At 75.4% G+C, this 54,806-nt stretch carries 51 protein-coding genes and 2 pseudogenes (1 of these 53 running past the window's edge); 26 read left to right on the top strand and 27 right to left on the bottom strand.

Going from position 1 to position 54,806, the window contains the following annotated elements:
• On the top strand, positions 1-84 hold the end of the coding sequence (locus AB0L74_RS18650; RefSeq protein ID WP_365652873.1) for an ABC transporter ATP-binding protein. It extends 735 nt beyond the left edge of the window; 84 of the gene's 819 nt are visible here — the last part of the coding sequence; its start codon lies beyond the left edge, outside the window; the stop codon is at positions 82-84.
• A 93-nt stretch (positions 85-177) separates the two neighbouring features.
• On the opposite strand, the gene AB0L74_RS18645 is transcribed toward AB0L74_RS18650, so the two are convergent.
• The 4 genes from AB0L74_RS18645 to crtI all read right to left on the bottom strand — a co-directional run bounded on the left by AB0L74_RS18645 (position 178) and on the right by crtI (position 4,526).
• Positions 178-666, bottom strand: coding sequence for an MSMEG_6728 family protein (locus AB0L74_RS18645; protein WP_365652870.1), 489 nt, complete (start codon positions 664-666; stop codon positions 178-180).
• Positions 667-949: 283 nt separating this feature from the next.
• Complete coding sequence (locus tag AB0L74_RS18640; RefSeq protein ID WP_365652867.1) at positions 950-1,987, bottom strand: DUF5914 domain-containing protein; 1,038 nt, start codon at positions 1,985-1,987, stop codon at positions 950-952.
• On the bottom strand, positions 1,984-2,997 hold the full coding sequence (locus AB0L74_RS18635; protein WP_365652864.1) for a phytoene/squalene synthase family protein: 1,014 nt from the start codon (positions 2,995-2,997) through the stop codon (positions 1,984-1,986). Before AB0L74_RS18635 ends, AB0L74_RS18640 begins: the two co-directional genes overlap by 4 nt.
• Positions 2,994-4,526, bottom strand: a complete 1,533-nt coding sequence (gene crtI / locus AB0L74_RS18630; protein WP_365652861.1) for a phytoene desaturase family protein — start codon at positions 4,524-4,526, stop codon at positions 2,994-2,996. The genes AB0L74_RS18635 and crtI overlap by 4 nt, the downstream gene beginning before the upstream one ends.
• Before the next feature lie 795 nt (positions 4,527-5,321).
• On the opposite strand from crtI, the gene AB0L74_RS18625 reads away from it, so the two are divergent.
• The 3 genes from AB0L74_RS18625 to AB0L74_RS18615 are packed head-to-tail and all read left to right on the top strand — an operon-like array spanning position 5,322 to position 8,891.
• Positions 5,322-6,512, top strand: a complete 1,191-nt coding sequence (locus AB0L74_RS18625) for a lycopene cyclase family protein (protein WP_365653158.1) — start codon at positions 5,322-5,324, stop codon at positions 6,510-6,512.
• A 58-nt stretch (positions 6,513-6,570) separates the two neighbouring features.
• Positions 6,571-7,302 carry a methyltransferase domain-containing protein gene (locus AB0L74_RS18620; RefSeq protein WP_365652859.1) on the top strand — a complete coding sequence of 244 codons (732 nt, stop codon included), beginning with the start codon at positions 6,571-6,573 and terminating at the stop codon, positions 7,300-7,302.
• Positions 7,299-8,891 (top strand): FAD-dependent oxidoreductase, encoded by a 1,593-nt coding sequence (locus tag AB0L74_RS18615; protein WP_365652856.1) that lies wholly within the window; start codon positions 7,299-7,301, stop codon positions 8,889-8,891. Before AB0L74_RS18620 ends, AB0L74_RS18615 begins: the two co-directional genes overlap by 4 nt.
• Before the next feature lie 58 nt (positions 8,892-8,949).
• Here AB0L74_RS18615 and AB0L74_RS18610 read toward each other — a convergent pair whose 3' ends face one another.
• From AB0L74_RS18610 to AB0L74_RS18600, 3 genes are read right to left on the bottom strand one after another with little or no spacing between them, the layout of a single operon-like run.
• Positions 8,950-9,894 (bottom strand): SDR family oxidoreductase, encoded by a 945-nt coding sequence (locus tag AB0L74_RS18610; RefSeq protein WP_365652853.1) that lies wholly within the window; start codon positions 9,892-9,894, stop codon positions 8,950-8,952.
• Positions 9,891-11,510 (bottom strand): NAD(P)/FAD-dependent oxidoreductase, encoded by a 1,620-nt coding sequence (locus AB0L74_RS18605; protein ID WP_365652850.1) that lies wholly within the window; start codon positions 11,508-11,510, stop codon positions 9,891-9,893. Before AB0L74_RS18605 ends, AB0L74_RS18610 begins: the two co-directional genes overlap by 4 nt.
• A complete protein-coding gene (locus AB0L74_RS18600) occupies positions 11,503-12,003 on the bottom strand; it encodes an SRPBCC family protein (protein ID WP_365652847.1) in 501 nt (166 codons plus the stop codon). The genes AB0L74_RS18605 and AB0L74_RS18600 overlap by 8 nt, the downstream gene beginning before the upstream one ends.
• 289 nt (positions 12,004-12,292) lie before the next feature.
• Between AB0L74_RS18600 and AB0L74_RS18595 the strand changes: the two genes are divergently transcribed.
• Complete coding sequence (locus AB0L74_RS18595; protein ID WP_365652844.1) at positions 12,293-13,210, top strand: hypothetical protein; 918 nt, start codon at positions 12,293-12,295, stop codon at positions 13,208-13,210.
• Between the two features lie 192 nt (positions 13,211-13,402).
• Here the strand turns inward: AB0L74_RS18595 and AB0L74_RS18590 are convergent, their stop codons facing one another.
• From AB0L74_RS18590 to AB0L74_RS18580, 3 genes are all read right to left on the bottom strand, one after another.
• A complete protein-coding gene (locus AB0L74_RS18590; protein WP_365652841.1) occupies positions 13,403-13,831 on the bottom strand; it encodes a hypothetical protein in 429 nt (142 codons plus the stop codon).
• 157 nt (positions 13,832-13,988) lie between these two features.
• Positions 13,989-14,243 carry a DUF3040 domain-containing protein gene (locus tag AB0L74_RS18585; protein WP_365652838.1) on the bottom strand — a complete coding sequence of 85 codons (255 nt, stop codon included), beginning with the start codon at positions 14,241-14,243 and terminating at the stop codon, positions 13,989-13,991.
• Positions 14,244-14,565: 322 nt separating this feature from the next.
• Complete coding sequence (locus tag AB0L74_RS18580; RefSeq protein WP_365652835.1) at positions 14,566-15,888, bottom strand: cation:proton antiporter; 1,323 nt, start codon at positions 15,886-15,888, stop codon at positions 14,566-14,568.
• Positions 15,889-17,319: 1,431 nt separating this feature from the next.
• On the opposite strand from AB0L74_RS18580, the gene ctaD reads away from it, so the two are divergent.
• From ctaD to AB0L74_RS18560, 4 genes are all read left to right on the top strand, one after another.
• On the top strand, positions 17,320-19,038 hold the full coding sequence (gene ctaD / locus AB0L74_RS18575) for a cytochrome c oxidase subunit I (RefSeq protein WP_365652832.1): 1,719 nt from the start codon (positions 17,320-17,322) through the stop codon (positions 19,036-19,038).
• Between the two features lie 71 nt (positions 19,039-19,109).
• Positions 19,110-19,409, top strand: coding sequence for a hypothetical protein (locus tag AB0L74_RS18570; RefSeq protein WP_365653155.1), 300 nt, complete (start codon positions 19,110-19,112; stop codon positions 19,407-19,409).
• Positions 19,410-19,487: 78 nt separating this feature from the next.
• Positions 19,488-20,045 (top strand): hypothetical protein, encoded by a 558-nt coding sequence (locus AB0L74_RS18565; protein ID WP_365652829.1) that lies wholly within the window; start codon positions 19,488-19,490, stop codon positions 20,043-20,045.
• Positions 20,042-20,584 (top strand): hypothetical protein, encoded by a 543-nt coding sequence (locus AB0L74_RS18560; protein WP_365652826.1) that lies wholly within the window; start codon positions 20,042-20,044, stop codon positions 20,582-20,584. Before AB0L74_RS18565 ends, AB0L74_RS18560 begins: the two co-directional genes overlap by 4 nt.
• A gap of 99 nt (positions 20,585-20,683) precedes the next feature.
• On the opposite strand, the pseudogene AB0L74_RS18555 reads toward AB0L74_RS18560, so the two are convergent.
• Both AB0L74_RS18555 and AB0L74_RS18550 read right to left on the bottom strand, forming a co-directional pair.
• Positions 20,684-21,317, bottom strand: a pseudogene (locus AB0L74_RS18555) (hypothetical protein).
• A gap of 182 nt (positions 21,318-21,499) precedes the next feature.
• Positions 21,500-21,913: an SRPBCC family protein gene (locus AB0L74_RS18550; protein WP_365653152.1), complete on the bottom strand. Its 414-nt coding sequence runs from the start codon at positions 21,911-21,913 to the stop codon at positions 21,500-21,502.
• Between the two features lie 303 nt (positions 21,914-22,216).
• On the opposite strand from AB0L74_RS18550, the gene AB0L74_RS18545 reads away from it, so the two are divergent.
• On the top strand, positions 22,217-23,398 hold the full coding sequence (locus AB0L74_RS18545) for a PP2C family protein-serine/threonine phosphatase (RefSeq protein ID WP_365652823.1): 1,182 nt from the start codon (positions 22,217-22,219) through the stop codon (positions 23,396-23,398).
• A 120-nt stretch (positions 23,399-23,518) separates the two neighbouring features.
• Here AB0L74_RS18545 and AB0L74_RS18540 read toward each other — a convergent pair whose 3' ends face one another.
• Positions 23,519-23,833, bottom strand: a complete 315-nt coding sequence (locus AB0L74_RS18540) for a hypothetical protein (RefSeq protein ID WP_365652820.1) — start codon at positions 23,831-23,833, stop codon at positions 23,519-23,521.
• 174 nt (positions 23,834-24,007) lie between these two features.
• On the opposite strand from AB0L74_RS18540, the gene AB0L74_RS18535 reads away from it, so the two are divergent.
• From AB0L74_RS18535 to AB0L74_RS18525, 3 genes are read left to right on the top strand one after another with little or no spacing between them, the layout of a single operon-like run.
• Positions 24,008-24,706 carry a hypothetical protein gene (locus AB0L74_RS18535; RefSeq protein ID WP_365652817.1) on the top strand — a complete coding sequence of 233 codons (699 nt, stop codon included), beginning with the start codon at positions 24,008-24,010 and terminating at the stop codon, positions 24,704-24,706.
• Entirely contained in the window at positions 24,703-24,999 is a 297-nt protein-coding gene (locus tag AB0L74_RS18530) for a BON domain-containing protein (RefSeq protein ID WP_365652814.1), read from the top strand. Before AB0L74_RS18535 ends, AB0L74_RS18530 begins: the two co-directional genes overlap by 4 nt.
• Positions 24,999-25,724, top strand: coding sequence for a metallophosphoesterase (locus tag AB0L74_RS18525; RefSeq protein WP_365652811.1), 726 nt, complete (start codon positions 24,999-25,001; stop codon positions 25,722-25,724). Before AB0L74_RS18530 ends, AB0L74_RS18525 begins: the two co-directional genes overlap by 1 nt.
• 25 nt (positions 25,725-25,749) lie before the next feature.
• Here AB0L74_RS18525 and AB0L74_RS18520 read toward each other — a convergent pair whose 3' ends face one another.
• The gene (locus tag AB0L74_RS18520; protein ID WP_365652808.1) at positions 25,750-26,382 is read right to left on the bottom strand and encodes a GNAT family N-acetyltransferase; all 633 of its coding nucleotides are present in this window, start codon (positions 26,380-26,382) and stop codon (positions 25,750-25,752) included.
• Positions 26,383-26,650: 268 nt separating this feature from the next.
• On the opposite strand from AB0L74_RS18520, the gene AB0L74_RS18515 reads away from it, so the two are divergent.
• Positions 26,651-27,184, top strand: coding sequence for a DoxX family protein (locus tag AB0L74_RS18515; protein WP_365652805.1), 534 nt, complete (start codon positions 26,651-26,653; stop codon positions 27,182-27,184).
• 74 nt (positions 27,185-27,258) lie between these two features.
• Here the strand turns inward: AB0L74_RS18515 and AB0L74_RS18510 are convergent, their stop codons facing one another.
• From AB0L74_RS18510 to AB0L74_RS18500, 3 genes are all read right to left on the bottom strand, one after another.
• Positions 27,259-28,602: a hypothetical protein gene (locus AB0L74_RS18510; RefSeq protein WP_365653149.1), complete on the bottom strand. Its 1,344-nt coding sequence runs from the start codon at positions 28,600-28,602 to the stop codon at positions 27,259-27,261.
• A gap of 185 nt (positions 28,603-28,787) precedes the next feature.
• Positions 28,788-29,063 carry a hypothetical protein gene (locus AB0L74_RS18505; protein WP_365652802.1) on the bottom strand — a complete coding sequence of 92 codons (276 nt, stop codon included), beginning with the start codon at positions 29,061-29,063 and terminating at the stop codon, positions 28,788-28,790.
• A complete protein-coding gene (locus AB0L74_RS18500) occupies positions 29,051-29,698 on the bottom strand; it encodes an HD domain-containing protein (protein ID WP_365652799.1) in 648 nt (215 codons plus the stop codon). Before AB0L74_RS18500 ends, AB0L74_RS18505 begins: the two co-directional genes overlap by 13 nt.
• Before the next feature lie 389 nt (positions 29,699-30,087).
• On the opposite strand from AB0L74_RS18500, the gene AB0L74_RS18495 reads away from it, so the two are divergent.
• Positions 30,088-30,651 carry a hemerythrin domain-containing protein gene (locus tag AB0L74_RS18495; protein ID WP_365652796.1) on the top strand — a complete coding sequence of 188 codons (564 nt, stop codon included), beginning with the start codon at positions 30,088-30,090 and terminating at the stop codon, positions 30,649-30,651.
• An 83-nt stretch (positions 30,652-30,734) separates the two neighbouring features.
• On the opposite strand, the gene AB0L74_RS18490 is transcribed toward AB0L74_RS18495, so the two are convergent.
• Both AB0L74_RS18490 and AB0L74_RS18485 read right to left on the bottom strand, forming a co-directional pair.
• A complete protein-coding gene (locus AB0L74_RS18490) occupies positions 30,735-31,745 on the bottom strand; it encodes a glycosyltransferase family 9 protein (protein WP_365652792.1) in 1,011 nt (336 codons plus the stop codon).
• Positions 31,742-32,803 (bottom strand): NAD-dependent epimerase/dehydratase family protein, encoded by a 1,062-nt coding sequence (locus AB0L74_RS18485; RefSeq protein ID WP_365652789.1) that lies wholly within the window; start codon positions 32,801-32,803, stop codon positions 31,742-31,744. The genes AB0L74_RS18490 and AB0L74_RS18485 overlap by 4 nt, the downstream gene beginning before the upstream one ends.
• A gap of 551 nt (positions 32,804-33,354) precedes the next feature.
• On the opposite strand from AB0L74_RS18485, the gene AB0L74_RS18480 reads away from it, so the two are divergent.
• A complete protein-coding gene (locus tag AB0L74_RS18480) occupies positions 33,355-34,611 on the top strand; it encodes an MFS transporter (protein WP_365653146.1) in 1,257 nt (418 codons plus the stop codon).
• Positions 34,612-34,986: 375 nt separating this feature from the next.
• On the opposite strand, the gene AB0L74_RS18475 is transcribed toward AB0L74_RS18480, so the two are convergent.
• Both AB0L74_RS18475 and AB0L74_RS18470 read right to left on the bottom strand, forming a co-directional pair.
• A complete protein-coding gene (locus tag AB0L74_RS18475; RefSeq protein WP_365652787.1) occupies positions 34,987-35,514 on the bottom strand; it encodes a hypothetical protein in 528 nt (175 codons plus the stop codon).
• A 169-nt stretch (positions 35,515-35,683) separates the two neighbouring features.
• The gene (locus AB0L74_RS18470) at positions 35,684-36,004 is read right to left on the bottom strand and encodes a hypothetical protein (protein WP_365652784.1); all 321 of its coding nucleotides are present in this window, start codon (positions 36,002-36,004) and stop codon (positions 35,684-35,686) included.
• A 210-nt stretch (positions 36,005-36,214) separates the two neighbouring features.
• Between AB0L74_RS18470 and AB0L74_RS18465 the strand changes: the two genes are divergently transcribed.
• The gene (locus tag AB0L74_RS18465; protein ID WP_365653143.1) at positions 36,215-37,096 is read left to right on the top strand and encodes a fructosamine kinase family protein; all 882 of its coding nucleotides are present in this window, start codon (positions 36,215-36,217) and stop codon (positions 37,094-37,096) included.
• A 4-nt stretch (positions 37,097-37,100) separates the two neighbouring features.
• Here the strand turns inward: AB0L74_RS18465 and AB0L74_RS18460 are convergent, their stop codons facing one another.
• Positions 37,101-38,759, bottom strand: a complete 1,659-nt coding sequence (locus AB0L74_RS18460; protein WP_365652781.1) for a catalase — start codon at positions 38,757-38,759, stop codon at positions 37,101-37,103.
• 405 nt (positions 38,760-39,164) lie between these two features.
• On the opposite strand from AB0L74_RS18460, the gene AB0L74_RS18455 reads away from it, so the two are divergent.
• Positions 39,165-39,494: a putative quinol monooxygenase gene (locus AB0L74_RS18455; protein ID WP_365652778.1), complete on the top strand. Its 330-nt coding sequence runs from the start codon at positions 39,165-39,167 to the stop codon at positions 39,492-39,494.
• Between the two features lie 84 nt (positions 39,495-39,578).
• Here AB0L74_RS18455 and AB0L74_RS18450 read toward each other — a convergent pair whose 3' ends face one another.
• Complete coding sequence (locus AB0L74_RS18450; RefSeq protein WP_029387337.1) at positions 39,579-39,815, bottom strand: hypothetical protein; 237 nt, start codon at positions 39,813-39,815, stop codon at positions 39,579-39,581.
• Positions 39,816-40,057: 242 nt separating this feature from the next.
• Between AB0L74_RS18450 and AB0L74_RS18445 the strand changes: the two genes are divergently transcribed.
• Genes AB0L74_RS18445 through AB0L74_RS18435 form a run of 3 tightly spaced genes read left to right on the top strand, consistent with a single transcriptional unit; the run spans position 40,058 to position 42,603 of the window.
• Positions 40,058-40,723 (top strand): TetR family transcriptional regulator, encoded by a 666-nt coding sequence (locus tag AB0L74_RS18445; RefSeq protein ID WP_365652773.1) that lies wholly within the window; start codon positions 40,058-40,060, stop codon positions 40,721-40,723.
• A gap of 7 nt (positions 40,724-40,730) precedes the next feature.
• Positions 40,731-41,519: an SDR family NAD(P)-dependent oxidoreductase gene (locus tag AB0L74_RS18440; RefSeq protein ID WP_365652770.1), complete on the top strand. Its 789-nt coding sequence runs from the start codon at positions 40,731-40,733 to the stop codon at positions 41,517-41,519.
• Positions 41,520-41,562: 43 nt separating this feature from the next.
• On the top strand, positions 41,563-42,603 hold the full coding sequence (locus AB0L74_RS18435) for an NAD(P)-dependent alcohol dehydrogenase (RefSeq protein ID WP_365652766.1): 1,041 nt from the start codon (positions 41,563-41,565) through the stop codon (positions 42,601-42,603).
• Positions 42,604-42,786: 183 nt separating this feature from the next.
• On the opposite strand, the gene AB0L74_RS18430 is transcribed toward AB0L74_RS18435, so the two are convergent.
• Positions 42,787-44,241, bottom strand: coding sequence for a helix-turn-helix domain-containing protein (locus tag AB0L74_RS18430; protein WP_365653140.1), 1,455 nt, complete (start codon positions 44,239-44,241; stop codon positions 42,787-42,789).
• 210 nt (positions 44,242-44,451) lie between these two features.
• Here AB0L74_RS18430 and AB0L74_RS18425 point away from each other — a divergent pair, with 210 nt between their 5' ends.
• Both AB0L74_RS18425 and AB0L74_RS18420 read left to right on the top strand, forming a co-directional pair.
• A complete protein-coding gene (locus AB0L74_RS18425) occupies positions 44,452-45,072 on the top strand; it encodes an L-threonylcarbamoyladenylate synthase (protein WP_365652761.1) in 621 nt (206 codons plus the stop codon).
• A 214-nt stretch (positions 45,073-45,286) separates the two neighbouring features.
• Positions 45,287-46,042: a dienelactone hydrolase family protein gene (locus tag AB0L74_RS18420; RefSeq protein ID WP_365652758.1), complete on the top strand. Its 756-nt coding sequence runs from the start codon at positions 45,287-45,289 to the stop codon at positions 46,040-46,042.
• A 117-nt stretch (positions 46,043-46,159) separates the two neighbouring features.
• On the opposite strand, the gene AB0L74_RS18415 is transcribed toward AB0L74_RS18420, so the two are convergent.
• The 3 genes from AB0L74_RS18415 to AB0L74_RS18405 form a co-directional block, all read right to left on the bottom strand.
• Positions 46,160-47,149: a TauD/TfdA family dioxygenase gene (locus tag AB0L74_RS18415; protein WP_365652755.1), complete on the bottom strand. Its 990-nt coding sequence runs from the start codon at positions 47,147-47,149 to the stop codon at positions 46,160-46,162.
• A gap of 185 nt (positions 47,150-47,334) precedes the next feature.
• Positions 47,335-49,680 carry a SpoIIE family protein phosphatase gene (locus AB0L74_RS18410; RefSeq protein ID WP_365652752.1) on the bottom strand — a complete coding sequence of 782 codons (2,346 nt, stop codon included), beginning with the start codon at positions 49,678-49,680 and terminating at the stop codon, positions 47,335-47,337.
• Between the two features lie 498 nt (positions 49,681-50,178).
• Positions 50,179-50,823 carry a TetR family transcriptional regulator gene (locus AB0L74_RS18405; RefSeq protein WP_365652749.1) on the bottom strand — a complete coding sequence of 215 codons (645 nt, stop codon included), beginning with the start codon at positions 50,821-50,823 and terminating at the stop codon, positions 50,179-50,181.
• A gap of 274 nt (positions 50,824-51,097) precedes the next feature.
• On the opposite strand from AB0L74_RS18405, the pseudogene AB0L74_RS18400 reads away from it, so the two are divergent.
• The 3 genes and pseudogenes from AB0L74_RS18400 (at position 51,098) to AB0L74_RS18390 (ending at position 54,641) form a co-directional block, all read left to right on the top strand.
• Positions 51,098-52,567 (top strand): annotated as a pseudogene (locus tag AB0L74_RS18400) (MFS transporter).
• A gap of 169 nt (positions 52,568-52,736) precedes the next feature.
• The gene (locus AB0L74_RS18395; protein WP_365652746.1) at positions 52,737-53,717 is read left to right on the top strand and encodes an ATP-dependent DNA ligase; all 981 of its coding nucleotides are present in this window, start codon (positions 52,737-52,739) and stop codon (positions 53,715-53,717) included.
• Positions 53,718-53,864: 147 nt separating this feature from the next.
• Positions 53,865-54,641: an NPP1 family protein gene (locus AB0L74_RS18390; RefSeq protein WP_365652742.1), complete on the top strand. Its 777-nt coding sequence runs from the start codon at positions 53,865-53,867 to the stop codon at positions 54,639-54,641.
• The last annotated feature ends 165 nt before the right edge of the window (positions 54,642-54,806 follow it).

The following is a 54,806-nucleotide window of genomic DNA, read 5'->3' as shown; positions in this document are numbered from 1 at the left end:
CGCACCGGGGCGCCCCAGGTGACCTTCCTGCCCGGGGCCCGTCTTCCGGCCCACCCGGCCGAGGCAGGCCGCCCCGCGCCGTGAACGGTGCTGATCCGCGGGCGCGGGCGCCGGGGCGCACCGTCGTCCGCCGCAGTTCCGCGGGGTCCGGCCGCCCCCTCACCCACACCGGCAGGCTCACCGGTCTGCCGGTGTCTCCCCGCGCTCCCGGTCCGAGGCCGGCCATACGTAGGGCAGGTCGTCGGGGACGCCGGGGAAGAGCTCGGCGTAGGCGGCCGGGTCCTTGCGGACCAGCGCGGAGCGGTGGCTGCGGTGGAAGGCGTCGTCGCCGAGCCAGGGCGGCAGTTCCCCGGCCGCCGCGAGCGCGGGCTGCTCGCGCACCGGCGTGCCGGGACGCCAGGTCTCGAGCCCGGCGACGAGTGAGGCGGCACAGCTGTCCTGGTGACCGCGCTCCCGCCAGACCCGGCAGATTTCCAGGCCGTAGCGGACCAGCGCCTCCTCGTATCCGGCCCACATGCGCACCGCGGGGTGCCGGCGCCAGCCGTAGCCCGGCACGGTCAGCCCGCGCAGGATCTGGAGCGCCTCGACCCGCTGCTTGCCGAGTCGCCGGCGGTCCAGGACGAGCGCCGAGTCCCGGAAACCGGGGTGGGGCAGAAACGTCTGCATGATCGTCGTCCCTACGCGCCCGGGTCACTTCTTCCGCGGGGCGGGCGGCTTGTGGGCCGCCCGCTCGCCGGACGGTCCGCCGCGTGGCCCGCTCTGCGGTGCGCCGCGTTCGTTCCCGCCCCGCTGCCGTCCTTGCCGCTGTTCCTGGCCATCTCGCCGGTCTCCTCGCGCAGCGTGCGTGCGGTGCGTGAACGACGCCACCGTCCTCGTGCGAGTCTGGTGGCGGTCCCGCGCCGCGGCAACCGGGGCGCTGGTGCCGCCGCGCGGCGGGGCGGGCCGGTGGTCAGCCGGGGTGCCGGCCGAGGTCGCGCAGGTGACGGCGCCGTTCGGCGTAGGCGAGGTCGTCGCGCCAGAGCCGGGCGGCGGCGGTGCGCATCAGGGGGCGCAGGACCGGGGCCAGCCGGCGGGCGAGGGCGAAGCCGGGCCGGGCGGAGGTGGCGAGGACCGCTTCGACGACGGCCGTGCGGGGTCTGCCGTGGCCGTCCGGGTCCAGGGGCGTGGCGTGGGTCTCGACGACGGAGCCCGTTCCCTCTCCGCCGGTGATGCGCATGACCACGGTGCGGGGTTCCGGCGCGGTGAACTCCGCGCGCACGGGGACGACAAGCCGGCGGGTGAGCCGGAAGGACACGTCGACGACGAACCGGTCGTCCGCGTCGCCGGCGTCCGGCTCGCCGTCCCCGGGCTCGCGCACCACGGTGAGGTCGGCGAAGGAGTGCGGATGGTACCACGCGCCGTGCCACGGGTCGAGACGGTTGGCGATCACGTCCTCGGGTTCGCAGCGGCCCGCGCCCTCCCAGACGGAGGTGAGAGCGGCCGGCAGCGGAGGCCGGGGGCCCAGCACCGGGGCCGGGGTGGGCCGTTCCCGGCCGGCGGCGTCCAGCCGGACCCATACGAGCACGCCGTCGTCGTGGACCGGCAGGGGCTCCCAGCCGGCGAACGCGGTGCCGTCCAGAGCCAGCCCGTGCCAGTGGCAGACGAGGGTCCCGCAGCGCACGGGGCTGCCGGCCAGCGGAGCACCCAGGTGGGGGCAGGCGCCCGGACCGCCCACCAGGCGTCCGCGCGCGTCCCGCCAGAGGACCACTTCCACTCCCGCGACGGTCCGGCCCAGCGGGCGGCCGGGCCGGACGCCGGTGGCGGCGCCGACGACGTACCAGTTGCCCGAGGGACGGGCCAGCGCCCGTTTCAGGGCGCCGGTGATGACGGCGGGCCGTGCCTGCCGCCAGGTCGGGGCCTGCCGCTCCCAGGGGACGGGCCGCCGGCGCCACCGCAGCGGGGAGAGGCCCGCGCGCGGGCCGGGGCGGGGGTTCTGGCCGGGTGTCATCCGGCGGCCTCCTTCGTCTCGTCCGGCCCGGGCACCGGCCCGCCCGCCGGGACGGTGAGGGAGGGCGGGGGGTGTCCGGTGCGCAGGCGGGCGGCCAGGACCCGGGCGAGCCCGCCGGCCGCCACGGCTGCGCGGCGGCGGGCGGGCACCACCGCGCGCCGGTGCAGCACCGCGTACCCGCCCTCGGCGATGGCGTCGAGGATGTTCCGGTAGAGGACGTACGCGGCGCGGATGCACGGCCGCGCCACCGGGTCCAGCATCGCCAGGCCGGGCGCGGCCTCGCGGTAGGCCTCCCGGGTCAGGTGCTCGGCGGCTCTCAGGGCGGCGGTGATCCGCGGGTCGTGGGCGCCGGTGCGGCGGCTCCACCGCAGCAGGTCCCGGTCGACGCCGTGCGCGGCCAGCAGGTCCGCCGGGAGGTAGACACGGCCGCGGTCCAGGTCCTCGCCGACGTCCCGCAGGAAGTTGGTCAGCTGGAACGCGATCCCCAGGGCCGCGGCGTGCGGCGCCGCCTGGGCGCGGGGGGTGACGGTGCCGAGCACGGGCAGCATCTGGAGGCCGATCACGGCGGCGGAGCCGTGCATGTAGGCGCGCAGGTCGTCGTAGGTCGCGTACGCGGTCACCGTCAGGTCGCTGCGCATCGACGCCATGAAGTCGGTGAAGTGCGCCGGGTCGATGGCGTAGCGGGCGGCGGTGTCGGCCACGGCCCGCACCACGGGTTCGGTCGCGGGCGCGGCGCCCGCCAGTGCCTGCCGCAGCCGCTCCTCCAGCCGGGCCAGGGCGGCGGCGCGTTCGGCGCGGCCGGCCGCCGTGCCGAGGTCGTCGACGATGTCGTCCGCGAAGCGGGCGAAGCCGTACAGCGCGTGCACGGCCGGCCGGCGACCGGCGGGCAGCAGCCGGGTGGCGAGGAAGTAGGTGCGTCCGTGGCGGGCGTTGAGCCGGCGGCACCGGGCGTAGGCGGCGCGCAGCACGGGGTCGGTGATGCCGGCGGCGTTGAGTTCGCGCTGGGTCATCGGCGTCCGGCCTCCGCGGGGCGGCGGGAGCGGGAGGGGGGTCCGGTGACGCGGGCGGCGGCGAGCTTGCCGGAGATCAGGACGGTGGGGATGCCGACGCCCGGTGTGGTGCCGCAGCCGGCGAGGACCGCGTTGCGCAGGCCGCGCACCAGGTTGCGGGGGCGGAACGGGCCGGTCTGGGTGAGGGTGTGGGCCACCGAGAAGGGCGTTCCGGCGGCGTGGCCGTGCGCGGTCCAGTCGGCGGGTGTCACCAGGCACTCCTCCTCGATGGCGGCGGCGATGCCCGACAGGCCCCGGCGGTCGAGCGTGGCGAGGAGACGGTCGCGGTAGCGGGGGCCGAGGGCGTGCCAGGCCTCCGGGCCGGGCCCGATGTCGGTGTTGGGGCAGGGGGCCAGGACGTAGTGCAGGTGCCGGCCCGCGGGGGCGAGACCGGGGTCTGCGGCCGTGGGGCGGGTGATGAGCAGGGAGGGGTCGGTCATCAGGGTGCCGCTGCGGGTCAGCTCCTGGAACGTGCGTTGCCAGGCGGCGCCGAAGGAGAGCGTGTGGTGGGCGAGATGGGGCCAGGTGCGTGTGGTGCCGGCGTGCAGCACGACCGCCGAGGGCGCGTGCCGCAGCGGGAGCGGGCGGCGCGGCCGGCGGCCCAGCAGCCGGTGCGCCACGGGCAGGTCCGGGGTGAGGACGACGGCGTCGCAGGGGACGCGGTCGTGGGCCGTGACGACGGCCGTGATCCGGTCTCCGGACCGCTCCAGGCGTGTGACGGCCTGGCCGAAGCGCAGGTCGGCCCCGGCGTCGGCGGCAGCGGCGGCCATGGCACGCGGCAGGGCGTGCATGCCGCCGCGCGGGAAGTACACGCCCGCCACGGTGTCCATGTAGGAGATGACGGCGTAGGCGGCCAGCGCCCGGGCCGGTGCCACACCGGCGTACAGGGCCTGGAAGGAGAACACCCGCCTCAGGCGCTCGTCGGTCAGGAACCGCCCGATGCGCGCGTCGAGCCGGGCGAAGCCGCCGAGCGCGGCGAGCCGGGCCAGGTCGCGGGCCGGGCCGGGGGTGAGCAGATCCAGCGGCGAGTCGAAGTCGGCGTCGATGAAGCGGCGCATCTGCACGGCGTACAGCCGTGTCAGCCAGGCGCGCAGCCGGCGGTACCCGGCGGCCTCGCGAGGGCCGGCGAACCGTTCGACCTCCGCTTCCATGGCGGTGGCGTCCGTGTGCACGTCGAGGGTGCTGCCGTCGGCGAAGCAGGCTCGGTAGGCGGGGTGCAGCGGCACGAGGTCGACGCGGTCCCGCAGCCGTTCGCCGACGGCCGCGAACGCCTCGTCGGCCAGGTGGGGCATGGTCAGCACGGTGGGGCCCGTGTCGAGGAGGTATCCGCCGATCTCCCGGCGGCCCGCCCGGCCGCCCGGCAGCCCGTCCCGCTCCACGACCGTCACCCGCCGCCCGGCGCCCAGCAGGTGCAGGGCGGCCGACAGCCCGGCGAGCCCCGCCCCGACGACCACGACGTGGTCGGTGCGGCCGGGCATGGTCCGGGTCACCTCCGGCCCTTTCCCGTGGCCGGCGACCGGCGGTCCGGCACGGCGGCCGCTCCGCTGCCCGGCGCGGCCGGGCCGGGGCCGTTCCGGCGCGGCCGGGTCCGAGCGGCGGCGTACGGAACGGCGCCCCTCGGGCGGACGACGGGAGTGTGACGACAGACCCTGGGTCGCATCCCGGTTCCTCTCATCGTCGGTCATCGGTCATCGGTCATCGGTTCGGGCGGCGGGCCGGGTCCGGTCAGGGCATTCGGGCGATCGGGGGTGCCAGAGGCGCCCCGCGGTGGCGGTGTACCGGTCCGGAACGCGGGCGGAGGGGACGGCGCGCCTTCCGGTGTCCGTGGCCGGCGCCGCCGTGCCGATGGGCGGCCCCGGCACGGTCGCCGTACGGCACGGCGTCATGCCTTCCCCGGCCGCGTCCGGCCCCAAGCCGCAGTCGCCCGTCTGCGCGCCGGCCACCCGTCCGGCGGGCACCCGGCCCGGTCGGCTCCCGCGCGCCGTGCGTCCGCGAGCGGACCGAGGGGGACATACTCCGGCCGACGCCTCCTGCGGGGATGGGCACGAACGTCCGGCCGGGCCGGGTGGTGTCCGGCCGAGGTTCGGGCGGCGCTTTCCAGCTCGGGTGCGGCCCGCATCCGAGTGGTTCGGCCGTCCGCGCACCGGGCCGAAGGGCTCGGGCCGGGCGGACTCGGGGACCGCGGAACGCGGGAGCCGGGACCGCGGGGACGGGGAACTCGAGAATCCCGGACGAGAGGAGAACGGCCCGTGCTGGAGACGGATGCCGGACGGCGGGCGGACGCCGTGCTGGAGGCCGACATCGTCATCGTCGGGGCCGGGGCGGCGGGCCTGTCGCTGGCGCACCGGCTGCCGACGGCGGCGGAGCACCGCGCGGCGCCCTCCGTCGCCCTCGTCGATCCGCCGGCCGGTCCGCTGCGAGCGCCGCGCCGCACCTGGTGTTTCTGGGAGACGGGCGCGGGCCGTTTCGACCCGGCGGTGACGGCCTCGTGGGTGTGGCTGCGGGTCCGGGACCGGCACGGGGCGGCCGTCCGGCGGCACATCGCGCCGGTGCGCTACAAGATGATCCGTTCGGACGACTTCGAGGCGCTGGTCGCCGGCGATCTGCGGCAGGCCCCGCGGGTACGCCGGGTGGAGGCCGCCGTCGACACGGTGGCCGTCCTGCCGGACGGGAGGGCCGAGGTGCGGGCCACGGACGCCGCGGGCGCCCCGGTCCGGCTGCGCGGCCGGTGGGTCTTCGACTCCCGCCCGCCGCCTCGCCCGCCCGCGGCCCGCACCCGTCTGCTCCAGCACTTCCGGGGCTGGTTCGTGCGCGCCTCCCGGCCGGTGTTCGACCCGGAGGTGGTCGACCTGATGGACTTCCGCACCCCGCAGCCCGCCCGCGGTCTGTCCTTCGGGTACGTCCTGCCCACCGGTCGCCGTACCGCCTTGGTCGAGTACACCGAGTTCGGGCCCGCTCCGCTCACGGCCGAGGCGTACGACGCCGCCCTGGAGCACTACACACGGCGCGTCCTCGGCATCGGCGACGCGCGGGTGCTGTCGACGGAGCAAGGGGTGATCCCGATGACCGACGCCGTCTTCCCCCGGCGGATCGCCGGCTCCGTCTTCCGGATCGGTGCCGCGGGCGGGGCGACGCGCGCCGCCACCGGTTACACGTTCGCCGCCGTGCAGCGGCAGTCGGAGGCCGTCGCGCGGGCCGTCCGCGCGGGCCGGGCCCCCGTACCGCCGCCACCGCACCCGGCGCGCGCCCGGATGATGGACGCCGTGCTGCTGCGCGCGCTGGACACGGGCCGGATCGACGGCCCCGACTTCTTCTTCCGGCTGTTCGAACGCGTACCCGCACGGCTCCTGCTGCGCTTCCTCGACGGGGACACCCGGCTGTACGAGGACCTCGCGGTCGGTGTGCGCACCCCCGTCCTGCCCATGCTGCGGACGGCGGCCGAACTGCCCTGGCTGCCCCGCCGCCCCGCCCCATGACCGGCGACGCCCTCCTCCCCCGTCGCTCCCGACGTCTCATCCCGTTCAGGAGTCACCGATGACCTTGCTGCGCGGCACGGCGCTGGCCGACGCGTTCGACCACGGCGCCGCCGCCTACGACCGTCTCGTCGCGCTCGATCCGGGGTACCACGGCCGGTTGCGCCGCTCCGCCCGCCGACTGGGTCTGCCGGACGGCGGCAGGGGGTGCCGGGTGCTCGACCTGGGCTGCGGCACCGGCGCGTCCACGGCGGCGCTCGCCGCGGCGCTGCCCGGCGCGGACATCGTCGGGGTCGACGCCTCGGCGGGCATGCTGCGCCGGGCACGGGCCAAGCCGTGGCCGGCCGGTGTGCGCTTCGTCCACGCTCCGGCGGAGGAGTTGCGCCACGCCGGGGTGACGGGCCCCTTCGACGCCGTCTTCGCCGCGTACCTGTTCCGCAACCTGGCCGACCCGGACGCGGTCCTCGCGACGGTACGCGGGCTGCTGGCGCCGGGCGGCCGTCTCGCGGTGCACGAGTACGCGCTCAGCGGCCGGCCCGTCGACCGCCTGGTGTGGTCCGCGGTGTGCCGGGGTGTCGTCCTGCCGCTCGGCACGGCCGCCGGCGACCGTGCGCTCTACCGCCATCTGGGGCGCAGCGTCGCCGCCTTCGACACGGCGCCGGCCTTCGCCGCCCGCCTCGGCCGGGCCGGGTTCGACCGCGTCCGCGTGCTGCCGCTGCCCGGCTGGCAGACGGGCATCAGCCACACGTTCCTGGCCCGCCGTCCGCCCGAGCGGCCGGGCGGTGCCCGGTGAGCGGGCACGGCGGTGCGCGGTGGCCGGGCCGGGACCGGCGCGCGCGGGCCGTCCCGCCCCGCCCGGGACGGGAACGGATCGCCGGCGAGCCGCCGTCCGTGGCGGTGGTCGGCGGCGGCATCGCCGGGCTGGCGGCGGCCACCGCGCTCGCCGAGCGGGGCGTACGCGTGGTGCTGCACGAACGCGAGCCGCAGCTCGGCGGCCGGGTCGCCGGCCGGCCGGTCACCCTGGCCGACGGCACACGGGCGACGATGAGCCGCGGCTTCCACGCCTTCTTCCGCCAGTACTACAACCTGCGGAGTCTGCTGCGCCGGGCCGATCCCGCGCTGGAGACGCTGACGGCACTGCCCGACTACCCGCTCCGGCACAGCAGCGGCCTGTGCGACGGCTTCCGCCGCGTTCCGCGCACTCCCCCGTGGAACGCCCTCGGCTTCGTCGCGCTGAGCCCCGCCTTCCGCCCGCGGGACCTGCTGTCCCTGCGCCCCTCGGCGGCGCTGCCCCTGCTCGACGTCCGCACCCGCCGCGTCCACGACCAACTCGACCACGTCAGCGCGCACGACTTCCTCGACGCCCTGCGTTTCCCCGCCGCCGCGCGGCACCTGGCGTTCGAGGTGTTCTCGCGCAGCTTCTTCGCCGACCCCCGTGAGCTGTCGGCCGCCGAGATGGCGCTGATGTTCCACATCTACTTCCTCGGCTCCAGCGAAGGGCTGCTGTTCGACGTGGCGCGCGAGCCGTACCCGCAGGCGCTGTGGGACCCGCTCGCGCGCCACCTGGCCGGGCACGGTGTGGCGGTGCGGACCGCCACTCCCGTGGAGGCCGTCCGTCCCCGTCCCGGCGGCGGCCACGACGTGGTCGACGCCTCCGGCGCGCGGCGCTACGACGCCGTCGTCCTCGCCCTGGACGTCGACGGCCTGAGAACACTGGTGGGCCGCTCGCCGGGGCTCGGCGACGCCGCGTGGCGGGCCCGGGTGGCGCGGCTGCGCACCGCGCCCCCGTTCCTGGTGTCCCGGCTGTGGCTGGACCGGCCGGTGGCGCCCGGCCGCCCCGGTTTCCTCGGCACCAGCGGCTACGGCCCGCTGGACAACGTCAGCGTGCTCTCGCACTGGGAGGGCGAGGCGGCGCGCTGGGCCGCGCGCTCGGGCGGGTCCGTCGTCGAACTGCACGGCTACGCGCTCCCCCCGGCGACCGCCCCGGAGGCGGCGGCCGAGGAGCTCGCCGAGCAGCTGCTCCGCGTGTATCCGGAGACCCGAGACGCCCGCGTCGTCGACGCCCGCCACGAGTACCGGGCGGACTGCCCGCTGTTCCCGGTGGGCGGCTACCGGGACCGGCCCACCGTCCGGACGCCGGATCCGGCCGTCGTCGTCGCCGGTGATCTCGTGCGCACCGGCCTGCCGGTGGCGTTGATGGAGCGGGCCGCCACCTCCGGTTTCCTGGCCGCCAACGCCCTGCTGGAGCGGTGGGGCGTGGCGGGTGAGGTGCTGTGGACCGTCCCGGACCGCGGCCGCTCGGCGCTGCTGCGCGCCGTGGCCCGCCGCGGGGCGGCCGGGGACCGGAGCACGACGGGGACGGAGGGGAGACCGCGAGCCTGACCCGCCCCGCCGGGCCACCGGCCTCGGACGGCGGAGGCGGGACCGCCGCGCACGGCGCCTACCCGTCCGTATCCGTATCCGTATCCGTCCGCGCCTGGGGCGTCGTGTGCGTCTGCGTCTTCGCGGCCGTCTGATCGGCCCGTCCGCCCGCCCCGAGCGGACCGGTGGCGCTCAGCGCCCGCGCGGCCTCCAGGCGGGGCATCTCGCGACGGGTCCGGCGCAGCACCACCGGTGGCACGGCCGTGCGCGCCGCCTGTGCCACGCGCAGCCAGGCGGGTACGTAGACGGTGGTACGGCGGCGTTCGACGGCGTGGGCCAGCCGGGCGGCCACCTCGTCCACGGGGGACACGCGCCGGGCGGGCGGCGGCATGCGCACGCGCAGCGTACGCAGGGCCGTGTACCGGTCGGCGTCGCGGATCATCTCGGTGTCCGTCCAGTGCACATAGGCGATGCCCACGGCGATCCCGAGATGTGCCACCTCGGCTCGCAGTGCCTGGGCGAAGGCCTCGGTCCCGGCCTTGGCGGCGCAGTAGGCGCTCATCAGCGGGGCGGCGCCCAGCGACGCGGACGAGGCGACCTGGAGGTAGTAGCCGGCCGTGTCGGTCAGATCCGGCAGGAACGCCCGCGCGGTCTGGGCGCTGCCCGTGAGGTTGACGTCGACGACGCGGCGCCACAGGGCCGGGTCCGAGGTCGCGAACGGACCGCCGGTCGCGATGCCCGCGTTCGCCACCACGGCCGACGGGCGGCCCAGCCGCCGGCGCACCTCGTCCGCCGCGCCGGCCAGCGCCGCGGCGTCGGCGACGTCGACCTCCCACGTCAGCGCGGTGGCCGGCACGGTGGCGGCCACCGCGTCCAGCAGGGGCTTCTCGTGGCCGAGCAGGGCGAGCCGGGCACCGCGGCGGGCGAGCTCCCGGGCCAGTGCCGCCCCGATGCCGCGCGCGGCTCCGGTGATGACGACGGTCCGGCCCCGCAGGGGGTTGTCCGCCGCCGCTCGCCCGCTCACCGTTTCGCTCCGGTGCGGTCGCGGCCGGCCAGCATCCGCTGGAGCCGGGTACGGCCCGAGAGGAAGTGCCGGCGCAGCGCGGCCCGTGCGGCGTTGGCGCCGGGGGCGCCGTGCACGCCGCCTCCGGGGTGAGCGCCGGCGGAGGCGAGGAACAGGCCCGCCACCGGTGTCTCCGGCCGCCCGGTGCCGGGGACCGGGCGGAAGAAGAGCTGCTGGTGGAGGGCGGTGGTGCCGCCGTTGATGGCGCCGCCGTGCAGGTTGGCGTCGAGTGACTGGAGCGTCGGCGGCGCCAGGATGCGGCGGGCGCGCACCAGCGACCGGAACCCCGGCGCGAAACGCTCGACCTGCCGTTCGACGCGATCGGCCATGATCTCTTGTTCCCTCGCGTCCCAGCCGCCGGTGAGGCCCTCGTCGCCGGCGTCGGCCCGGACGTCGTGGGGGACGTGGGTGTAGGCCCACGCCGACTCGGTGCCCCGCGGTGAGCGGCACGGGTCGGCGGTCGTCATCTGCCCGAACAGGGTGAAGGGCCGGTCGGGCACCTGACCCATCGCGATCTGGGCGGCGAACCGGGTGAGTTCGTCCACGCCGTCGGCCAGGTGCACGGTGCCGGCCCCGGCCGCTTCCCCGGCCCGCCACGGCACCGGGCCGTCCAGCGCCCAGTCCACCTTGAAGGTGGCGAAGTCCCACTGGAAGCGCTCGAGGTCGTCCAGGACCTGGGCGGGCAGGTGTTCCGGCCCGACGAGGCCGCCGTACAGGTGCGGAAGGGAGACGTCCGCGAGCACGGCGCGGCGGGCGGGGACCGTCTCGCCGTCGGCCGTGCGCACCGCCACCGCGCGCCGGTCGCGGACGACGACACGGCTGACGCGCCGCCCGCAGCGCAGGTTGCCGCCCCGGGCGCGCAGGCGGCGCACCAGGGCGTCGGTGAGGGCACCGGAGCCGCCGACCGGTACGGGGAAGCCGTACGTCTGCCCGAGCATGGACATCAGCCAGCCGTAGCCGCCGCTGCCCGCGGCCTCCGGGGCCAGGTCGGCGTGGAGGGCGTTGCCGGCCAGGAGCAGCCTGCCGCCCGCTCCCCGGAACTCCTCCTCGCCCAGCCGCCGCACGGGCAGTACCAGGGAGCGCGCCAGCCGCAGCCCGCCCGCGCTGTGCAGCCGGGCGGCGAGCCGGGCGGTGGCCCGGACCGGCGGGAAGGGCGTGAACAGGGCGTCCAGGATGTCGCGGCGGAGACTTTCCCACACGTCGTGCAGGCGCCGCCAGGCCGCTCCGTCTCCGGACGCGAAGACGTCGAGGGAGGCGGCGGTGGTGTCGACGTGGCGGTCGAGGACCGCGCACGTGCCGTCGCTCAAGGGGTGGGCGAGGACGTGGGGGGCGTGGCTCCATCGCAGGCCGTGCTCCGTCAGGCCGAGGCCGGCCAGTACCGGGGAGGCGGCGGCCAGCGGGTAGAAGGAGCTGAACACGTCGCTGACGAAGTCGGGGTCGACGCCGCTGTCGTGCCGCACGGCGCCGCCGGGCTCGGGCTGTTCCTCCAGGACGTCGACGCTCCACCCGGCGTCCGCCAGCAGGTTCGCGGCCACCAGCCCGTTGGGTCCGGCGCCGATCACGACGGCGTCAGGCATGACCGGCCTCCGGGGCCACCGCCCCCTCGCCCGTCGCGGGTCCCGGGTGCGGGTCGCCCGCGTCTAGGGCCTCGCAGAGCCGGGCGAGCCGGCCGAGCATGGCGCGGTGCCGCAGCTGGATCAGCGCCTCCAGGCCCGCGTTGTGCACCAGCCCGCCCGCGCCGCGCAGCGGATGCTCGTCCACGATCACCAGGCAGTGCTCGCCCCAGGGCCGCAGCTCCAGGGCGATCCGGGCGGTGCCGAGCGGCCCGGCCTGGGCCTCCAGCTCCAGGGCGGTCCCCTCCGCGCAGCGTCTGACGACCGTCTCGTTGGTCAGCCGTACGGGGCCGAGGCGCACCTCGTACTCGATCGCGGCGTCGAGGTGGGGCCACTGCCCCCGCTTCGGGCGGGACGCCGAGGTTCCCACCACCCATTGCGCGTACCGGCTGCCGTCCGCGATGACGGACCAGACCGCCTCCGGACTCGCCTTGATCAGATGGTGACGGACTGCCACGCACGCCTCCCGGGTCTTGAAGGTGCCACTGCGACACCCGCACTGAGTGCCCCTTCCGGGCGGGCCCAACCGGTCCCCGCGGGCGACGGCCCGGTACGGCGGCCCCCCCCCCCCCGGGCCACCGGAGCGTGGGCGCCGCCCTCCCACCACCCGCGGACGGTTCCGCCCCGGCGCGGTTACCGGACCGCCCGCGTGCGGCAGACATGAGCAGACATGACATGACCGGCCCGGGGCCGTGCCGGGAAGCACCGGGACGAACGGCTGCCGGGTGCGTGGAGGAGGTTGCCCGATGCCCATGGAGCAGGACCGCGGCCTGGAGCGGGCGGTGACCGCGATCGCCTCCCTGCCCGCCGAGTGGAACGCCGCCTCCGAACACGCCGCCTCCGGCTTGTGGCGGCTGCCCCGGGCCGCCGAGGCCGTGGAGCACGTCCTGGGGGCGGACGGCGCGGCCTTGCGGGACCAAGGGTGGGTGATGGTGCGGACCCGGGTGGCCGAGGAGATCGCCTCGGGACGGGACTGGACCCGCGAGGCCGCCGTCTGGCTGGCGCGGGGCGGGGCGGACTGGGCCGAGTCGGCTCATGTGACCGGGGACCTGGCGTGGCGGGCACGGGCCGCGGGCCGCAGCGCGCTCATCTTCCTCACCGACGCCCATGTGGCGGGGGTGGATCCGGGAACGCCGTTCGGGCGCGGGCTGTGGCACACCTTCCTGACCACCTTGCGGTACGACTTCCGGTGCGGAGCCATCGAGGAGTTCTTCTCCCGGGACGGCACCGACCGCCCGGATCTGGACCCCTACAGCGCCGCCATGCGTGCCTTCGCCCTGCTGGGACGGTCCCGGCCCCGGGGGCTGGACCTGCTGGAGTCGGTCATGGCGCGCGCCGGCGGCAACGCCAAGGCCGTCCACGCCCTCCTGCACGGCCTGTGGCTGGGGGAGCACCTGCCCGACCAGCCGCAGCGCATGCTGGAGCTGCTGCGGGCCCCGGCGTTCGCCCGGGGCCTGGGGGCCGAGGCGCTGTTCCGCAAGGCGGGCGCGCTGCGGCGGCTGAAGCGGTTCGACGAGGCGCTGGCCGCCCTGCAAGGCGCCATCGACTGTCTCGATCCCTGTGAGGTGGTCGTCCACGCCGACTGCGTACGCGAGCGGTCGCTGATCCTCGCGGAACGGGACGTGTACCGGCGCGGCCCCGGTTCGGGCGGCGCCCCGCCCTGACGGGGCCGCGCGGTGTGGCGCCGTACCTCATCCGGGCCGGCACGCTCGATCGGAACGCCGACCTCGCGGCCGGGTGCGGCGGCTGGCCCGAGCACCCTCGCGCTCGCGCGCCCCGGAAGCGGCCCGGCACCGGCCTCCGGAAGGGGGCTCGCGGCTCGGCCGGTGTGGCGCCGGCGGGAATCGGACGTTCCGTCAGCCGCTCGCTTCCGGGGCCTCGGGGCCGGACGCCCCCGTCAGGCGGCGGTAGGCGGCGCGGGCGTGGATCACACGGCCCAGGGCCGTTCCGGCGAGGGCGGCGACGAGCAGGCAGGTGAGCCAGAGTACGTCCCGCCGCCCGGCCCAGGTGAGCGTCCCGGCGGGCGGGATGGCGAAGCCGTTGAGCGAGAGCCAGCACAGCAGCGCCGTGCCGGGAGCGGCCGTGAACCGGGCGCACAGTCCGAGCGCGGCGGCCAGCAGTGACAGCGCGGTCAGGGCGAGAACGGTCCGGCCGGGACCGGCGACGCTGTTGACGACGGCCACCAGGGCCAGCGCGCCGCCGAAGGCCGCCGCCCACACCAGGGGAGCCGCGGCCGGCTCGGGGACGGGCCGCGCACCGCTGCCCAGAGGTGCCCACTCGATCACGCTGACGGCTCCTTCCGCTCCCGGGGCGGGCCCCACCGCGGCCTCGCTCCCCGACCCTGCGGGCTGATTGTCCCACCGGGACGCCGCGCGGGACGCCGTCGGGGCCGGCCGCCGGCGCCGTACCGGCCGCTCGCCGCCCGGCCGTGCGGCGGGCCGGTCAGCGGCCCCGGTCGAGCAGTTCCAAGGCGATGCCGGCGAGGACCAGTCCGGCGGCGAGCAGCAGCCCGTGGGGCAGGGCCACCCCCGCGGCGACCGAGGCGAGGGCGGCCGTCAGCGCCCACCAGGCTCCGGTGCGCCGGTACTCGCGGGGCCGGGTGGGACGCCCGCTCCTCAACGCGCGGGCGAACCGGGGGTCGTCACGCTCCAGTTGCGCGGCGAGAGCGAGCAGCCGTTCGTCGTCGTACGGGCCCATGGCTCCTTCTTCCCGTGTCCGCCGCCAGGGAAAGCACGCGAAAGGCCGGACGGATAAGGTGTCAACGCCCGTACCGCGTCCGCGAGTTCCCGGCCGCCCGGAAGTCCGGCCGGATGGACGGCGCGGTACGACGGCTCGCGTCGCGCCCCCGTCCCGCCCCAGCGGAGTCCACCGTCGCCCCCCTCGGCCCCACGCCATCGGTTTGCGCCCTCGCCCTCCCCGGCGGCCCTTCCCGCGCGTGGCCGAGTCGGCGCGACGGCCGGCGGTCGCCCCGGGACCGCCGGCCGTATCGGCACCGGTGCCCGGCGCCTCGTCCGGGCCGCTACCGCTCGGCGTCCGCCGGGACCGCGGACGGCGGTGCCGTATCGCGCGCCGCGTCGGCGGAAGGCGCGTCCCGCCGGGCGGAGTGGGCCGGGTCGCCCGCGCCCCGCGCCGGGCGGTCACCCCGCGGTGCGGCCGCACCGGAACCCGGCAGCATCCCGCGCGCCGCCGCCAGCCCGCGGGCGAGCAGGTGGGCACGTCCGGCGACGACGGGTCCGAGGACGGCCAGCACGAGGACGTATCCGGCGACGAAGGGCGCGAGCCGGTCGTCGAGGCCGGCGCTCGCGGCCATGGCCGCCAGGATCAGCGCGAACTCGCCGCGGGCGACGAGGGTGGTGGCGATGTCGGCGGCGGGTCCGGGCCCGTAGCGGTACAGCCGCGCGACGCACAGTCCGGCGGCCACGTTCATGACGACGGTCAGCGCCGCCGCCGCGGCCACCGGTACGGCGACGGAGGCCAGGGCGCCGGGGTCGATGGCGAGGCCGAAGGCGAAGAAGAAGATCGCCGCGAAGGCGTCCCGCAGCGGATGGACCAGCTCGCGTATGCGGGGCCCGGAGGGCGTGCCGGCGAGGATCAGGCCCACCATGAAGGCACCGATCGCGTCGGCGACTCCGAGCAGCTCCGAGACACCGGCGACGAGCACCGCGGCACCGAGGAAGCTGATGACCAGCAGCTCGTCGTCCCGGGTGGCGATCAGGCGCCCGACCAGCCGGGTGCCGTAGCGGGCCGCGGCCGCCAGCAGGAGCAGGAAGCCGAACGCCTTGGCTGTCTGCACGACCACCTCCGCGACGCCCTCGGCGCCGCCGACGACCGGTTGCAGTGCGGCGAGGTACAGCGCGAGAAAGATGTCCTCCACGACGATGACGCCCAGGATCAGGCGGGTCTCCGGGCGGCTGATGCGCCCCAGGTCGATGAGGATCTTGGTGACGATCGCGGAGGAGGAGATGCCGAGCACCCCGGCGAGTACCAGCGCCTCGCGCACGCCCCACCCCAGCACGCACCCGAAGGCCAGGCCCGCGCCGACGTTGAGCAGCAGGTAGACGCCGCCGGCGGCCGCCAGGCGCCTGCCTCCGCTCCTGAGATCGTCGAGGTGGAACTCCAGGCCCAGGTAGAACAGCAGCAGCACCAGCCCGAGCGCGGAGAGCATCTCGAAGTCGTGCGCGTCCGCCACCAGGACCAGGCCCGGTGTGTGCGGGCCGAGCAGGATGCCGGCGAGCATGAACAGCGGGATCGTCGGCAGCCCGATCCTGCGGCCGAGCCGGGCGAGGAACGCGGCGGCCAGGAAGGCGCCGCCCATGGCGAGCAGGGTGTCAGCGTGTCCCATGAGCCACCGCCTTCCGTCGTACGGCGGGGCGGGGGCGCTTCACATGTACGGAGTGGATGCGGATCCTCCTTCGTTCGCGGTCCGGTCGGTCGGTCTGCGAGTGCGCGGGCGCGGTGCCGCGCCGGTCCGGCCCGCGCACGGCTGTCGTTGGGGGCGCGGTGGCCGCCGGTCCGTCCTGGTCCTCCGGGCCCGGTGGCCGGCCCCGGGCGGACGCGTGCGCGGGCGTGCGGCCCGGTGCGGGCGGGCACACCGGTCGACGGCCGCCAGCCGCGTCCGGGGCGGTGCCCGGCGCCGTTGGAACGCCGCCGCCCGCGTCACCGGGCGGACCGGCCCGTTGTCGGCACGCCGCCGCACCAGGGCGGCGTCCCTCCCCTCCGCGATCCGCGGCCGCAGGGCGGAGCGGACCGGCCAGGGGCCCGCGTGGCTCCCCGGCCCGCACGGCGCCCGCGGCCGGCAGGTCCGCGTGGCCGGGGGCGCGGCCTGGCTCCACCCTCACAGCCGGCCGGGGGCATCCGCCATCGGTGCCGGCACCCATTTCCGCCGGGATGCCCGACGCAGTCCGGGGCCGGTCGCACCGCGGGGCCGGGCCCGTCGCGTGGGCGCCGAAGGTGAGGCCGGTCCGGCCGAAGCCGTCGGCCGGACCGCGGGGCCGGTGCCGTCACCCGGGGGCGCGGCCTTCCGCACGACTGCCGCCGCCGGGTGACCGCACACCGGTCGGGCGACCGCCACGGGACGGAAGCAGCCGTACGGGGTGACCGGCCGTCAGCCGTACACGGGGCGGCGTGCCCCCGGCAGGTGAGGGGGCGCCGGTGGTCGCCGTGCGCGGCAGGGCGCCGGCCGGACCCCGCTCGAAACGGGTGTCCGGCCGGCGTCACGGGCAGGCGTCAACGCGGCGTAGTGGTCATCAACTCCGCGAACGAGGCCATGCAGTCCGGGCAGTGGCGTGCCCGTTCGGCTCTGGACGCCTCGATGCGAGCGGCGAACCGCTGCCCGCACAAGGTGGCCGCGGCCTGTTTGGCCATCACGTGCCACACCAATGCTCCGCCCGGCTTTTCCGGGCCCACGCACATCTCGTACATGATCCGGCCTCCCAAGGTGGACGCCGCCGTCACTGTCCAGGAGACCCCACAATCACCGGGATCAGAAACGTGCAGGGGCCATTCGGGTGACGGGCCGGGACGGGGCGGCGGCGTGCGGCGGCGTCGAGGGCGTCACCCTGGCCGCCACCCGACACACTCGGACGGATAGACATCCCTCAGCCATCCGGCCCAAAATACGTGCTCGGTGACGTTATGTCGGAAAAGGGAGACTAACGTCGGTGGCTCTGGGCACGCGCTGCGCGACACACGCAGCCGGAGCCGGACGCGCCCCCGCACCCCGTCCGGCCACCGCGTCCGCAGGCGCACCGACGGGCATCGACCGAGGAAACTGATGGCGACACATACGACTGAACCGATCGCTCCGGTCCCGGCGGCGAAGGGACGCCGCGGCAGGGGCCGCGTGGTCGTCACCTGGCTGACCACGACCGATCACAAGAAGATCGGGCATCTGTACCTGATCACGTCGTTCGGGTTCTTCCTGATCGGTGGCCTGCTGGCGATGGTGATCCGGGCGGAGCTGGCCCGGCCGGGCCTGCAACTCGTCTCCCCCGAGCAGTACAACCAGGCGTTCACGATGCACGGCACGATCATGCTGCTGCTGTTCGCCACCCCCACGTTCGCCGGGTTCGCCAACGCGATCATGCCGTTGCAGATCGGCTCGCCCGATGTCGCCTTCCCGCGGCTGAACATGTTCTCGTACTGGCTGTTCCTCTTCGGCGGCCTGATCGTCATGAGCAGCTTCCTCACCCCGCAGGGCGCCGCGGACTTCGGCTGGACCGCCTACACCCCGCTCAGCGGCGGGGAGCGCACCCCTTACGTCGGCGGCGACCTGTGGATCATGGGCCTGGCGCTGTCCGGGTTCGGCACCATCCTGGGCGCGGTCAACTTCGTCACCACCATCATCTGCATGCGGGCCCCCGGCATGACCATGTTCCGCATGCCGCTGTTCACCTGGAACGTGCTGCTCACCTCGGTGCTGGTCCTACTGGCCTTCCCCGTTCTCGCCGCCGCGCTGTTCGCGCTGGAGGCGGACCGCCAGTTCGGCGCGCACGTCTTCGACCCCGAGAACGGCGGGTCGCTCCTGTGGCAGCACCTGTTCTGGTTCTTCGGCCACCCCGAGGTCTACATCCTGGCCCTGCCGTTCTTCGGTGTGATCACCGAGATCATCCCGGTCTTCTCCCGCAAGCCGATCTTCGGCTACATGGGTCTGGTCGGCGCCACCATCGCCATCACCGGCCTGTCCGTGACCGTCTGGGCCCACCACATGTTCGCGACCCAGGCCGTGCTGCTGCCGTTCTTCTCCTTCATGAGCTTCCTGATCGCCGTGCCGACGGGCGTGAAGTTCTTCAACTGGATCGGCACCATGTGGAACGGGTCCCTGTCGTTCGAGCCGCCCATGCTGTGGGCGGCCGGCTTCCTCGTCACCTTCCTCTTCGGCGGGCTGACCGGCGTCCTCCTCGCCTCCCCGCCGCTGGACTTCCACGTCACCGACAGCTACTTCGTCATCGCCCACTTCCACTACGTGCTCTTCGGCACCATCGTCTTCGCGATGTTCGGCGGCTTCAGCTTCTGGTGGCCCAAGATGACCGGCACGATGCTGGACACCCGCCTGGAGAAGGTCCACTTCTGGACCCTCTTCGTCGGCTTCCACACCACCTTCCTGGTGCAGCACTGGCTGGGCGCCGAAGGCATGCCCCGGCGGTACGCCGACTATCTCGCCGCCGACGGGTTCACCGCCCTCAACACCGTCTCCAGCATCGGCGCCTTCCTGCTGGGCCTGTCCACCCTGCCGTTCCTGTACAACGTCTGGAAGACCGCCCAGCGCGGCAAGAAGGTGGAGGTCGACGACCCGTGGGGCTACGGCCGCTCCCTGGAATGGGCCACCTCCTGCCCGCCGCCCCGCCACAACTTCGTCACCCTGCCCCGCATCCGCTCCGAATCCCCCGCGTTCGACCTGCACCACCCCGACGTGGCCCAGCTGGACGAGAAGGAGAACGTCGGCAAGCGCGACGTGATCGACGCCGCGGGGCACGAGAGCGACCGGTCGTGAGCACCGGCCGGGGCGGCGACCCGCGGGCCTGCGACGCCTCCGGCCTCGCGGCGGAGGCCGAGGGGTACCTCATGGCACGGGCGCACCTCGACGACGCCCGCCGTGAGGCGCGCGCGCTGTGTGCCGCGCTGCCGTGGCTGACCACGGCGCAGGCCGAGGATCTGAGCCGGCACTACGTCGAGCAGCGCATCGCCCTCGCCCGCCGGCTGCTCCAGGACACGGTCCGGCGCGCGGGCGAGCTGCGGCAGGAGTACGAGACCCGCTACCTGACCCTGCGCCGCACCCTGCTGCGCCGGCACGCCGCGTGCGCGTCGGTGATCGTGGCCTGCGCCGCGGGCGTCGGAACCGCGGTGTCCGCGCTGGGACGCTGACCCGCCGCCCCGGCCGCGCCGCCCGGCGCTGGCCGTACGGCCGGGTGGCGCGGCGCCGATCGGGGTACTCACGGCGGCATGATGAAGCGCGCGCTGTGGGAAGGACTCCTCGCCGGTACGGCCGGGGTGCTCGCGATGACGCTCGGGGAGAAGGCGGAGCAGCGTCTGACCGGCCGTCCCGACTCACACGTCCCCGGCCGGACGCTGGAGCGGCTGATCGGGGCGCCGGAGCGGCCCGGCCGGCAGCCGACGGCGGTGAACCTCAAGATGCACGTCGGGCAGGGAGCGCTGCTGGGCGTCCTGCGCTCGGTGATGGCGCACGCCGGACTGCGCGGGCCGTGGTCGTCGGCGCAGTTCGCCGTGGTGCGGCTGACCAACGACCAGATCCTGGAGAACGCCACCGGGGTCGGCGCCCCGCCGCAGACCTGGCCCCGGTCCGAACTGGTCGTGGATCTGCTGCACAAGGCCGTCTACGCCTTCGCCACCGGTGCCGTCGCCGACGCCCTGGCCGCCCGCCGGGGCCCCGGGCCCGGGCAGCGGCACGCGGCACTGCGGCCGGGCCGCCGGCCGGACGTCGGGCCGCTGTCCCGCGGCCGGTCCGCCGCGCTCCGTCACGACGAAGGGCACACCCGATGAACGAGCGCTCACGCCCGGGGACGCACGGCCACGCCTGGGGTCCGTACGCCGGCCCGGCCCTGCTGGGCATCTACCTCAACGACCACCTGGCGGGCGCGACAGCCGGGGCGGAGCGCGCCCGGTACCTGGTGCGGTCGTGCGGCGACTCGGACCTCGGCGAGGCGGTGGCCCCGGTCGCCGCCGAGATCGCCGAGGACCGCGCGGCCCTGATCCGCGTCATGAGGCGGCTCGGCGTCCCGGTACGCCAGTACAAGGTGTACGCCGGACGGATGGCCGAGCGGGTGGGGCGGCTGAAGACCAACGGCCGCCTGCTGCACCGCTCGCCGCTGAGCACCCTGCTGGAGCTGGAGGCACTGCGGCTGGGCGTGCAGGGCAAACAGGCCGGGTGGCGGACGTTGCGCCGCCTCGCCGACACCGACGACCGCCTCGACGCCCGGCTGCTGGACGGCCTGCTGGAGCGGGCCCGGCGCCAGGCGGACACGCTGGAGGAGCTGCGGCTCCAGCAGGTGCGGACCGTCTTCCCGGGCGCCGACGGCTGACCTCCGTGTCCTTCCGGCGCGGTCCGCGCGCGGACCGCGGTGGCGGCGGGGCCGGGCGGGACGGTCCGCGGGCCCGGCAGGGCCTGCCCGTACCGGGGGTCAGTACAGCTTGCCGACGGCCGTGACCGTGGTGGCCCGGAAGTCGGCGACCGGGGCGTGCGCGAAGGTGCCCATCTGGGCCCACCGCACGACGGTCACGGTCCTGCCGTCCCTCCCGTCCGACCGAGAACAGGGCGATGTCGGACGCTCCCCAGGCGGCGACGGTGTGGAGCCCGTAGAGGTCGGCGCCCTCCTCGACGTTCAGCCGTCCGTAGTACTTCTGCGTCGCGGTGACGTCCGGGTGCTGCTCCATGAGCTCGCCCGCGCACGCCGCGAGGTGCCGGCGGAGCAGGGCCGCGAACTCGGCCGCCCGCCGCTCGTCCCGCTCCACCACCGTCACCTGCTCGGCGCCGGTGTCGTACTCGGTCCAGTACGCGCGGTGGGTGGTGGTCGAGGGCAGGGCGTCGCCCACGCACACCGGCAGCGGATCGGGCCGGCCGGCGGTGACCGGCCCGGCGTACCAGGCGGAGGACGGGTGGGGCGGCAGCTCGGAGGGTTCCAGGAAGCGGGGCGTGCCGGAGGCCGGGGCCCCGGCGGCGGCCGGGGCGGCGCCCAGCGCGGTGGCGGCCAGGGCCGCCAGGGCGGCCACGGCGAGCCGGACGGATCGGGTGCGGACGGACATCGTGTCCCCCATTCGGTCGTCCCATGGTGTGGGCCGAGGCGGGCCGACGCCACGCGTCGTGCGTTCCCCGCCTCATCTCGTACGACCCGTCGGAGAGCCGGGGCGTTGTCCTCCGCGTCTGTCACGGTTTCGTCCCGAACGTCACCGCCGGGCGGCCGCCGTACCGGAGCCGCCGGCTCCGCCGACCGGGCCGGTCAGCCGGCCGCGTTCTCGACGCGCAGGCGTACCTGTTCCTCCAGGCGGCCCAGGCTCTTGTCGAGGGCGTCGAGCACCTCCTGGCGGCCCGGGTCGTGGCTGTCGTCGAAGAACGACAGGTGCACCGTGACCTCGCTGGCTCCGCTGCCGACGCCGGCGACCTGGAGCCAGCCGGTGTAGCTGCCCTGTTCGCGGGTGCCCCACTCGATCCGCATCTGCTCGGGGCGGGCGCGCAGCAGGGCGGAGGTGTCCTGGTCGGTCCGGTCCTCGTGCACGGTGACGGCGGGCGGGTCCTCGACGCGCACGTGCAGGGCGTCCGGGAGCCAGGTCTCCATCTGGCCGACGTTGGCGGCCTGGTCGAAGACCTGCTCGGGCTGGGCGGGCATGGTGCGGGAACGCTCGTACTCGGTCATGCGGCACCACTCCTCGGTGGGTTCCGTGAGTCGGGCTCGGGACATCGTCGAAGGCTCGGGGCGTGACTGAGGGGTTGCCTGTGACTCCAGAGTCGTGGGTGACCCGCCGTCGCGCACCCGTGCCGTCCGACGGGACGCGTGCCCGGAATGCCGGAGACGAAGCACGGGACGCCGACGGGCGGCTCGCCCGGGTGCCGGCCGGGGGTACCGGGGCGCGCGTGGACGCGCGAGCCGGGGCGCACGGTGAAAGACTGCTGGGGCGACGTGCCCCATCACGCCGGGTTCGCGACGAGGGGAGACGAGGTGACGACGCCCGAGTCGAGCGACGGACCGCTGCTGGAGTTCCTCGCCGATCCGGCTCATCTGACACTGGACCTGCCCACCGCCGTGGCGCGCTGCTCCAAGGCCCTGGGGCTGCGGCATGCCGTCGTCTACCTGGTCGACCTGCAACAGCGCCATCTCGTTCCCGAGACGGACATCGCCTCCCCGCTTCCCGTCGACGGCTCGCTGGCGGGCTGGGCGTACCGCACGCAGGCCCTGCGGGTGGAGGAGTCGGACGCGGGCGGGATCATCGCCTGGCACCCCCTGCTGGACGGTGCGGAGCGGCTCGGCGTGCTCGCGGTGCACGAGACGGCGCTGACCTCCGCCTCCCTGTGCCGCGGCAGGGCGCTCGCCTCCCTCCTGGCCATGATGATCACGTCGAAGCGGGCGTACGAGGACTCCTTCATCCAGCACACCCGCACGGCGCGGATGCGGCTGCCCTCCGAGATGCTCCGCGCGTTCCTGCCGCCCCGCACGATCGGCGACGACCGCGTGGTGTCGACGGCCGTCCTGGAGCCGGCGTACGAGCTCGGCGGGGACGCCTTCGACCACTCGCTCGGCCGGACGGTGCTGCACGTGTCCGTCATCGACGCCATGGGGCACGACCTCGCCTCCGGGCTGACCAGCGCGGTGGCGCTGGCCGCCTGCCGCAACGCCCGGCGCAACGGGGGCGACCTCCCCGATCTCGTCGAAGCCGTCGACAGCGCCTTGGCGCAGTGGCTCCCGGAGCAGTACTGCACCGCGGTCTTCGCCCAGCTGGAGCTGAACGGGGGCCTGCTGCGCTGGTACAACTGCGGGCACCCGGCGCCTCTCCTCCTGCGGGACGGCCAGTTGGTCACCGACGCCCTGGAGCGCGACGCCGATCCCCCTCTCGGCATGCCGTCACGGCTGTCCTCCGGGTCGCGCCAGGTCCACGAGTTCCCTCTCGAGCCCGGTGACCGGGTGCTGATGTACACCGACGGGGTCACCGAGGCCCGGACGCGGGAGGCGCAGCTGTTCGGGCTGGAGCGGTTCGCCGACTACGTCATCCGGGCCACGGCGGGCGGCGAACTGGCGCCGGAGACGCTGCGCCGCCTCATCCACTCGATCCTGGACTCCCCGACCGGGCAGCTGCGGGACGACGCGACGATCCTGATGTTCGAGTGGCGGCCCCCCGTCTGCTGAGGCCGCCGGAGCCGGACGGTCCGCCGCCGCAACCGGGGTGTGCTCGGCGCCGCGGAGCCGCCCGGCTCCGGGCCGGCCGGGCCGGGCGCGTTGCGGCGCGCGGCGCGGGGCACCGGCGTCTCAGACCGGGTGCCCCCGCGCCCGCAGCCAGCGGTGCACGGTGTCCTTGTCCGCCGGGGTGATCTGGACCGGGCCCTCGACGTGCGGGCCCTCGTCCTCGTTGAACGCCGTGTCCGTGACCCGGGCGGTGACCCAGGTGGCCAGGTCCTGCGCGGCCCGGTCCGGCAGGGCGTCCCGCTCCCAGCCGGTGCGGGCCTCGCGGGCGGCGGCAGGGTCGTGCCGTTCGGTCTCCGCCAGCCAGGCCGCCACCAGCCGCTCCACGGTACGGCGCTCCGGGTCGCCGGTCCGGGTCCGCTGCCTGTCGTTGTCGTCCATACCGCGCGAGTGCCCCGAACCGGGGCCGGCTCCCTCGCCGCACCGCCCGCGGCCGGAGTGGGCGGGGCCCGTGTCGACGCGAGTGCGCCGGGTACCTGGAAGGCACCGTCACCGCCTCCGGCGCCGCCTTCCGGGGCCGGCCGGAGGACGCAGGGTCCGGAAAGGGGAGAAGCAATGACGCAGCACGCCGACGACCACGCTCTCGACCAGCGCGCCGGCGTTCCCGAGCTCCGTCTGGCCGCGGGGGATCCCGAGCTCGTCCCCCAGAACCGGGTACTGAAGGACGATCTTCCCCTCGACCGCAACCAGGCGATCCTTCAGGCGGCCAAACAGGTCGGCGCCATCCTGAAGAAGAAGGAGCACCCGTTCGCCCTGGCCGGCAGCGTCGCCGTGTACGCCCACGGCGGCACCCAGAACCTCCAGCACGACGTCGACTTCTGCATCCGTCCGGAGGACGCCGGGGCCGTCGCCGCGACCCTGCGCGAGGCCGGTCTGACGGTCTACACCCCGCCCGAGGACTGGCTGCTGAAGGCGGTCTGCCTCGGCCAGCAGGTCGACCTCATCTTCGAGCTGGCCCATGCGCCCGTGACGCGGGAGATGCTGGAGCGGGCCGAGGAGCTGTCGGTCGACTCGGTCCTGATGCCGGTCCTGTCGCCGACGGATCTGGTGCGGAGCCTGCTGGCCGCGTTCTCGGAGCATCACTGCGACTTCGGGGCGGTGCTGCCGATCGCCCGCACCCTGCGCGAGAAGATCGACTGGGACGAGGTGCGCCGCGCCTGCGGGGACGCGCCCATGCCCGCCGCGTTCTTCTTCATTCTCGAACGGCTGGAGATCATTCCGCCGCACGGCCGGCCGAAGGAGGACCAGCGATGAGCGACCTCACGACCCACGGCGCGCCCGCTTCGGCCGGGGCGGCGCCCGCCTCCGGGAACGTCGATTACCGCATCGCCCATCTGCGGGACCGGCTCGCCGCCGAGGAGCTCGGCGAACTGGGGGTGCGGGCCGAGGTCCGCGCCGGGGCGGTGGCGGTCACCGGCACGGTGCCCTCCGCGCAGTGCCGCGAGACGCTGCTGCGGATCGTGGACGAGGAGCTGGCCGGGCTGACCGTGCACAGCGACATCGTGGTGGCGGAGACCACCCGCCCCGACCATGCGGAGGAGCTGTGATGATGCGCGTCGCCGCCGTCGGAGACATCCACATGGGCCCGGACAGCCAGGGGCTGCTGCGGCCGGCCTTCGAGACCCTGCCCGACTGCGCCGACCTGCTGCTGCTCGCGGGAGACCTGACCCGGCACGGCACACCGGAGGAGGCCCGGGTGGTGGCCCAGGAGGTACGTGACCTGCCGGTGCCGGTGGTGGCGGTGCTCGGCAACCACGACCACCACGACGAGCAGCCCGAGAAGGTCACCGCGATCCTCCAGGACGCCGGTGTCACGGTCCTGGAGGGCGAGGGCACCGTCGTGGAGTGCGGCGGGCGGCGCCTGGGCGTCGCCGGCACCAAGGGGTTCGGCGGCGGGTTCGTGGGCCGCAGCGCCGGCGAGTTCGGCGAGCCCGTGATGAAGGAGTTCGTCCGCACCACGCGCCGCTCGGCGGACAGCCTGCGCGGCGCGCTGGAGGCGCTGGACCGTCAGGGCTGCGACGCGCGCGTCGCCCTGACGCACTTCTCGCCCGTGGCCGACACCCTCGCCGGTGAACCGCCGGAGATCCACCCGTTCCTCGGCAGTTACCTGCTGGCCGAGGCGGTCGACACCGCCGGTGCCGACCTCGCCGTGCACGGCCACGCGCACCTGGGGACCGAGCACGGCATGACGGCCGGCGGGGTGCGGGTGCGCAACGTGGCCCAGCCCGTGATCCGCCGGGCCTTCAACGTCTACCGGTTGCCGGTGGACTGACGGCGGGCCGGTCCGGCGGCCGGTGTCAGGGGCGGTCGGGGTCGTCCGTGGTGCGCCCGAGATAGACGAGCGGACCGGGGTCGGGGACGTCGATCTCGTGGAAGCCGACACGGTCGTAGAAGGCCCGGGCCCCGGTGTTGACCGTCACCATGCCCAGGTGGACGGCGGGTACGCCCCGGGCACGCAGGGCGCGCAGGAAGGTCCGCATCAGGCTCCGGCCGTGTCCCCGGCCCTGCCACGCGGGCAGCAGGTCGATGTGCAGATGGGCCGGGTAGCCGGCCAGTTCCGGCAGGACCATCCGCTCGGGGCGGTGCAGCAGACCGGCCATCATATCGTCGGGGGTGCGCGGAGGGCCGTCCGGTGCCGGGTAGCGGTCCGCGACCAGCGGCAGCCACTTGGCGCGGAACGCCTCGGCGAAGGCGGAGGTGTCCGCGGTGCCGAGGATGTAGCCGACGGCCCGGCCCGCCCCGTCGTCCAGGACGAAGGCCAGCTCCGGATCGAGATGGACGTACGGGGTGGCGAAGATCAGCGGCAGCAGGCCGGGGTCGGCGTAGACGGGGCGGCTGTCCTGGCCGTTGTGCGCGGTGCGGATGCAGACCTCCTCCAGGGCCGGGAGGTCTTCGGGACGGTAGGGGCGTACGGCGGGAGAGGAGGTCACCGCCCCATCCTGCCCGCCCGGCCGCCCGGCTTCAAGATCTCGCTCGGGACTGGCCGGGCGCGGGCCCGCGCCGGGCCGCCGGCGCACCGCGGGGCGCGCGGGTGGGGCGCGGGCGGCCTTCGCGGACGGCGTGTGACCGGTGCGTGTCGGCCGGTGGGCGGACGCCGAATGGCACCGGTGGGGCAGGGCACCCGATGATCGCTGTAGGCACGACACCTCGTTCCCCCGAAGCACGACACCTGTGGCACAACACCTCTGGAGAGACGCCATGAGTCTTCTGCGTGTGGCCGGCCGTCCGATGCTGGCGTCGATGTTCATCGCCGGTGGCCTGAACTCCGTTCGCAACCCCGAGGCCGTGGCCCCGGTGGCCGAACCCGTGGTCCGTCCGCTGGCCGAACGGGTGGGGGTGCTTCCGGACCGCACCGAGCAGCTGGTCCGGCTGAGCGGCGCCGTCCAGGTGGCGGGCGGTGTCCTGCTGGGGATCGGCCGCTTGCCCCGGCTGTCCGCGCTGGCCCTCGCCGCGACCCTGGTGCCCACCACACTGGCCGGGCACCGCTTCTGGGAGGCGGAGGACGAGGGCGAACGCGCCCAGCAGCTCATCCACTTCCTCAAGAACCTGTCCATGCTGGGCGGTCTGCTGATCGCGGCGGACGACACGGGCAGCGCCCCGTCCCTGCTGTGGCGCGGCCGGCACGCCGCCAAGGGAGCGCGGCGGGACGCCCGGCTGGTCGGCCGTTCGGTGCGGGCGGCGTGCCGGCCGGGCGCGACGACGGGCGGCATCAAGTCCAAGCTGGGCATCTGACACCTCCCTCTCCCCCACCGGCCCGCCCTCCGGTCCGGGGCGGGTACCCGGACCGCCCGGCGGGACGGGCCCGGTCAGAGGCCGGGCACCTGCGTGCCGCCGCGCAGCAGGTCGAGGGTGAGGGCGGCGGTCCAGGAGAAACGCCGGGCGCCGCGCGCGGCGCCGGTGACGGGGTCGACGTACTCGGCGAACCCGGAGCGGCCCGCCTCGGCGAGGAAGCCGTCCCGGAGCTGCGCGGCTCGCCGGTGGTAGCCGTGGGCGCGCAGGCCGCGGTGGATCAGCCAGGCGGTGTTGAACCACGCGGGGCCGCGCCAGTAGCGCTGGGCGTCGAAGGCGTGGCCGGTCACGTCGTAACTGGGGACGAGCCGGGTGGCGGGAGCGCGAAAGCGCGGACCGTCGAGTGCCGCGCGCAGACGGCCGGCGACGGCGGGCGGCAGCCGCGGTACGACCAGCGGGACGAGTCCGCCGACGCCGCGCTCGTCGACCAGGCTGCCGTCGCGCAGGTCCCGGACGCGGAAGACGCCCGCGCCGGCGTCCCACAGGCGGGCCACCAGATGCCGGGTGATCCGCTCCGCGCGGGCCGTGTGGGCACCGCCGTCCGCGCCGAGGTCGCGGGCGATGGCGGCAAGGGCCAGCTCGCCGACGGCCAGCAGGGCGTTGAAGCAGGGGTCCTCCACGGCGAATCCGGGCCGGGCCGCGCGGTCGTCGTAGCCGGCTTCCCGGTAGTCGGCCGCGAGGCGGACGTAGCGGCCGTAGTCGGCGTCGGTGGGCCGGTCGGCGTGGTGGCCGTGGTGCAGGTCGGCGCGCCGGAAGGCGCCCGGCGGGGCGGGCTCGACGCGGTGCAGGGCCCGGTCCCAGCAGGGGCTGTTGTCCATGCCGGACTCCCACGGGTGGACGACGGCCGCCAGTCCCCCGCCGCCGAGGTCGCGGCGGGTGAGGAGGTAGTCGTGCCAGGCGGCGAGCCGGGGGAGGGCGCGGGCGAGGAAACCGCGGCGCCGGGACTCCTCGGGGTCGGCCCGGTGCACCAGCCAGGCGGCCAGGGCGTGCACGGGCGGCTGGACGATGCCGGAGGTCTCCGGGCCGGCCGGTGCGCCCGCCGCCCGGCCGGCCCGGGAGGACCGCCAGAAGTCCGGGCTCGGGAAGTAGGCGTCGTGCGGCACGGCCGGGCTGAACACGATGTGCGGGATACGCCCGTCGGCCCACTGCGCGGCCATCAGGCTCTCGAGCTCGCCCTGAGCGCGGCGGGCCGAGAGGTGGCGCAGTCCGATGGCCACGAACGCGGAGTCCCAGCTCCACTGGTGGGGGTAGAGGGTGCGGGAGGGCACGGTGGAGGCGCCGGTCCGGTTGCCGGCGAGGACGTCCGCCGCTTGGCGCCACAGGGCGGCCGCCGCGCCGCCCGGGGGCGCGGACCGGTCCAGGAGGGACGTCGTGTGCCGGGCCTCCTGGGGCGGGCGGGGGCGGACGGCCCGGCTCTCCCGGTGTTCTTGCGGCGGCGGTCGGTGCCGGCCCGGATCGAGTCGAGCCCGGTGACGCGGATCCACGGGTGGCTCCGGAGGGATGCGGATGGTCGGTTGCGTCGACGATATCCGGAGCTTATGTCTTGTCAATACGCAAAACTGGGGCGGTGATGCGTGTTCGCCGGGCATAAGCCGGGCGTGCGGGCGGGCCCCGGCCCGGCGTGGACGCCGATGGGCAGTCCGGAGGAGGTGCCGACCCCGGCCCCGGAGGCGGAGACGACCCGCACGTCGTGGTCGGCGCCGCGGTTGGCGGTGGTGAACACCTCGACGGGGCCGGTGACGTCGAGGAGCCGCACCCCGTCGGAGGCGACGACGGCGACGGGGTGCCCGGCCCGGCCCGCGGGCGGGGCTACTCCTTCCAAGGGGACTCCAGGATCGTGCGCACGAAGTCGCCGCGCCGGAAGCCGGGGTCGAAGTGCCGCAGGACGTCGGCCTTGACGTTGCCGAAGGTGGTGTCCGGCTTGCTGCGGACGCCGTCGTGGAAGGCCTCCAGGATGCGGTGCTTGAAGCCGGGCCGCGGGTGCAGGGCGACGATCTCGGCGCGCTCCGCGTCGGAGACCTCGCCGTAGCCGATGCCGAGCACGTCGTACTCCACCCCGGCCGTCACCAGGGCCACCTCCGGCTCCATGTGCTGGGGGATGCCGGGGGTGGTGTGCAGGGCGATCGCGGTCCACACCCGGCGCACGCTGTCCTCGGGGACGTCGTGCGACCGCAGGAACCGCCGTGCCTCGTCGGCGCTGTCCACCTCGAAGCGGCGCCCGCTGCCGTGGAAGCGCTCGTCGAGGCCGAGGTCGTGGAACAGGGCGCCGATGTACAGCAGCTCCGGGTCGAAGCTCAGGTCGCGGTTGCGGCCCTGGAGGCTGCCGAAGAAGTACACCCGCCGTGAATGGTGGTAGATCAGCTCGCTGGCGGTGTCGCGGACGAGTTCGGTCGCCTCGCGGGCGAGTCTCGTCCGCGGCACCGGCACGTTCGCCGCGCTGTCGCGTTCCCCGGCCATGTCGTGTCCGCCTTTCCTCGGGTCCGTCCCCCGGCCGGCTCCGCGTCCGGGCGGGGGTGCCGCCGTGCGCGGCGTCCATTCCAGCTTCGCGCCCGGATGCCCATGGCCGCCATGGCGATCCGGCCGCCCGTCCCACGGATGCCGACATCGCGGGATGCCGTGCGGCCCGGGCGTGCGGCGGCGTGCCGGAAGGAGTAGCCGGGAGGGCGGGTGGGGGCCGCGTGTGGTCGGGTGGGCCCAGGGCCGGTGCCCGCCCGGCGGCGTCCGCACGGCCGCCCGCCCGGGGCGACCCGGCCGCACCGGCGTTAGCCCGCTGACGACGCGGGGACCCGACGCTCGTGGCGGGCCGGACCCAGGCCCGCCACGACCCGGCTGGAGGTGAGGACAACATGGGACACGGCGGAAACGTCATCCAGGAGCTGACGACCGATCACCGTGAGGTCGAGGAGCTCTTCGGCAGGATCGAGGCGCTGCCGTCCGGTCACAAGGATCGCAAGCTGTACGCCGATCAGGCCACGATGGAGCTGGTACGGCACTCGGTGGCCGAGGAGGCGTATCTCTACCCGGCCGTCCGCCGGCACGTGGCCAACGGTGACGCCCTCGCGGACAAGGAGCTGGAGGACCACGCCAGGGCCGAGCAGATCATGAAGGACCTGGAGGGATGTGCGGCGGACGACGCCGAGTTCGACCGGCTGGTCGGCATGCTGATGAGCGAGATCCGGGAACACATCGCCGACGAGGAGGACAACCTCTTCCCCCGGCTGAGCGAGGCGTGTCCCGCGGACGCGCTGGACGAGCTGGGCGACAAGGTCCGCCAGGCGAAGAAGACGGCCCCGACCCGCCCGCACCCGTCCGCTCCCGACCAGCCCCCGATGAACAAGCTGCTGGCACCGGGCGCCGGGATGGTCGACCGGGTGCGGGACGCGCTGACGGGACGCGGCAAGCCCGACTGATGGCCGTCAGCGACCCGCGAGGGTTGAGGGGCCCGGCGCCGCGGCGCCGGGCCCCTCACCTGTCCCGTGTGCCGGAGGCGAGGTCAGACGCGCGTCCTGAGCAGGTCCCGTACGGCCCGCACCACATCACCGGGCGTCGGTTCCTTCCCCGGATGCCCGGGGCCGGTCGGCGCACCCGGGTGGGCCCGGTCGCCGAGCAGGACCGCGGGCACCCGGTACGGGCACCGGCCCTCCGCCGGGGCGGACAGGGCGGCGACCGGGGTGCCGACGGCGGCGGCGAGAAGGGCCGGTCCCGTGGCGGCGGTGACCACGGCGTCGGCGTTGCGCAGCACGCCCGCCAGGGTCCTCGGCGTGGTGCGGCCGCCGAGGTCGACGGCCGTGGCACCGCTGGCCCGGCGGGTCAGGGCGGTCTCGCCGGGACCGCCGGTGACGACCACCCGGTGCCCGGCGTCGGCGAGCCGGGCGACCGCTTCCGCGCAGTGCCCGGCGTCCCAGGCTCGGGAGGGGTTGGCGGCTCCCGGGTGGACGACGACGTAGGGGCCGTTGCCGGTGAGGGTGGCGGTGTCGGGCGCGGGCAGGACACGGAGCCGGCCGTCGTCGCCGGTCCGCAGGCCGAACCCCATGGCGGCGGCCGCGTCGAGCGCCGCCTCAGCCTCATGGCGGCCGGGCCGGCGGGGCCGGCGGACGTCGAGGAGGCCGTCGGCGCCGCCGCTGCCCTCGCCGGGGTCGTCGGTGCCGTCGACCGTGGCGCCGATACGGCCCACCCGGGCCGTGCGCAGCAGGCGCGCGGTGGGCAGCGGGCTGTACGGGCTCGGGGCGAGGACGAGAGCCACGTCGTAGGAATCCTTGCGCAGCCGCCGCACGAGGCTGTCGGTGCCGCCGGCGGCGCCGGGCGGTGCTCCGGTGCCGTCGTGATGCGTGCGCGCGTCCCACACCACGATGTCGTCGACATGGGGAAGCAAGCGGGCGGCGGGTGCCCCTTCCGGGTCGCACAGCACGGTCACGCGGGCGGCCCGGGTGGCCACGGCCCGGACGGCCGGGCCGGCCAGCAGGACGCCGCCGAAGCCGCCGGGGCGGGCGACGAGCGCCTTCACGCCCACCACTCCCCCCCGCCGCGCGCCACCGCCGCCGGCACCGGTTCCGTCCGCTCCCGGAAGGAGGCGACGGTGCGTGCCAGGCCCTCCCGCCAGCCGACCTTCGGCATCCAGCCGAAGATCTCGCGGGCGAAGCCGGTGATGGGGCAGGGCCGGCGGGGCGCGTCCGCGAAGACGCCGTCACAGGTCACGGGCGATCCGGAGCCGGCCAGGTCGACCACCCGGCGGGCGATCTCCAGTTCGGTCGCCGTCTCGTCGCCGCCGATGTCGACCGGCCGCACCGACCGGCCGGCGGCCACCAGCAGAACCCCGTCCACCATGTCGTCGACGTAGCACAGGGAGTGGGTGCGGCCGCCGTCGCCGGCGACGACGACGGGCTCCCCGGCCAGGGCCGACGCGATGAGGCGTCCGGGCACGCCGCCGTCGTCGGTGCGCATCCCCGGCCCGTACGCGGTGAACAGCCGGACGACTCCGGCGTCGCTGCCGTGATCGGCCGCGTGGGCGGCGACCAGGGCCTCGGCGAACCGGGTGGCCTCGGCGTGCACGCGGTGCGGGCCGACCGGGTCGGCGGGATCGGCGCCGGGTGCCACCAGACCGTGGGAACCCGTGCCGGCGGGGCCGGTGCCGTCGTACACCGGGGGCGCCGAGGCGAGCAGGAAGCGGGCACCGTCCCGGTCGGCGACGGCCAGCGCGGTGCGGGTCCCGACGCTGCCGGCGTCCAGCAGGTCCAGGGGCCGCTCGGGCCAGGCGTCCGGGCAGGCGGGGCCGGCCAGGTGCAGGACCAGGTCGTAGGGGCCGGTGAGGGTGTCGGCGCAGGCGGGGCCGGCCAGGTCGAGCAGGTCCCGTTCGAGGAAGCGGAAGCCGCGGCGGCCCGCGAGGTGGGCCACTCTCCCGGCCCGGCCGGTCGAGAGGTTGTCCAGGCAGTCGACTTCGACATCCGAATCGACGAGGCGGGTGCACAGCCGCGAGCCGAGGAAGCCCGCACCGCCGATGACCAGGGCCCGCTTCCAGGGCGCCCCGGCCGCGGTCTTCATGGGAAACGCCGCCGTCGGCATCATGAGGAAGACCTTCCTTCCGCTCGCGCGGCGCTGACGACGGCACCACGAGTGCCCCGCCGAGTCGCTTTCATACGCTGACGGCTACCGCGCCCGTCCGTGGTCACGGCCGGCCGCACCGGGCCCGGGCGGGGCGCCCGGAACCAGCGGGAGAGCCCCCGGCCCGCTGTGTCCGCCATCACCCGCGCCGTCCCGGGGCAGCGGGCCGCCCCGGTCTGTGATCAACCGCACTCACCGTGCGAAACGCCCTGCGTGCGGCGGATTTCGGCGCTCTGCCACAGCTCTGGGAAGCGGGCGCCGGCACCGACTCGCCGGGGCGTTCTGCCACCATGGTCGACGCCGTCTCCCGGCTTCCCGGAGCGGCCGCGCAGCGCAGCCGGCCCTCTCCGCTCCCCGTTCCCCCTTCCGCCCGGGTCCTCCGACCCGCCTTCGAGTAGCGCACTGTGTCTTCCTCCCCTCCCCCCGCCCTGCCCTCCCCCGCGCCCGCCGCCTCCGCCGCCGCGCCCGCCCCCGCCTCCTCGCACGCGCCGTGGCGGTCCCTGAGGTACCGCAGCATGCGCTGGTGGTCCTTCGCGAACTTCGTGTCGAACGCCGGCACCTGGATGCAGCTCACGGTCCAGAACCTGCTGGTCCTCCAGATCACCGGGTCGGCCGCCGCGACGGGGCTGTCGATGTCCGTCCAGGCCGCGCCCGCGCTGCTCATCAGCGTGTTCGGCGGCGCGGCCGTCGACCGCTGGCCGCGCAGGCTGACCGCCGCCGTCAGCCAGGCGCTGCTGGGCGCCGTCGCCTTCACGACGGCCGTCCTGGTCGCCCTGGACCGGCTCGACATGACCTCGCTGATGGCGCTGGCCGCCGTCACGGGCGTCATCGCCACCGTGGACGGTCCGGCATGCGCCCTGCTGGGCAACGACCTCGTCCCGAAGGAGGACCTGCCGTCCGCCATCGGCGTGGGCGCACTCGTCCACCAGGCGGGTCGGCTCGCGGGCGCCGCGCTGGCGGGCGTGGCCGTCGGTCTGCTCGGCACGGCCGCGGCCTATGCGGCGAACGGGCTGTCGTTCCTCTTCGTGGCCGCGGTCATCCCCTTCCTGCGTCCCGCGCACGGGGCCGTCCCGGACGCGGGGAGCGGCGGGTCGCGGGCCGTGGGCCGCCCGGCGGCGTCCGGCATGACCGTGCGCCAGGGCCTGGCGTTCTTCGCCCGCCGGCCCCGGCTGCTGGCGCTCGCCGGTGTCACCGGTGTCAGCGCCGTCTTCGGGCGCAACTACGCGCTCACCCTCGCCGTGCTCGTGACCGGGCCGCTCGCCGGCGGCGCCGGTGCCTTCGGCACGGTCTCCACCGTCCTCGCCGTGGGCGGCATCCTCGGCGCGGTCCTGGCGGCGCGGCTGCGCCGGCCGTCCGTGCGGCTGGTGGGCGCGCTGGCCGCCGCGGGCGGGTTGCTCCAGGTGGTGGCGGGACTGTCGCCGTCGCTGGCGGTGCTGCTCGCGCTGGTGCTGCCGATGGCCGTGGTGGAGTCCGTCTCGGACACCGCCGGCAGGGCGGTCTTGCAGACCGATCCCCCCGCCCACCTGCAGGGACGGGTGCTCGGCGTATGGGGGAGCATCGGCACGGTGTGGAGCCTCGGCGGGCCGCCGGCGCTCGGCCTGCTGATGGAACTGGCGGGGGCGCGCGGCGCCCTGGTCACCGGCGGCCTGCTCATCGCCTGCGCCATCGGCACCGGCCACCTCCTCCACCAGCGCCGGGGCACGGCCCCTGTGGTGGTACGGGCGGAAGAGGGCGGCCTGCCGGAGAGGGCGACGCTGGGGACGGCGGCCTGAGACCGGGCGTCGGCCGCGCGCAGGGGTGCGGTGGCCGCGCCCGCAGAGGCCCGGCGGCACAGCGGGCCGGGTGGCGCGGCGGGCCAGCAGGCCGGGGTGGCGCGGCGGGCGTGGACCGCTGCCGCGCCGGCCTGCTGTGCCGCGGGGCCGCGGACGCCGTACGACGCCTCCCGGGTGCCGGGTTCCGGGAGGCGTACGGCATCGAGGCATCGCCCGGCGCCCGGGAGGCGTCCTACGGCGTCGGGGCATCTCCCCCATGCCCGGCGCCCCCACCGCGCCGGAGCGCCGGCCGGTCAGATCCGTGCCGCCCCTCGCACACACGCGGCGCGGGGCGCAGGGCGCGCGGGGCGCGGGCCCTGCGGCGAGGGCCGGCCCTCAGGCCACCAGGGGCCGCTGCGGCCTCAGCCGGGCCAGGAGCTGGCCCCGGTGCAGGTCGGCCACGGGAGCGAGAAGGTCGGGATGGCGCAGCAGGGCCGCGGCGCGGTGGTCGTGGTCGTCGGGCGCGACCAGGCGCCGGAACTCGGCCGGGCCGCCCGTGGCGCGACCGTCCTCGGCGAGCGCGGCCACGGCCAGGGCGGCCAGGTCCGGGTCGGTGAGCAGGCAGGCGGCCCAGCTCGCCACGACCTCGTCGACCCAGGTGCGCCACGCGGCGGCGTCCGGGTCGCCGGTCCCGGCGCCGTCGCCGCCCGTGATCCAGTCGAGCCGGCCGGAACCGCCCGGGCCCGCGACGCCCATCAGCGCGGCGTCCAGCGCCGTCGGATAACGCAGCCAGGCGGCGACGGTCACCGCCTGTCGTGCCTGCACCTCGCACAGGGCGGTCGCCAGGGCGCCGCCGGGCGCGGGGTAGGCGCGGGTCAGCCACTGGGCGGTGGCCGCGATGACCGGGGAGAGATCTGCTTGCACTGCCGGGCCGTCCGAACTGCTCTTCGATGGGACACGGGACTGCACAGCACGGTAGCCCCCGGCTCGGGGCCTCCGACATGGCCCGGATCTCCTTCTCCGCGTGGCTTCGGCCACATGCGCCGCCCGGCCCGCCGTCCGCATCACCTCACTCGGCCGCCGCGGCTCCGGTTCACCAGAATCCGGTGAAGGCCGGCTGGCGGGTGGCGTCGGCGGCGTCCCGCAGGCTCAGGGCCACGCTGATGACGGCCCGCAGCGCCGAGGGACGCACGCTCTGGGCGCTCTCGGCGGCCAGCACCAGCAGGGTGATGGCCGCCTGTTCGACGATGGCGACGGAGAGCGCGTAGTCGCTGCTCTCGGCCTGGCGGAAGGCGCGCCAGGGCGCCGCGGCCCCGTCGATGGCCCGCTCCACCGCCTGCTCCAGGTGGTGTGCTGCCTGATCGCAGAGAGAGGCGGGCAGGATGATGGTCCGGTGGAACGATGAGCTGGTCATGGTCCCAGTGCTCCCCGGTCTGCTCCCGCCCGACCGGCGCCGGAAGGCTTTTTCACCGGGTCGAGGCGTTTTTCACCGGGTCGCCGGACGCGGGCGCTCCCCGACGCCGGCCCGTTCCCTCGCCCGGCCCGGCGGGATGCGGCCCGGCCGTGTCCGGAAGGGCTGTGCCGCCGGGCGGGGCCCGGCCCTACGCTGGTCGCCGTGCGGCGCGTGACTTTCCCTGCGGCAGGGGCGGACGGTGAGGATCCGGGGGCGGTCGCGGCCCGGCTCACGGGGCGGGCGGCGACCGGTGAGCGGCGGCTGTCCGCCGCGCTCGCCGAGGTCACGCTCGACGGCGGGCAGGTGGTGATGGTCAAGCGCGGCGACGGGGACGGTGCCGCGCGGGCCGAGGCGGCCGGGCTGCGCTGGCTGGCCGGGGCGGGCAGCGTCCCGGTCCCGGCGGTGCGCGGCGACGACGGCCGCTGGCTGGTGACGGACCGGGTGCGGCGGGGCCGGCCCGGTGCCGGGGCGGCGCTCGGGTTCGGCCGGGACCTGGCCGCCCTGCACGCCGCCGGGGCGCCCGCGTTCGGTGCGGCGCCGCCCGGCGGGCCCGAGCACGCGTACATCGGGCTCGCCCCGATGCGCAACGCCCGCGGCACGGACTGGCCGCGCTGGTACGCCGAGCACCGGGTGCTGCCGTATCTGCGGCGCGCGGTCGACGACGGGACCGTCCGTCCCGCCGAGGCGGACGTCGTGGAGCGGGTGTGCGAGCGGCTGCCCGAGCTGGCGGGGCCGCCGGAGCCGCCCGCCCGGCTCCACGGGGACCTGTGGAACGGCAATGTGCTGTGGGGCGCGGACGGGCGGGTGTGGCTGATCGACCCGGCCGCCCACGGCGGCCACCGGGAGACCGATCTGGCGATGCTGCGCCTGTTCGGCTGCCCGTATCTGGAGGAGATCCTGGAGGGCTACCAGCAGGTGGCGCCGCTCGCCGCGGGCTGGGCGGAACGCGTCGGCGTGCACCAGCTCTTCCCGTTGCTGGTGCACGCCGTGCTGTTCGGGCGGGGTTACGCCGAGCAGGCCCTCGCGGTGGCCCGCTCGGCGCTGGGCCGGTGACCGTTCAGCGGGTCACCACGTGCCGCTCGTCGGGGACGCAGTGGGTCATGGTGAGGCCCTCCACGTCGCGCGGCGGGTTCTTGCCGAGGTTGGACAGCCGCTTGCGGTCGTCGTCGGTCAGGTCCTGGCTGGCCAGGGGTTCGAGATGGGCCACGTCCTCGGGGCTGATGCCGAGGCCCTCGCCGACGCGCAGTCCGAGGTCGTTCTCGACCAGCAGGAAGTGCCACACCATGCGCTCCTGGATGGGCCGGGGACACTGGGAGAGCATGGTGACGAAGTTCTTCACCAGGTCGTCCCGCTCCCACTCCTCCATCAGCAGATAGCGCTGCCCGGCCTGCATGTAGTCGTTGGTCCTCGGGATGCGCTTGCGGGTGAGCCGGCCCCGGATCTCGGGACCCTGCTCGTCATGGGTGGGGTACTGGGCCTCCCGCAGGCCGCCGGTGATCGACGGCTCGTAGTTGACGGCCGGGTTCTCGCCCGCCCCGTCCACGTGGTACGTCATGAAACCGTCGCGCTGGTTGGTGCGCACCTGCGCGTTCTTGGCCTGGTTGACGGGCAGCTGGAGGTAGTTCGGGCCGACCCGGTAGCGCTGGGTGTCGCTGTAGGAGAAGGTCCGGCCGACGAGCATCTTGTCGTCGGAGAAGTCCAGGCCGTCGACGAGGACGCCGGTGCCGAAGGAGATCTGCTCGTTCTCCGCGAAGAAGTTCTCCGGCATCCGGTTCAGCACCATCCGGCCGACCGGCTTGGGCGGGAAGTCCTGCTCCGGCCAGGTCTTTGTGTCGTCGAGCGGGTCGAAGTCGAGCTCCGGGTGGTCGTGGTCGTCCATCATCTGGACGAGCAGCTCCCACTCGGGATAGTCGCCCCGCGCGACCGCCTCGTACAGGTCCTTGGTGGCGTGGCCGAGGCCGTCGGCCTGCACCTGGGCGGCGTCCTCCTGGGTCATGCTGCGGACGCCCTGCTTGGGCATCCAGTGGTACTTGACCAGCTTGGTCTCGCCCTCGGCGTTGACCCACTTGTAGGTGTTGACGCCGAAGCCCTGCATATGGCGGTAGTCCGCGGGGATGCCGCGCGGGCTGAACAGGTTGACCAGCATGTGCATCGACTCCGGCGTCTGCGACATGAAGTCGAAGATGCGCCGGGGCTGCTGCTCGAAGGTCACCGGGTCGGGCTTCAGGGCGTGGATGACGTCCGGGAACTTGATGGCGTCCCGGATGAAGAAGACGCCCAGGTTGTTGCCGACCAGGTCCCAGTTGCCGTCCTCGGTGTAGAACTTCACCGCGAAGCCGCGGGGGTCGCGGGCGGCCTCGGAGGAGTCGCGTCCGCCGATGACGGTGGAGAAGCGGACGGCGAGGTCGGTGCGCTTGCCGCGCTCCTGGAACAGCTTGGCCCGCGTGTAGCGGCTGATCGGCTCGTCGCCCCAGCTTCCGTACGCCTCGAAGAAGCCGTAAGCGGTCACGCCGCGGGCGTGCACGACGCGCTCCGGGATGCGTTCACGGTCGAAGTGGCTGATCTTCTCCAGGAACTGGTAGTTCTCCAGCGTGGCGGGGCCCCGGGCACCCACCGTGCGCTGGTTCTGGTTGTCGTAGACCGGATGTCCCTGCCGGTTGGTGAGCACCTTGCGGTCGTCGCCGGGAGCAGGACCCTGGCTCGATACGTCCGTCATGGTTCGTCGGCTCCTTCGACTCGTGGGTTCCGTCAGGCGAGGTCCTGGCTTCGGGCAGCCCTCGGCTGCCGGCGGTGGAGCGTTCCGGGTACCCGGCTCAGGGCATCACTCACCTGCCGGCGGTCCCGATGCCGTCCCGCGTCAAGCCTCCGGCCGGAGAGCGGTCCGCGCCAGCCGGGGGCGGCGGGCGTGGTGTCTCCCGTCGCGGGGGAGCGTGAGAACGGCGCCGGTGCGCGGCCCGGCGCCCCGGGGCCGAGGAGCGGGAACCCCGCTCGCCGGGGGCGAGCGGGGCGCCCGGGTGCCGCCCCTCCCCGTGGGTGCGCGCGGGGACGGACGGGGACGGGCCCCGTGGGTGCGCGCGGGCCACGACTGGCCGCCCCCCGTCGCGGGGCGCATGGTGGAGGCATGATTTTCATCGCCGTCCGTTTCACCGTCCGCCCGGAGTTCGCCGACACGTGGATGTCCGTGGTGGGGCCCTTCACCGAGGCCACCCGTGCCGAACCCGGCAACCTCTTCTTCGACTGGTCGCGCGATGTCGACGACCCCCGCAGGTTCACGCTGCTGGAAGCGTTCGCGGACGACGCCGCGGGCGAGGCCCATGTGCGGTCGGACCACTTCCGGGCGGGGCTGGAGGCCATGGCCGGCGCGATCGCCGAGACACCGCAGATCATCAACGTCAATGTGCCCGACCAGCACGGGTGGGGCCGCATGGCCGAGCTGTCACCCCGCGGGTGACACCCGGGGCGCACCCGTCCGTTCACAGGCGAAGGCCCGGACACCGGTACGTCACGGTGTCCGGGCCTTGCGGTGAGCCGTGGGTCAGCCGCCGTTCAGCCGCGCGCGCAGAAGCTGCTTGCCCAGTTCGGCGCCCTTGCGGCTGTCCGCCTGGGCCTTGCGGAACAGCTCCGCGACCTCGGTGTCCTTGGTCCGTTCCGCGTCCTGGATGTAGGTCTCCAGGCGCAGCGCGTTGCTCAGGCACGACTCGACGTACCAGATCAGGTTGTAGTCCTTGTCCTGCGTTCCGGTCACGCCGCCGGTCTCCGCGCCACTGGTCATGCGGGCCTCCTTTTCACCGTTCTCGTTCTCGCCGTACCGATCGCCGTGTCCGCCCGGGCTCCCGGACCACCGGGCCGGCCGGGGCGGACTCACCGGCGCGGGCCGGGTACCCCTCCTTCACCGGTGCACACAGCCCCGGTGGCGGACGGCGGACGGCCGCGTCCGGGCGGGGCGACGACCCCCTTAATGTCTCACTGGGCCACATGTCCCATCGGGACATCTCCGGGTGTAGGCTCGGAGGCATGACGGCAGCGAAGCCCTCGACCGCTCCGGAGGACCGGCGGCAGCGCAAGGCGCGGCAGACCCGCGAGGCACTGGCCGCGGCGGCCTGCGAGCTGATCCTCGACCGCGGCCTGGCCGCGACCACGGTGGAGGCCATCGCCGAGCGGGCGGACGTCACCCGGCGCACCTTCAGCCGGCACTTCGCCGGGAAGGAGGACGCCGCCCTCGACTTCGTCCGCCGCGACGGCGACCGGATCAACGAGCTGCTGCGGGCCCGCCCCGCCGGTGAGCCGCCCCTGGCGGCCTACCGCGGAGCCGTACGCGACTGGCTGGCCGACCGGGACTTCCCGGCCTGGCACACACGGCCGCGGATGCGCCGGCTGCTGGCCCTCGTCGACAGCGAGCCCGCCCTGTTCGCCGCCTACCAGCGTATCCGGGTCGACGCCCAGGAGGAGTCGATCCGCATCGTCGCCGGCCGTCTCGGCACCGACCCCGACCGGGACGTCCGTCCCGCCGCCGTCGTGGACGCCGCCGCCGGCGTCCTCGTCGCCGCGCTGCGCCTGTGGGCCCGTGGCGTCGACCGGAACCCGGGAGCCGCAGACCTCGCCGCCCTCGTGGAGCGGGCCTACGACGCCCTGAACTCGGCGGCCGCGGCCGCGGCCGCCGAAACCGCCGCGAAAGTGTGAGAGCACCATGAGCACCACCCCCACCCACTCCCTCCCCGACCCCCGCTCCGAGTTCTCCGGACGGACCGCGCTGGTCACCGGCGCCGCGTCGGGCATCGGCCTGGCCACCGCCCGCCGACTGGCCGACGGCGGCGCCGACGTGGTGATCGCCGACTACAACGCCGAAGGCGCCGAGAAGGCCGCCGCCGAGCTTCGGGCACGGGGCGCCCGCGCCGCCGCGGTCGACGTGGACGTCACCCGCGCGGAATCCGTCGAGGCGGCCGTGCGCTTCGCCGTCGGCACCTTCGGCGGTCTGCACCTGGCCGTGAACAACGCGGGCATCGGCGGCCCGAGCGCCCCGACGGGCGAGTACGACGTCGAGTCCTACGACCGGGTCATCCGCACCAACCTCGACGGCGTCTTCTACTCGATGCGCTACGAACTGCCGGCCGTGCAGGCCACGGGCAAGGGCGGCGCCATCGTCAACGTCGCCTCCATCCTCGGGTCCGTCGCCTTCGCCGGCTCCCCCGCCTACGTCGCCGCCAAGCACGGCGTGGTCGGTCTGACGAAGTCGGCCGCCGCCGAGTACGCCGCCAAGGGCATCCGGATCAACGCGGTCGGCCCCGGCTTCATCGACACTCCGCTGTTGCGGGCCATGGACCGGGACGCCTACGACGGCCTGGTGGCCCGGCACCCGGCCGGCCGCCTCGGGCGTCCCGAGGAGGTCGCCGAGATCATCGCCTTCCTGCTGTCGGACCGGGCCTCGTTCGTCCACGGCAGCTACCACCTGGTCGACGGCGCGTACACCGCCGTCTGATCCCCGGCCGTGCACCAGGGGGGCGAAACGAAGGAGTTCGACCATGAAGGCTTTGCAGTACCGCACCATCGGCGCCCCGCCCGAGGTGGTCGGCGTTCCCGACCCCGAGCCCGGCCCCGGCCAGGTGCTGCTGAAGGTCACCGCGGCCGGGGTGTGCCACTCCGACATAGCCGTGATGAGCTGGCCGGCCGAGGGCTTCCCGTACGCGCTTCCGCTCACCCTCGGCCACGAGGGCGTCGGCACGGTCGCCGCTTTGGGCGCCGGCGTGACCGGCCTGCGGGAGGGCGACGCGGTCGCCGTGTACGGGCCGTGGGGCTGCGGCACCTGCGCCAAGTGCGCGGAGGGCAAGGAGAACTACTGCCTGCGCGCCGAGAAGCTGGGCATCCACCCGCCGGGTCTGGGCCGGCCCGGATCGATGGCCGAGTACCTGCTCGTGGACGACGCCCGGCACCTCGTCCCGCTGGACGGGCTGGACCCGGTCGCCGCCGTCCCCCTGACCGACGCGGGGCTGACGCCGTACCACGCGATCAAGCAGTCCCTGCCCAAGCTGGGACCGGGGTCGACCGCGGTCGTCATCGGCACCGGCGGCCTCGGCCACGTCGCCATCCAGCTGCTGCGCGCCCTGACGCCCGCCCGGGTCGTCGCCCTGGACGTCAGCGAGGAGAAGCTGCGCCTGGCCCGCGAGGTCGGCGCCCACGAGGCGGTTTTGTCGGACGCTCAGGCGGCCGGCGCCGTACGGGAGATCACCGGCGGCCTCGGCGCCGAGGCGGTGTTCGACTTCGTGGGTGTGGAGCCCACCGTGCAGACCGCGGGCGCGGTCGCGGCCGTCGAGGCGGATGTGACGCTGGTCGGCATCGGCGGCGCGGCCCTCCCGGTCGGCTTCGGCCTGCTGCCGTTCGAGGTGTCGGTCAAGGCACCGTACTGGGGCACCCGCGCGGAACTCATCGAGGTGCTGGCCCTGGCCCGGTCCGGTGTGCTGTCGGTGCACACCGAGACGTTCTCCCTCGACGACGCGCCGCTCGCCTACGAGCGCCTCCACGCCGGCGCGGTCAGCGGCCGCGCGGTCATCCTCCCCCACGGCTGACCGGCGGTACGGGCGCAAGGGCGCGCGGGAAGGTGGCGGCGGGGCCTGGCCCCGCCGCCCGCCCGCCGCCCAAGGGGCGCGACCGGTCCCCCGTGCCGGTCGTGCCCCCGCGGTTCGTCGAACCTACGTCTGGCGGTCCGCCGTTGTGAAGCGCTCCGGTGCCCGCTGCCGGCGCGGCGGGACTCACGTGTGCACAGGTGAGTCCGGAGTGCCCCGGTCCGTCCCCCCGACCGGGGGCGGATCCAGCTCCCCGGCCGCCAGGTGGGCGAGCACGACCTCGTACAGGTCGCTGCCGCCGGCGAGCAGACGGCGTTCGAGAACCGGCTCGGCGCCGCGGATGTGTTCGCGCACGGTCTGGGCGTGGACGCCCAGCGTCCGCGCGGCCCGTTCGGCGTGTGCCCCGGTCGCGATCCAGGTGCGCAGCGTACGGCGCAGGTCGCGGGCGTCTTCGTCCAGACGCCCCAGCAGGTCGTGGGCCCAGGCGCGCAGCGCGGGCCCGGCCAGCAGGTCGGTCAGCCCGGCCGGGGCCGGTCCCGCGCCGCCGGCGAGGTGCTCTCCGTGTCCGGCCCGGGAGTTCAGGGCGAGGTGGACGGCGGCGCGGACGGTCAGGTCGGCGAAGTCGGTGCGCAGCAGGGTCTCGACGCGGTCCATGCGGGCGCGGACGGTGTTGCGGCTGACCCCGAGGATCTTGGCCGCGCTGACGGCGGTGAACTCCAGGCCGAGGCGGGTGGTGGCGAGGAGTTCGGCGCGGATGTGGTGCGGCAGCGGATCGAGAGGACGCAGCAGGCCGGCCGTCCAGCCGCGCAGCACCGCCGGGTCCATCAGGCGCTCGGGGTGGGTGCGTTCGGCGTAGACGGCCGCCCTGCCGGGGCGGAAGCGGGCGACGGCGAGGGCGCTGACGGCCTGCCCGTAGGCGGTGGCGGTCCGGGCCAGGCTCTGCCGGGCGCTGCCGCCGAGGTAGGTGCCCGGGCGCCGGCCCACCAGCGGCGGCAGCGCCCGGCCCGCGGCCTCACGGGGCGTCAGGACGATGACGTGGCCGTCCACGGCCGGGCACCGCACGACCAGGGCCTGCTCCCCCGTCGCCTCCTGGCACTCCTCGGCGAGCCGGTCGCGCTGCTCGGGGCCGCTCTCGATCACGTAGACGTGTGCGGTGTCGGTGTCCAGCAGACCCGGCCACAGCCCCGCGGCCACCCGGCGGGCGGAGACGGTGTCCTCCACCATCAGCAGTTGCAGGATCGCCAGGCGCAGATCGGCGGCGGCCCGCCGCAGCCGCTGCCCGGCGGTCGCCGACGCGTGGACGGCCAGCAGGAGTTCGAGCACCTGGGCGGTATGCGTGACGATGTCGGCGGCGGTCCGGTCGAAGGGGGCGGCACGGGTCACGGCGAGGACGGCGGGCGGTTCCGGATGGGGGCGGTCCACCCGGACCAGCCGCAGGTGCCGGCCCCGGTCCTCGCAGGCGGCGGACGCGATGCGGCCGGCCGCGACCTCCTCGGCCAGGGCGTCGTCCAGCCGGGTGCGGGTGCCGGCCAGCAGACCGCCGTCGCGGTCCTGGAGGGAGACCGACGCCTCCAGGGTGCCGGCGAGCCAGGCGGCGAGCCTGCCGATGTCGCGTCCGGCCGGCCGCAAGTGCTCCAGCAGCTCGGCCGTCCATGCCCGGTCCGCGCCGGTCGTCTCCCCGCCCGCGCGTGCCCCGTCCGCTCGGCCCGCCACGTCGGCCCTGTCCCTTCGTCATGTTTCGGCCACCGGTCGGCGACGTTACCCCATGGCCGCGCCGGGCGGGCGACGCCGCCGGGGCGCTTGTCACCCGGCCTGCGCCACGCCCGGGGGCGGGCGGCTTAAGCTCGGCGGATGGCGAAGTACTACGACGTGCACCCCGACAACCCCCAGCCGCGCAGCATCGCCCAGGTCGCCGACGGCGTCCGTTCGGGCGCGCTCATCGCGTATCCGACGGACTCCTGCTATGCGCTCGGCTGCCGCCTGGGCAGCCGCGACGGCGTCGACCGCATCCGGGCCATCCGTCAACTGGACGACCGGCACCATTTCACGCTGGTGTGCCAGGACTTCGCCCAGCTCGGCCAGTTCGTGCGGATCGACAACGACGTGTTCCGGGCGATCAAGGCGTCGACGCCCGGGAGTTACACCTTCATCCTGCCGGCGACGCGGGAGGTCCCGCGCATGCTCCAGCACCCGAAGAAGAAGACCGTCGGGGTGCGCATCCCCGATCACGTGGTGGCCCAGGCGCTGCTCGCCGAGCTCGGGGAGCCGCTGCTGTCCAGCACGCTGCTGCTGCCCGGCGAGGAGGAGCCGCTGACGCAGGGCTGGGAGATCAAGGACCGGCTCGACCACGTGCTGGACGCGGTGGTCGACTCGGGGGACTGCGGCACCGAGCCGACGACGGTGGTCGACTTCTCGGGCGGGGCGGCCGAGGTCGTACGGCGGGGCGCGGGCGACCCGACGCGGTTCGAGTGAGCGGACGTGCACGCGGACGTGCACGGGAACCTTCACGGGAACTTCACGGGGAACCTTCACGGGCAAAGGAAATCTCAACGGCAGGTCAGCGGTACTGCAACCGGCGGGGGGCCGACGGCGGCGGCCGGGCCGGGGGTGTCACGATGGCCTCGGATCCGCCCCGCAGGCCCCCGGCGGATCCCTCGCCTCCCCCGTACAGAAAGGCCGGTGCGCCATGACCGCCGTACAGGGCACCGACGTCGGCATCCCCACCGAGGACGGAACGGCCGACGCCTACCTGGCGCACCCCGGTGACGGGAAGGCACATCCCGCGGTGCTGTTCTACATGGACGCTTTCGGACTGCGCCCGCAGCTGAGGTCCATGGCCGACCGGCTGGCCGGCGCGGGATACACCGTCCTGGTGCCGAACGTGTTCTACCGGCACGGACGCGCGCCGGTCGTGGAGCTGCCCGAGTTCATCGACGCGGCCGCGCGCCCGGGCCTCTTCGCCCGGCTGGGCCCGCTCATCCGGGAGCTCACGCCCGAGGTGTCGACGCGGGATGCGGGAGCCTGTCTGCGCTGGCTGGCGGAGTGCCCGGTGGCGGCCGACGGTCCGGTGGCGGTGACCGGCTACTGCATGGGCGCCCGGCTGGCGCTGTTCACCGCCGGCACCTATCCGTCCCGGGTGGCCGCGGCGGCCGGCTTCCACGGCGGGCGGCTGGCGACCGAGGCGCCGGACAGCCCGCACCTGGTGGCCGAACACATCACCGCCGAGGTGTACTTCGGCCACGCCGACGAGGACCCGTCGCTGCCGCCGGAGCAGATCGCGCGCCTGGGGGAGGCCCTCACCGCGGCGGGCGTCCGGCACCGCTGCGAGGTCTACGCCGGAGCGCCCCACGGCTACACGCAGGCCGACACCGCGGAGTACGACGAGAAGGCGGCCGAGCGGCACTGGGACGCCCTGCTCGATCTGCTGAAGCGCGCCTTCTGAGCGGCCCGGGCGGAACACGTGCTCGGGGCGGGGCGAGCGGCGGCGCTGCCGCGACCGTCTCGGGGCCGTCCCCGGGGCGGTCGCCGCCGGCCGCGCGCGGGACGGCGGCGCGGCCGGTCACCAGCGCCCGGGTGCACTGCCGCACAGCGGCTCGGACGGGCGGCCGTCGACGCCCGCCGGTACGTCGCCGGCGAGCATCACCCGGTGCATGATCCGGGGATGGTCGAGGTGCGCGGTGTCGCCGGGGGCGAGGTGGATGGTGGCCCGATTGTCCCAGAAGGCGACGCTGCCCGGCTCCCAGCGGAAGCGGACCGTGTAGTCGGGCCGGGTCGCCTGTTCCAGCAGCATGTCCAGGACGGCCCGGCTCTCGGCCCGGGTGAGGCCGGCGATCTGTTCGACGTAGTAGCCGTTGACGAACAGGATCCGCTCCCCCGTCTCCGGGTGGACGCGTACGAGCGGGTGCAGGGTGGCGATCTGGTGGTCGAGCAGGTGCCGGACGTAGGCGTCGTCGCCCGGCCGCGGCTGGTAGCCCACCCCCAGGCGGTGCTCGGCCCGCAGTCCGTCGGCGAACGCGCGCACCGGCGCGGACAGCCCGGCGTACGCCGCGGCCAGGTTGGACCAGGTGGTGTCACCCCCGTAGGGCGGGACCGTCTCGGCGCGCAGGATGGTCGCGGCCGGCGGATCGACGCGGGCGCCGTGGTCGCAGTGCCAGCCGCGCAGCAGCGTGTGGCGCCGGCGCCGCAGCCATTCCTCGTGCTCCATCCCGAACCGCCCGCCCAGCTCCAGCCGGTCGGCGGTGGTCTCGACCTCGGGGACGCCGGCCGGCGATGCCTTCCCGCGCCGCCGGAGCACCACCGGCTCCCCGAACCGGCGGGCGAACGCCACGTGTGCGGCGTGGTCCAGCCGCTGTCCCCGGAAGAACACCACCTTCCAGCGCAGCACCGCCGCCCTGATCGCGGCGACCCGCGCGTCGTCGAGATCACCGGCAAGGTCCACTCCGGTGATCTCGGCACCGATGTGCCCGGCGACCGGTCTCACCTCGATCCCGGCCGCCCGCTCCCGCGCCGCCTCGGGCGTCCGCCCCGTCGTCACCCTGTCCGTCGTCATACGCGCTCCGATGGTCGTCCGGCCGACCGTGTCGGCTCCCTCGACGAGCGTGACAGCGTTCGCCGCGCGTGGCGACAGGGCCTCGCCGGCCGCGGCACGGCCCCTGTCCTTGGTCCGCGGTCGGTCCCTCGTACCCGGACGGGGTCCGGTCGGGGGTCTCGTCGTCGTGTCCGCGTGGCGGCGTTTCAGGTGTCCGGCAGCGCCTGTTCCGCCCAGATGGTCTTGCCGCCGCCGGTCTGGCGGCTGCCCCAGCGCTGGGTGAGCTGGGCGACCAGCAGCAGCCCCCGGCCGCCCTCGTCGTAGGCGTGGGCGCGGCGCAGGTGCGGTGAGGTGGAGCTGCCGTCGGAGACCTCGCAGATGAGGGAGCGGTCGCGGATCAGCCGCAGCCGGATGGGCGGCTCGCCGTAGCGGATGGCGTTGGTGACGAGTTCGCTGACGACGAGTTCGGTGACGAAGGCGGTCTCCTCCAGGCCCCAGTCCGCCAGTTGGTCCATGGCGGCCTGGCGGGTGGCGGCCACCTGCCCGGGCTCCGGCAGCACGTCCCAGGTGGCGACCCGGTCGTGGCCCAGCGCCCGGGTGCAGGCCAGCAGCAGGGCCACGTCGTCGCTGGGTTCCTCCGGCATCACGGTCTTCAGCACGGTGTCGCACCGGGCGTCGAGGGAGGCGGCGGGCGCGGCCAGCGCCCGGCACAGCTCGGCGAGGGCGTGGTCGACATCCCGGCCCCGGTCGTCGACGAGGCCGTCGGTGTAGAGGGCGACGACGGAACCCTCGGGCAGCTCCAGTCCGGTCGCCTCGAACGGCAGTCCGCCGACGCCGAGCGGCGGCCCGGTGGCCAGGGGGACCAGTCGCGCGGTGCCGTCGGGGAGGACGACGGCGGGCGGGGGATGGCCCGCGCTCGCCAGGTCGAGCCGGCGCGAGACCGGGTCGTACACGGCGTACAGGCAGGTGGCGCCCAGCTCGGCGATCTCCTCCCCCTCCTCGCCCGCGGCCGCGAGGTGGGTGACCAGGTCGTCGAGGTGGGTGAGGAGTTCGTCCGGGGGCAGGTCGACGTCGGCGAGCGTGCGCACGGCGGTGCACAGCCTCCCCATGGTCGCCGTCGAGGGGATGCCGTGGCCGACGACGTCGCCGACGACGAGGGCGACCCGGCAGCCGGACAACGGGATCACGTCGAACCAGTCGCCGCCGATACCGGCCGCCGACCCGGAGGGCAGATAGCGGTGGGCGACCTCGACGGCGGCCTGGCCGGGCAGCCCCCGGGGCAGCAGGCTGTGCTGGAGGGCCAGCGCGGTGCCGCGTTCGCGGGCGAAGCGGCGGGCGTTGTCGACGCAGACCGCGGCCCGGCTGGCGAGTTCCTCGGCGAGGACGACGTCCTGCGGGCCGTACGGGTCCAGGGGGGCGGCGCGGACCATCACGGCGACGCCCATCGTGGTGCCGCGGGCGCGCAGCGGCACCGCCAGCGTGGAGCGGACGCTCTCGCGGTAGCGGCGGTTGCGCGGGGCCTGCGCGTTGCGGACGCGCATCCACCGGTCGAAGTCGGGATCGCCGGGGCCGGTCAGCACCGCCCTGCCCTCTCTGAGCGCCCGGGCCGGCGCGGAGTACGGGGGGTAGACGTCGGTGTCGCCCAGGTGCACGGACGGTGTGGGGTAGCCCTCGGCGGCGGTCCCGTGGGCCACCCGGCGCAGTTCGATGTCCTCGGCCGGCACCGCGAGCGGTTCGTCCGCGCCCAGCACCCAGTCGAGCAGGTCGACGGTGGCGAAGTCGGCGAACCGCGGGATGAGGAGCCCGACCAGCTCCTCGGCGGTGCGGACGACGTCCAGGGTGGTGCCGATGGCGGAGGCGGCCTCGTTGAGCACGGCCAGGCGCTGCCGGGCCCAGTGCTGGTCGGAGCTGTCGAACGCCGCCAGGCCGGTCCCGACCAGCTCGCCCGAGGAGTCCCGCACCGGCCACATCTCGATGTTCCACGCGTGGTCGCGGGTTTCGGCGGGCCCCCGGGTGAAGGTCTCGAAGTGGATGGGCTCACCCGTCTCGACGACCCTGCGCAGGTGTTCGAGGAAGGCGCGGCTGTACTCGTTGTCGTCGGCGGCCTCCAGGAAGTACCGGCCGGTCAGGGCCTCCTCCGGCAGGCCCACCACCTGGCATGACCGCTTGTTGAGGCGCAGGTAGCGCTGGCGCGTGTCGAAGACCGACATCGACAGCGACGACTGCTGGAAGGCCTGCTCCACCCAGCCGGGCCCGTCCTCGCCGGGCCGGCCGGAGACGGTGATCACATATCCGCCGGGGGTGCCGTCCGCGCCCAGCACCGGGCACGCCGCGAGCGGCAGGGCGACGGTCGAGCCGTCGCGGTGGCGCAGTACGGCGGTGCCCGAGAGGCGGGACACGGCGCCGGACGGCGGGTCCTCGGCGAGCAGCTCCCGGGCGGTCCGGCCCACGGCCTCCTCGGCCGGATATCCGGTCAGGCGCCGGGCGCCCTCGCTCCACCCCGTCACGACACCGTGGGCATCGATGATCGCCGCAGCGGAGGCTTGCTCCATGTCGTCCAGGATCATCCCTACCGGAGCCGGGCACAACCGCGGCCGGGCCTGCCCCGGCGGGCGCGGCGGGGGTGCCGCCGCCCGCCGCGCGAGGCGTGACGATCACCGGGTGACCGTGAGACGCGACGTTCCTCTCACGCTGATGTCCCTCGCGCACGCCCGCGTCGACGTCGCACGCCGTGGCGCCGTACACGGCCCGCCGCCACCGTCCGCGCTCACCCCCGGCCGTCCCGGCGCTCCCCGCGCAGCAGCCACGCCGGGTAGACGCCGCCCGCCACACCGGTCACCACGCCGACCGGCAGCGGGGCCGAGCCGTGACGCGCTGGGCGGCCAGGTCGGCGGCGGTCGCCAGGAGGGCACCCATCCGTCCGGCGGACGGCAGGCCGGGCCCAGCCGCCCGCGTCACCCGGCGGGCCAGCTGCGGTGCGGCCGCGGACACGGTGACCCGGATCCGCCTCGCCCGCTGAGGCCGCGGCGGGGTGCCGGCACCCCGGCCCGTCACCCTCGGGTGACGGGCGCCGTCCACATGGCGACGATCGCGTCGACCAGTCCGTCGGCGGCATCCCGCCAGCTGGCGCGAGCGGTGGGCCGGTTCTCGGCGAGGGCGCGCTCCCGCTCCCCCGCCGTGTGCACGATCAGGTGGCGGGCCATCTCCCCCCGCTCCGCGCGGACCTCGGACGGAAGGTCGGGCAGGCACGGGTACAGGCGGTCGAGGATGTACCTGAGCGACGGAGAGGCGAAGGACTCCTCGGCCATGATCTGACGCAGGGCCGGATCGGTCGTGACCTGGGCGCAGAACCGCGCGTACCAGGTGGGGCTGCCCAGGGCCGCGAGGTGGTCGTAGAGCGGCCGTACCAGGCAGCCCACCCAGTCGCGTACGTCCGTGGAGGCGCCGGTGGCGGCCAGCAGCCCGGCGCGGATGTCCTCGACGCGCTCGGCGTGCCGGCGGGCGATCGCGCGGACCAGGTCGGCCTTGGTGCCGAAGTGGTAGCCGACGGCGGCGTTGTTGCCCTGCCCGGCGGCCTCGCTGACCTGGCGGTTGGACACCGCGTACACGCCGCGTTCGGCGAAGAGCCGCTCGGCCGTGGTCAGGATCAGCTCCCGGGTCGCACTGGCCTGTTCCACCCGTACCGCCCTGGCCATCCTGATCACCACCGCACCGGGACTTCGGCTTCCCTTCGCCCGCCCGGCGGCCCGTCCCATCAGCCGCCGCGGGCGCCGCCCGGGGCGGCTCCTTCCGGCTAGGGAAGCCTACGCAACGAACGCCGCGGCCCTCCGGTCCGCCCCGGCCCCGGGGGCTCCGGGCCCCGAGGGCTCCAGCGGGGATCCCGGGACGGCTCCCTGTCCAGAGTAAGTCAGTCGACTGCTTTAATTGCGGCCGGTCCTCTTTCCGTACCACGCCCCTGGAGGCATGTCCATGTCCGACGTACCCGCCCAGTCCGCCGGCGCCCCGCCGCGGCCCAACCTGATCGTGGCGGTGCTGGCCCTGGCCGGGATCGTCGTCTCGCTGATGCAGACGCTGGTCATCCCGATCGTCCCGCAGCTGCCCGGCTACCTCGACGCCCCGGCGTCGGACACCGCGTGGGCGGTCACCGCCACCCTGCTGGCCGCCGCGGTGGCCACCCCGGTCGTCGGCCGGCTCGGCGACATGGCGGGCAAGCGCCGTATGCTGCTGGTCTCCGTCGTGCTGCTGGTGGCCGGTTCGGTGATCTGCGCCGTGAGCGAGTCCCTGGTCCCGATGATCGTGGGCCGGGCCGTGCAGGGCCTGTCCGCGGCCGTGGTGCCGCTCGGCATCAGCATCATGCGCGACGAACTGCCCGCCGACCGGCTGGCCGGCGCCACCGCCCTGATGAGCGCCTCTCTCGGCGTGGGCGGCGCCCTCGGCCTGCCCGCCGCCGCGCTCATCGCGGACCACTTCGACTGGCACGTGCTGTTCTGGACCTCCGCCGCCCTGGGCGCCGCCGCCCTGCTGCTGATCCTGCTCGTCGTGCCCGAGTCCCAGGTCCGCACCGGGGGCCGCTTCGACCTGGTCGGCGGCGTGGGCATGGCCGCCGGGCTGGTCTGCCTGCTCCTTGCCATCTCCAAGGGCGCCGACTGGGGCTAGGGCAGCGGCACCACCCTCGGCCTGTTCGCCGCGGCCGTCGTCGTCCTGCCGGCGTGGGGCCGGTGGGAGCTGCGCACCGAGCAGCCGCTGGTGGACCTGCGCACCACGGCCCGCCGTCAGGTGCTGTTCACCAACCTCGCCTCCATCGCGGTCGGCTTCTCCATGTTCGCGTTGTCCCTGGTCCTGCCGCAGCTGCTTCAGCTGCCCGAGGCGACCGGCTACGGGCTGGGCCAGTCCATGCTCGCCGCCGGTCTGGTCATGGCGCCGTCCGGCCTGGTGATGATGGCGTTCGCCCCCGTCTCCGCCGCCGTCTCGCGGAGCAAGGGCCCGAAGACGACCCTGATGATCGGCGCGCTGATCGTCGCGGCCGGCTACGGGCTGAACATCGTGCTGATGTCCGAGGTCTGGCACCTGGTGCTGGTCTCCTGCGTCATCGGCGCCGGCATCGGCTTCACCTACGGCTCCATGCCCGCCCTGATCATGGGTGCCGTACCGGCGAGCGAGACGGCCGCCGCGAACAGCCTCAACACCCTCATGCGCTCCATCGGAACGTCGGTCGCCAGCGCGATCGCCGGGGTGATCCTGGCCCAGATGACCACGGACCTCGGCGGCCACCCGCTGCCTTCGCGAGGCGGCTTCAAGACCGTTCTGGCCATCGGCGCCGGCGCCGCCCTGCTGGCCCTCGCCGTCGCCGCCTTCATCCCGCGCCGGCGGCCCGCCGCCACCGCCGCCACGCCCGCGGCCGAGGGCACGCCGGCCGACGCGTCCTCCGCGGTGGGCTGAACCGGAACCCGGTCCCCTGCGGGCGGGTCCGGCCCGGACCCGCCCGTGCCTCCCGCCACCGCCGACGGCTGTCCCGGTCCCCCGCCGTCCGGAGGCCGGCCGGCGCCGTTCAGGGGAAACCGCCGCACCACGCGCGTGGCGGCGCCCGGGACCGTCGACACCTCACCCCGTGGACCTGCCGCTGATCCCCCCGATGCTCGCCACGCCCGGTTCCCTGCCGCCCGCCGCGCAGGACGCGCGCTGGGCCTACGAGACCAAGCAGGACGGCCAGCGCGTGGTGGTCTACCTGCCCGGCGACGGGAGCGTGCTGCTGCGTGCCCGCTCCGGCCAGGACATCACGCCCGCCTACCCGGAACTGTCCCCGCTGGCCGCCGCGCTCGGCACCACACCCGCCGTACTGGACGGGGAGGTCCTCGCGCTGGACGCGCGGGGCCGCGCGAGCTTCCAGCTGCTCCAGTCCCGGATGGGGCTGGCCCACGCCCCCGGCCGGGCGGCCCGGCGGGCGGCGACGGTCCCCGTGCATCTCGTGCTGTTCGACGTGATGCACCTGGCCGGGCGCTCCCTCCTCGCGCTCCCCTATACGCGCCGACGCGAGGAGCTGGAGGGGCTGGAGCTGGACGGGCCCTCCTGGTCGACGCCCGCCGCGCTGGTCGGACACGGCGCGCGGGCCCTGCGCGCCACCCGCGAGCACGGGCTGGAGGGCCTGGTGTGCAAGCGGCTGGACTCCGTGTACGAGCCCGGAGTGCGCTCCCGCGCGTGGATCAAGATCCGCAACATGAACAGCGAGGACGTGGTTGTCGGTGGCTGGCTGCCCGGCAAGGGACGGCTCTCGGGCCTGCCGGGCGCCGTGCTGGTCGGCCAGCGAGCCGGGGAGCGGCTGCGTTACGTCGGCGGGGTGGGCACCGGCTGGAGCGAGACCGAACGGTCGGAGCTGGCCGCGCTGCTGCACGCCGCCGCGACGGACGTGTGCCCCTTCGCCCCCGTCCCACGGGTGCCGGGGGCACGCTGGGTGGTGCCCCGGCTGGTCGGCGAGGTCCGCTACAGCACCCGCACCCGGGAGGGGATGCTGCGCCAGCCGTCCTGGCTGCGGCTGCGTCCCGACCTGACGCCGGAGGAGTCGGCGGCCGACCTCCCCGACGACCTGATGTGACGTGGCGTCGGGCAGCCACCGAGTATTGATCTTTCCTTCACCACGGGGACGCCTGTGGCCTCTTGGCCCCGCGGCGAAGATCCGGAAAGCTTAACTCCTCTTGTTCGCGCGGCAGTTGGGCCGCGCCCGGACCAGGAGGAGGACATCGTGCCGTCGAGCAGCCCCACAACCCGCCGCAGGAGAGGGCTCACCGTCCTGGCGGGTGCCGTCGCCCTCGTCATCGCCTTCCCCGCCACCGCCTTCGCCGCTCCGCCCCCGCCGCTGCCCGCCAACGCCGACGCGGCGGAGCGCGCGTACCAGCCCGCCTACGACTACGACACCGACGGCTGCTACCCCGCCCCCGCCATCGGCCCGGACGGCACGGTCAACGAGGGCCTGAAGCCCACCGGCGCCCTCAACGGCGACTGCCGCGACGCCGCCGACCTGGACCGCGCCAACGGCTACTCCCGCTCCGCGTGCCACAACGGCTGGTGCGCCTACATGTACGACCTGTACTTCGAGAAGGACCAGGCGCTGCCCGGCAGCGCGATCGGCGGCCACCGGCACGACTGGGAGCACGTCGTGGTGTGGGTGCGCGACGGCACCGTGGAGTACGTCTCGACCTCCAACCACGGCTCGTTCACCGTGCACGCGAGGTCCGCGGTCCGCTTCGACGGCACCCACCCGAAGATCGTCTACCACAAGGACGGCATCGGCACGCACTGCTTCCGCCTGGCCGGCACGGGTGACGAGCCGCCGGAGAACCACGAGGGCACCTGGCAGTACCCGGCCCTGGTCGGCTGGAACGGCTACCCCGCCGGCGTGCGCGACAAGCTGACCGCCTACGACTTCGGCAGCGCCTCCTTCGGCCTGAAGGACGGCAGTTTCGCGTCCCACCTGGCCGCGGCCAAGCCCGCGGGCATCCCGTTCGACCCCTACGCCTGAGGTACGCGCCGCCCGGCGGCGTTCCGGTCCGGCGGCCGGACCTCCGCCGCCCCGTGCCGATGCCGGGAAGCCGGGTCCGGCCGCAGACGCGCTCGGCCCGCCGTCGCCCGCGCGGCCTCGACGAAGGCCCGCCCGTCCTTGAGGTCCTCCAGGTGCATCGCGACG

It is taken from the genome of Streptomyces sp. NPDC052020, assembly GCF_040680575.1.
Classification (GTDB): domain Bacteria; phylum Actinomycetota; class Actinomycetes; order Streptomycetales; family Streptomycetaceae; genus Streptomyces.
Note: the sequence above shows the minus strand (reverse complement) of the source record. Positions and strands in the feature narration are given on the sequence as shown.

What these genes read in the sequence shown, in the direction of transcription:
- AB0L74_RS18415 (WP_365652755.1), bottom strand. Translation starts at nt 47,149, where the DNA reads ATGACGACGGACAGGGTGACGACGGGGCGGACGCCCGAGGCGGCGCGG.
- AB0L74_RS18460 (WP_365652781.1), bottom strand. Translation starts at nt 38,759, where the DNA reads ATGACGGACGTATCGAGCCAGGGTCCTGCTCCCGGCGACGACCGCAAG.
- AB0L74_RS18560 (WP_365652826.1), top strand. Translation starts at nt 20,042, where the DNA reads ATGAACGAGCGCTCACGCCCGGGGACGCACGGCCACGCCTGGGGTCCG.
- AB0L74_RS18585 (WP_365652838.1), bottom strand. Translation starts at nt 14,243, where the DNA reads ATGGGCCCGTACGACGACGAACGGCTGCTCGCTCTCGCCGCGCAACTG.
- AB0L74_RS18640 (WP_365652867.1), bottom strand. Translation starts at nt 1,987, where the DNA reads ATGACACCCGGCCAGAACCCCCGCCCCGGCCCGCGCGCGGGCCTCTCC.
- AB0L74_RS18595 (WP_365652844.1), top strand. Translation starts at nt 12,293, where the DNA reads ATGCCCATGGAGCAGGACCGCGGCCTGGAGCGGGCGGTGACCGCGATC.
- AB0L74_RS18470 (WP_365652784.1), bottom strand. Translation starts at nt 36,004, where the DNA reads ATGACCAGCTCATCGTTCCACCGGACCATCATCCTGCCCGCCTCTCTC.
- AB0L74_RS18455 (WP_365652778.1), top strand. Translation starts at nt 39,165, where the DNA reads ATGATTTTCATCGCCGTCCGTTTCACCGTCCGCCCGGAGTTCGCCGAC.
- AB0L74_RS18440 (WP_365652770.1), top strand. Translation starts at nt 40,731, where the DNA reads ATGAGCACCACCCCCACCCACTCCCTCCCCGACCCCCGCTCCGAGTTC.
- AB0L74_RS18450 (WP_029387337.1), bottom strand. Translation starts at nt 39,815, where the DNA reads ATGACCAGTGGCGCGGAGACCGGCGGCGTGACCGGAACGCAGGACAAG.
- AB0L74_RS18410 (WP_365652752.1), bottom strand. Translation starts at nt 49,680, where the DNA reads ATGGAGCAAGCCTCCGCTGCGGCGATCATCGATGCCCACGGTGTCGTG.
- AB0L74_RS18550 (WP_365653152.1), bottom strand. Translation starts at nt 21,913, where the DNA reads ATGACCGAGTACGAGCGTTCCCGCACCATGCCCGCCCAGCCCGAGCAG.
- AB0L74_RS18535 (WP_365652817.1), top strand. Translation starts at nt 24,008, where the DNA reads ATGACGCAGCACGCCGACGACCACGCTCTCGACCAGCGCGCCGGCGTT.
- AB0L74_RS18530 (WP_365652814.1), top strand. Translation starts at nt 24,703, where the DNA reads ATGAGCGACCTCACGACCCACGGCGCGCCCGCTTCGGCCGGGGCGGCG.
- AB0L74_RS18405 (WP_365652749.1), bottom strand. Translation starts at nt 50,823, where the DNA reads ATGGCCAGGGCGGTACGGGTGGAACAGGCCAGTGCGACCCGGGAGCTG.
- AB0L74_RS18525 (WP_365652811.1), top strand. Translation starts at nt 24,999, where the DNA reads ATGATGCGCGTCGCCGCCGTCGGAGACATCCACATGGGCCCGGACAGC.
- AB0L74_RS18500 (WP_365652799.1), bottom strand. Translation starts at nt 29,698, where the DNA reads ATGGCCGGGGAACGCGACAGCGCGGCGAACGTGCCGGTGCCGCGGACG.
- AB0L74_RS18485 (WP_365652789.1), bottom strand. Translation starts at nt 32,803, where the DNA reads ATGATGCCGACGGCGGCGTTTCCCATGAAGACCGCGGCCGGGGCGCCC.
- AB0L74_RS18580 (WP_365652835.1), bottom strand. Translation starts at nt 15,888, where the DNA reads ATGGGACACGCTGACACCCTGCTCGCCATGGGCGGCGCCTTCCTGGCC.
- AB0L74_RS18605 (WP_365652850.1), bottom strand. Translation starts at nt 11,510, where the DNA reads ATGCCTGACGCCGTCGTGATCGGCGCCGGACCCAACGGGCTGGTGGCC.
- AB0L74_RS18425 (WP_365652761.1), top strand. Translation starts at nt 44,452, where the DNA reads ATGGCGAAGTACTACGACGTGCACCCCGACAACCCCCAGCCGCGCAGC.
- AB0L74_RS18445 (WP_365652773.1), top strand. Translation starts at nt 40,058, where the DNA reads ATGACGGCAGCGAAGCCCTCGACCGCTCCGGAGGACCGGCGGCAGCGC.
- AB0L74_RS18570 (WP_365653155.1), top strand. Translation starts at nt 19,110, where the DNA reads ATGGCACGGGCGCACCTCGACGACGCCCGCCGTGAGGCGCGCGCGCTG.
- AB0L74_RS18420 (WP_365652758.1), top strand. Translation starts at nt 45,287, where the DNA reads ATGACCGCCGTACAGGGCACCGACGTCGGCATCCCCACCGAGGACGGA.
- AB0L74_RS18540 (WP_365652820.1), bottom strand. Translation starts at nt 23,833, where the DNA reads ATGGACGACAACGACAGGCAGCGGACCCGGACCGGCGACCCGGAGCGC.
- AB0L74_RS18480 (WP_365653146.1), top strand. Translation starts at nt 33,355, where the DNA reads ATGCGCTGGTGGTCCTTCGCGAACTTCGTGTCGAACGCCGGCACCTGG.
- AB0L74_RS18635 (WP_365652864.1), bottom strand. Translation starts at nt 2,997, where the DNA reads ATGACCCAGCGCGAACTCAACGCCGCCGGCATCACCGACCCCGTGCTG.
- AB0L74_RS18495 (WP_365652796.1), top strand. Translation starts at nt 30,088, where the DNA reads ATGGGACACGGCGGAAACGTCATCCAGGAGCTGACGACCGATCACCGT.
- ctaD (WP_365652832.1), top strand. Translation starts at nt 17,320, where the DNA reads ATGGCGACACATACGACTGAACCGATCGCTCCGGTCCCGGCGGCGAAG.
- AB0L74_RS18435 (WP_365652766.1), top strand. Translation starts at nt 41,563, where the DNA reads ATGAAGGCTTTGCAGTACCGCACCATCGGCGCCCCGCCCGAGGTGGTC.
- AB0L74_RS18515 (WP_365652805.1), top strand. Translation starts at nt 26,651, where the DNA reads ATGAGTCTTCTGCGTGTGGCCGGCCGTCCGATGCTGGCGTCGATGTTC.
- AB0L74_RS18565 (WP_365652829.1), top strand. Translation starts at nt 19,488, where the DNA reads ATGATGAAGCGCGCGCTGTGGGAAGGACTCCTCGCCGGTACGGCCGGG.
- AB0L74_RS18645 (WP_365652870.1), bottom strand. Translation starts at nt 666, where the DNA reads ATGCAGACGTTTCTGCCCCACCCCGGTTTCCGGGACTCGGCGCTCGTC.
- AB0L74_RS18620 (WP_365652859.1), top strand. Translation starts at nt 6,571, where the DNA reads ATGACCTTGCTGCGCGGCACGGCGCTGGCCGACGCGTTCGACCACGGC.